This is a genomic window from Marisediminicola senii (assembly GCF_011057645.1).
Classification (GTDB): Bacteria; Actinomycetota; Actinomycetes; order Actinomycetales; family Microbacteriaceae; genus Marisediminicola; species Marisediminicola senii.
This window is the reverse complement of sequence record NZ_JAALGE010000016.1, coordinates 1-54,020: the sequence shown is the minus strand read 5'-3', so window position 1 is coordinate 54,020 and position 54,020 is coordinate 1. Positions and strand designations below refer to the sequence as shown.

Genomic DNA, 54,020 nt, shown 5'->3' with positions numbered 1-54,020 from the left:
GCGCCACCCCGCCGCCTGACACTGGGCCGGGCGGCGGGGCGGCGGGGCGGCGGGCCGATTGCGCTACACCCGTGCGGCAGCCTTCGTGCGCGCCCTGAACCCGCCGCTGATATGCACCAGCGCGGGAATCTCCGCGCCGAGCAGCGCGTCGAGGTTGTGGAGCACCTCGTCGACCATCGTGGTGACCTCGCGGGGCGAGACCCCGCGACGGGCGGTGACCGACACCTTGAGCATCGGCGTTCCGCGCACCGAGTAGGTCGACACGCGTGTCGACAGCAGCTCTGGACGGTTCTCCAGGGCTTCCTGTACGGCGTCCTCGGCCACCTTGGTGTCGATGGTGGTCGTTCCGTGGTCGGTGGGGTCGTCGGTCAGCAGGGTGCCGGTGTGGCCGTGGCCCTGCCGCAGCATGAAGACGATGGCCGCCACGACGGCCAGAACCAGCGCGGCGATGATGCCGACCCAGATCCAGCTGTTGCCGGTGTCGACCATCGGCGTCGCGCGGAACCAGCCCGTCACGGTGTCGAAGACGCCGGGGGCGGTGTCGCCCCACGCCGACCTCACGTCGGGCAGCAGCGCCACCGCGATCGCGCCGGCACCGAGTGCCATCAGCACGATGCCGGTGACGATGACCACGGTGCGGTTGAGTGCACGGTTGGTGTTGTTCATGCGCCCACCTTTCCTGACTCTCCGACGATGACCTGCGAGCGGAGCGTGCCGCGCAGCGCGAGCGCCTCGAGGCGACGGCGAACCGCGTCCTCGACGGCGGACTTGTCCGCGGGAATGCCCGATGCCGGGGTAAGCCGCACGACAGCACGGCTCCTCGACACCGACACGTCGACGTTGTCCGGGTCGACGCCGCCCGCGAAGGCCGCGTGGCGCGCCAGGTCTGACGCGACGACCTCGTAATCGACCACGGTCACGCTGCGGTCGGAATCGATGAGGTGCTTGGGGCGGCGCCCCGGACGGATGCCGTGGATCACCAGCGCGAGGCCGATGAGCGTCACGACTGCGCCCGCTGCGGCGACGATCGGTGCCGGGTACTCGTCGAGGGCGATGGTGGATGCCGCGGCATCCGTCATCGTCGTGAGCAGGGGCGGCTGGCCGATGAGGTCCAGCACGATCTCCGTCACCACGTAGGCCGCCGCGAGCGAGAGCACCACGGCGATCGTGATCGCGGCACCGGACCGGGGAGAGTGCGTTTCGCGACGGCTCACCCGCCGGTATGCCGACTGTGCGCCGCTCACGAGACGCGGTTCTCTGGTCGGATATCCGCGGCTTTCAGCCGAACGGCGACCCGCGCGATGCGGTAGCCGGTTAAGTCGCTGACGCGACCGCGAATCTGCTCCTGTGCGCGGGCGGACCTCTCGAGGAGGGTCCCGCCCGAGCGACCGACCAGTTCGGGGTTGCGCTGGATACTACGCAACGGCACCACGCGCACGGGCGTCGCCACCGAGAGCACGAGCTCCCCGCGGTGATCCGTGAGCGCGACGTCGACCTTCGACGCATCCACTCCGAGAGCGTCTGCGGCGACCGCGGACACGACGCGGTTGAGGGCGCGCGAGGCGATCCTGGTGCGACCGCGATCCGCGGTGTCGGGAGTGGATGGGGTCATGGTCATGAGGAGGATCGCTTCCCTCGTACGGCGTCGACGACTCCGGCAAGGTCGAGCTTGCCCTCGATGATGCGACCGACGCCCGCACCGATCGCCATCGCGACGGCGACGAACACGAATGCCCAGAAGCCGAACACGATCCAGGTCAGTGCGAGAAGCGCTCCGGCGACCATGCCGGTTCTGGTGGCGCTCACTGTACGCGGGCTTCTGCCTGCTCAGCGGCGTCATCGGTGGGAAGGTGCACGTCGTTGATGGTCACGTTGACCTCGGTGACCTCCATGCCGACGAGGGTCTCGACGGCGCTGATGACCGACGCGCGAACCTTGGCGGCGACATCCTGCAGCGCGATCGGATACTCGGCGACGATGGTCACGTCGACGGCGACCTGGGTCTCGCCGACCTCGACGCTGATGCCCTGCGCCATGTCCTTGCTGTTGATGGCGTCGCGGATCGCGCCGATGGCGCGGGCCGCGCCGCCACCGAGGGCGAACACGCCGGGAACCTCGCGCGCCGCGATGCCGACGATCTTCGCAACGACGGCGTCGTTGATGACGGTCTTGCCGTCGGCGGTCTGCGTGGTGCCGGGAAGCGTGGTGCCGGTGACGGAAGCCGGGGAGGCGGAAGTGTTCGCCATGGGATTTCTCCTTGATTGGGTGGGTGACCGCTCGAGGATTGGAGCGGTGCGACTGTGGTAGTCATGAATAGGTCGTAGGGTGATGCCGATTCGTCACGATATTGGCGAAAGAAAGTGGGAAACCGGGTGAAGGCGCCGTCGGAGCGGAGGGGGTCGTACTCCCTCGACGACGCCGATGACCGCACCCTCGCCGGGCGTGCCGCCGACGGTGACGTTCGCGCGTTCGAGGTGCTGGTGCGGCGTTACGGTCCCATGATGCGGGCATACGCGACCCGCATCCTCGGCTCGTCGACCGACAGCGACGACATCGTGCAGGAGGCGTTCATCGCCGCCTGGAAGCGTTTGCCCACCCTCGACGACGGCAGCGTGGTCAAGAGCTGGCTGATGCGCATCGTCAGCCACAAGAGCATCGACTTGATCAGGGCGAACCGCACCCACGACGACATCGACGACCACGAGCCAGAGGCGCCGGACGAGGCGTCCCCCGAGCAGCGCGCGGTCGCGAAATCCCGCGAGGAAGCTCTGTCGGCGGTGCTCGCGACCCTGCCGGCCGCGCAGCGGCAGTGCTGGGTGCTTCACGAGATTGGCCGGTACAGTTACGACGACATCGCCAGGGAGCTGGACCTCCCGACTTCGACGGTGCGGGGGCTGCTCGCGAGGGCACGCAAGAAACTCATCCTGGAGATGGAGGACTGGCGATGACCGACTCAGGTGACCTCGACGCCCTCTTCGACGGAAAGAGCCTCGACGGCCACTCGATCGACGAGCTGAGCGACTATCTCGACCGTGGCCGCACGCCGGCCGATCCCGCCATCGACTCGTCGCCCGGCTGCCAGATCGCGCTCGCCGGCCTCGCCAGGCTGCGGGCCATGTCGGAGACCCTGGTCGAGACGGATGCCGCGGCCGAGCCTGCCCGCGACGACAGCTGGGTGTCTGGCATCCTCGACAACATCGAGCTCGAGGCACACGCCGGTCGCGACATCCCGATCCAGCACTCCGCTCCCGCCGCGCGCCTCGTCATCACCGAGGGTGCGGTGCGCGGACTCATCCGCGCTGCCGGCGACTCGGTGGGCGGCATCCTGATCGGCCGCTGCCGGCTCGACGGCGACGTCACCGTGCCAGGCGAGGCTATCGGGGTGCGCATCGACGCGTCGGTGTTCTTCGGGGAGCGCATTCCCGAGATCGTCGCCCGCGTTCGCGAAGCGATCTACACCGAGCTGCTGCGCCACACCGAGCTCAACTTCACCTCGATCGACGTGACCATCCACGACGTGCACCATGTGCGGTCATCACCGGAAGAGGTCGCGGAATGAGCGTCGACACGGGCACCATGTCGCACGACCTGACCGCGCTGGTGCAGGCCGTGCCCGGGGTGACGAAGGTGTACTCCTCGGCCCCGCTGGTGCTCAGCCTGCTCAATCGCACCACCGACCTGGTACTGCGCAAGGAGCCGACGATCGACGTCGTGGCGGTCACCGAGTCCGCCGAGGGGCTCCGGATCGCGGTCAGCATCGCGGTCGACGACCGCACGTCGGCGAGCGAGGCCTGCCGCCTCGTGCACGATGCGATCGCCGGGTACCTCGAACTCGAGAACGCCGGCCGGCTGGCCGAGATCGCGGTCCGAGTGGGCAGCGTTGGCTGAGTCCATGCCCTCGGTCTTCACGCGCATCATGCGCGGCGAGTTGCCCGGCCGGTTCATCTGGCAGGACGACACCGCCGTGGCGTTCCTGACCATCGAACCGCGCTCACCGGGGCACACCCTCGTGGTTCCCCGGCAGGAGGTCGACCGCTGGCTCGACGTCGGCGAGAAGACCATGGCGCACCTGATGTCGATCGCGCACAAGGTCGGCGAGGCGCAGCGCGACGAGTGGCAGAGCGACCGGGCGGGGCTCATGATCGAGGGCTACATGGTGCCGCACCTGCACATCCACGTCTGGCCGTCGTGGTCGCCACGCGAATTCCACCCGTCCGGCATCGACCGGGCCGCCGGCTCGCTCGAACTGGATGCCGCGGCCATCCGCCTCCGCGCACGCATGCGGGCTCACGGGCACGGCGCGTTCGTCCCCGCCGACTGACCACGACGGCTCACCACCTCCACCCCCCACCGCCGACGAAAGGCTCCCCATGCACGGCGAATACAAGATCCCGGGCGGCAAGCTCGTGGTCGTCGACCTCGACGTGGTCGGCGGCAAGATCGCGAACTTCCGGCTCGCCGGCGACTTCTTCCTCGAGCCCGATTCCGCCCTCGAGGTCATCAACGCCGCAGTGAACGGGCTGCCCGAGACCAGCGACGCGCAGCGCATCGCGCGCGCCATCCGCAAGGCACTGCCCGACGACACGCTCATGCTCGGCATCACGCCGGAGGGTGTCGCCGTGGCGATCCGCCGCTCGCTCGCGCACGCCACGAGCTGGCGGGACTACGACTGGCAGCTCATCCACGGCACCGCATACCCGCCGGTGCTGCAGATGGCGCTCGACCAGGTGCTCGCCGAGGAGGTCGGTGCCGGCCGACGGGTGCCCACCCTCCGCATCTGGGAATGGGATGCCCCGGCCGTCGTCATCGGCAGCTTCCAGTCGGTGCGCAACGAGGTCGACACCGAGCGCGCGAAGCAGTTCGGGTTCGACGTCGTGCGCAGGGTCAGCGGCGGCGGCGCGATGTTCATGGAGGCCGGCACGGTCATCACCTACTCGATCTACGCGCCGTCCGACCTCGTGCAGGGCATGACCTTCGCCGACTCCTACGCCTTCCTCGACGAGTGGGTCATCGTGGCCCTCAAGTCGCTCGGGATCGACGCGTCGTACCAGCCGCTCAACGACATCACGAGCCCCACCGGCAAGATCGGCGGTGCCGCGCAGAAACGCCTGGGCACCGGGGCCGTGCTGCACCACGTCACCATGAGCTACGACATGGACGGCGAGAAGATGGTGCAGGTGCTGCGCATCGGCCGCGAGAAGATGAGCGACAAGGGCACCAAGAGTGCGGCGAAGCGGGTCGACCCGCTGCGCAGCCAGACCGGGCTCAGCCGGGCCGACATCATCGCCCAGATGGAGAAGACCTTCACCGGGCTGTACGGCGCGGTCGAGGGTGACGTCACCCCGGAGGAACTCGCTCGGGCCGAGCAGCTCGTGGTCGAGAAGTTCGGCACCGACGAGTGGCTGCAGCGGGTTCCGTAGCGCCGCGTTCTCGAGCGAAAAGACGAATGGATGCCGCGGCGTCGCGCCGCGGCATCCATTCGTCTTCTTACACTGGCGGGCTACCGCCGACGCTGCGCGGGTGCCTTGCGCGATGCCGTGGGAGCACTGCTGTGACCCGACGTGTCGGTGGTAGTGAGCTCGTCGTGAGACATCTCGATCGCCGCGAAGGTGTCGTCGTCGGCGAACGATTTCATGCGTGCCACCTGGAAGATGATCAGCGCGTAGACGGCCTTGGCGACGATATCGGCGACCGAGTAGCCGATCTGCATGCCGACCCAGGCATTGGCTCCGTCGACGTTGAGCAGGGGCAGGAGGTAGGCGATCGGGTACACGCCCCAGGCGAGCAGCAGCAGGAACCGCAGGTTTCCGAGGGTCTTGCGCACGTTCGCAGGCTGGGTGTCGAGCGTCTTGGTCAGCTGCACGAACAGCACGAACAGGATGTAGAGGAACGGGATCGTCGACAGTGCACCGAACAGGCCGCGAATTGCGTTGTCGTCGCTGATCTCACCGGGGTAGCCGAGGATGATCATGAGCGCCGACGCGGGGATCAGGCGCATCAGGAGTCCGGACTGCACCTTGCGCGAGAGGGCCATGACGGCGATCAATTCGACAAGCAGCAGTGGAACGGTGAGAAGCCAGTCGACGTAGCGGTAGCCCTCATTGAACGAGGCGCCGACGGCCTGAACGTACGGTCCTGCGCCGCCCGCCGCGTCGGAGACGAATGCCTCCGTGAACGAGTCGAAGATACGGAAGTAGTGGTAGGCGGCGATGCCACAGACGACAGCGGCGACCGTGATCGCCTGCCGGTAGCGCGGAAGTATTCGGGGTAACGCGATGATCAGGAACAACGCGGTGAACAGCTGCGAGGCGATCACCAGTGAGAGGAAGTTGTAGACGGTGTCGTACTGGCCCTGGGTCAGTTCTTCGGGAATCATTTTCGCGCTCCATTGACGGCGTCATGTGTGGTGTCGGTGACGCGACAGGAGGCCTGTGGAGCAAGCGTTGGGGCATCCCCGACTCGGTACAGATAAAGCGTAGGACCGCTCACCTGTACCCCGCCTTGGGACTACCTGTGAAGCAGGTAACGGCAGTTGGGGGTGTTCCACGGCGCGATCTACGGGCGTTTCGAGGGTGCGCCCGACGGGGCGCCTGCTCTAGAGGCCACGTTGCTCGAGTTCGCTGTATTCAGGGTGCCTGTCGAGCCATGACCGTACGAACGGGCACGCCGCGACGACGCGGTACCCGGTGTCGGCCTTGATCTGGTCGAGCACGCCTTGCACCATCTCGGCGCCGAGCCCCCGGCCGCGGAGCCGCGGGTCGACCTCGGTGTGCGTGAGGTAGATGGCGTCACCGGTGATCCGGTAGTCGGTGAGCCCGACCTGCTCGCCATCCCGGTTCAGCACGTAGCGATTCTGCGATTCGAGGTGCTGCACATCGGTGGACATCGCTCCAGCGTACGGACGGCAATCGGCGTCGGCAACGGCACGAGACAATGGAGCATGCCGTCAGAGTGGAGCCCATCGTCGCCGAACCTGGTCGTGCACGGCGACAACCTCGAGGTGGTCGCCCAGCTGCCGGGTGGCGCCTTCCGCCTGGTCTACCTCGATCCGCCGTTCAACACCGGCCGCAGCCAGCGGCGGCAGTCCACCACCAGCGTGCGCAGCGTCACCGGCCCGATCCGCGGGTTCAAGGGCCAGCAGTACGAGCGCATCCGGGGTGACCTGATGAGCTACGACGACGACTTCGAGGACTATTGGAGCTTTCTCGAGCCGCGGCTCGCCGAGGCGTGGCGGCTGCTCGCCGACGACGGCACGCTCTACCTGCACCTCGACTACCGGGAGGCGCACTACGCCAAGGTGCTGCTCGACGCCCTGTTCGGCCGCGAATGCTTTCTCAACGAGATCATCTGGGCCTACGACTACGGGGCCAAGTCGAAGAGCAAGTGGCCGGCCAAGCACGACACGATCCTCGTCTACGTGAAGGATCCCGCCCGCTACCACTTCGACTCGACCGCGGTGGATCGCGAGCCGTACATGGCGCCCGGCCTCGTGACGCCCGAGCAGGTCGAACGCGGAAAGCTGCCGACCGACGTCTGGTGGCACACCATCGTGAGCCCCACCGGCAGGGAGAAGACCGGATACCCGACCCAGAAGCCCAAGGGCATCCTGCGGCGGATGATCCAGGCCTCCACGCGCGAGGGCGACTGGGTGCTCGACTTCTTCGCCGGAAGCGGCACCACGGGCGCGGCGGCAGCGGAACTCGGCCGCCGTTTCGTGCTGGTCGACGAGAGCGCCGATGCCATCGCCGTGATCCGCGCGCGGCTCGAGCTGGCGAGGGTCGAGATTCGCTGACCCGGTCGCGCCCCGCGCGGCTCCGGCGGGTCTAGGCTCGGCGCCATCGCGGGAGTGGAGGTGTCGGGCCATGGCCACGGAGAACCTGCCACCCACCGACCTGCAGGCCGAGGTTCTGGTCGTCGGGGCCGGACCCACCGGGTTGATGCTCGCCACCTGGCTGCGCCGACTCGGGGTCGACGTCATCGTCGTCGACCGCAAGGGCGGGCCGACGCGCGAATCGCGGGCGCTCGTGCTGCAGGCACGCTCACTCGAGCTCTACGACCAGCTCGGCATCGTCGCCGCCGTGCGCGCGGCGAGTGTCCGCGTTCGGCAGGTCGCGCCAGGGTGGGAACGCCGCGTGCTCGCCGCCGTGCACATCGGTCGGCCGGGTGCCGCGGTCACGCCATACCCCGGGCTGCACGTGCTCGAGCAGAGCGAGAACGAGCGCATCCTCTACGAGACCCTACGTTCGCACGGCGGGGAGGTGCTCTGGCAGCACGCGCTCGAGGGGCTCGAGGTGCACCACGGCGAGGCGGCGGGGACGTCGGCGAGCACGGTCGCGTCGGCGCGGCGACCCGGGGCGGCCGGGGGCGACGCGATCACGATCGGGGCGCGGTTCGTGGTGGGGGCAGACGGCAGTGGCTCCGCGGTGCGGCGGCTCAGCGGCATCCACTTCGACGGGTCGAGCAGCAGCCAGGTCTTCTTCGTGTGCGACGCGACTGCAGTGCGGGGGCTCGTCGAGGGGGCGGTGAACCTGCGGCTCGGCCGGCGTCGCTTTCTCCTGGCATTCCCGATGGGGTCGCGGGGCGACGCCCGACTGCTCGGGCTATCCGGTATGCCGACGGATGCGCCGGCCGGGGACGTGGAGGCCGCCGTGCGCCGGGGCGTGGGGACGACGTTCGGCGTGGAGTGGGGCGGATCGCGGTGGTTCTCGCAGTACCGGGTACACCATCGCGTCGCCGCATCGTTCCGCCGGGGGCCAGTGCTGCTCGCGGGTGACGCCGCGCACGTGCACTCCCCGGTCGGTGCGCAGGGCATGAACACCGGACTGCAGGATGCCCACAACCTGGCGATGAAGCTCGCCGAGGTGGTACGGGGCACGGCGACCGAGTCGTCGCTCGACGCGTACGAGCGGGAACGCCGGCCGGTCGCCGAGCGCCTCATCGGCACGACCGACCGCGCGTTCGGGCTGATCACGTCGCCCCGGCTGCTGCCCCGCCTCGCCCGCATGGCCATTGCGGTAGTCGTGCCGGTGGTTGCGGGTATCGTTCCGCGCACACCAGCGGGCACCAGGGCATTCGAGTACCTCGGGCAGCTGCGCATCCACTACGCGATGCCGGGGGAGGGTGTTGGGCGGTCCGGCGACCGGCGTCGGCGCCGTCGTCGGCGTGACCCGATCGTCGGGCGCAGGCTGCGCTGGACGGGCGCGAATTTTGCGGCGCTGCGCAGCGCGACCTGGCAGGTGCACACCTACGGGTCCGAAACTCTTGCGAAGACGGCCCGAAACACGGCCGCATCGCTGGGGCTCGACGCGCACGGCTATCCCGCTCACCGCCCATTCGACGACGACACGCTGTACCTGGTGCGGCCCGACGGGTTCGTCGCGGCACGGGCCCGGATGGATGCCGCTGACGAGGTGTTTCGACGCAGTCTGCTCGCGCACCGCGGCATCCGAAATTGACCGCGACTCCGCAACACGACACGATGTAACAGTTCGCTACATCGTCGTAAACGAAGGAACCGCTCGCGTGACTATCACCGCCACCATCACCGTCGACCCTGCTGCCGTCGTCGCCCCGATCGACCGTCGCATCTTCGGCTCGTTCGTCGAGCACCTCGGCCGGTGCGTCTACGACGGTATCTACGAACCGGGGCACCCCACGGCGAACGCCGACGGCTTTCGCCTCGACGTCGTCGATCTGGTGAAGGAACTGGGGTCGTCGACGATCCGCTACCCCGGTGGAAACTTCGTCTCCGGCTACCGCTGGGAAGACGGCGTCGGCCCGCGCGAGACGCGCCCGGTGCGCCGCGACCTCGCCTGGCACTCGCTCGAGAGCAACCAGGTCGGCCTCGACGAATTCGCACGCTGGTGCAAGCTCACCGGCTCCGAGCTGATGATGGCGGTCAACCTCGGCACCCGGGGCATCGATGCTGCCCTCGACATCCTCGAATACGCCAATCACCCCTCTGGCACCGCGCTCAGCGACCAGCGCATCGCGAACGGAAGCCCCGAACCCCACGACATCCGCATGTGGTGCCTCGGCGACGAGATGGACGGCCCGTGGCAGACCGGGTACATGACGGCGGAGGACTACGGCAAGCTCGCCGCGCGCACCGCGCAGGCGATGAAGGCCGCCGACCGCACGCTCGAGCTGGTCGTCTGCGGGTCGTCCGGCTCGAACATGCCCACCTTCGGCGACTGGGAGCGCACCGTGCTCGAGCACGGCTACGAGCACGTCGACTACATCTCGTGCCACGCCTACTACCAGGAGCGAAAGGGCGACCTGGGGTCGTTCCTCGCCTCGTCGCACGACATGCAGTACTTCATCGAGACCGTCGTCGCGACCGCCGACCACGTGAAGCACAAGCTGCACAGCGACAAGACGATGAAGCTCTCGTTCGACGAGTGGAACATCTGGTACCTCGACGAGCACCAGGCCTCGCAGGAGGTCAACGACGACTGGGTGTTCGCGCCCCGCCAGCTCGAAGACGTCTACTCGGTCGCCGACGCCGTGGTGCTGGGCAACCTGCTCATCACCCTGCTCAAGAACCACGACCGCGTCGCGTCGGCGTCGCTCGCTCAGCTGGTCAACGTGATCGCCCCGATCATGACCGAGCCCGGCGGCGACGCCTGGCGCCAGACCACGTTCTTTCCGTTCTCGGTGACCTCGCGCCTCGCGCGCGGCGAGGTACTGCGCCCGCGCATCGACGTGCCGAGCTACGACACCGCGGTCTACGGCGCCGCACCCCTCGTCGATGCGGTTGCGACCGTCGACCGGGATGCCGCCACCGGCGCGCTCTTCCTGGTCAACCGCCACCTCACCGAGGCGATCGAGGTCACCGTCAGCGTCGCGGGTCTCGGGCTCACCTCGATCACCGAGGCCGTCACCCTGCACGACGACGACAACTACGCCAAGAACACCATGGCCGACCAGGAGCGCGTGGGCCTCAGGGACCTCGACTCGGTGGGCATCGACGGCGACACCGTCACCGTCACGCTGCCTCCCGTGTCGTGGTCGGCGATCGCGCTGGGCACGTAGCGGCGCTCGACGCGCGGAAGGCAGCACGGCGCAGCGCTGCAGGCAGCACGGCACAGCGCTGCTACGAATCGCACTGGCCGGGTGCGCGGCTCTCAGGCTGAGTCGCGCACCACGAGCCGCGTCGGCAGGATGCGTTCGTGCTCCACCTGCTCGCCCCGCAGCAGGGCGATCAGCATCTTCGCCATCGTCTCGCCGGCCAGGGCGGACGGCTGGTGCACGGTGGTGAGCTGGATGCTTCCCGATGTCGCGGCGCGGCTGTCGTCGAAGCCGACCACGGCCACCTCGTGGGGAATGCCGATGCCCCGGTCGCGCAGCACCGACATCGCGCCAGACGCCATCAGGTCGCTGGCGGCGAACACCCCGTCGATCGACGGGTCGGCGGCGAGCAACTGACGCATCGCGGTCGCCCCGCCGGCCTGCGAGAAGTCGCCGTGCACGATGAGGTCGGTGGTGAGCGACGCCCGCTGCAGGGCGCGCCGCCACCCGGTGGTGCGGTCGATGCCGGGGGGCATGTCTTCGGGGCCGGCGATGATCGCGATGCGCCGTCGGCCCAGCGAGATCAGGTGGTCGGTCGCGGCTTCGGCTCCCGCGGCGTTGTCGACGTCGACGAAGTAGCTCGGCGGGTCGGTGGGCGCCAGCGGACGCCCGTTGAACACGACGGGCAACGATGCCCCGAGCCGGGTGAGCGAGGTGTCACTGGAGTGGTGCGACACCACCAGTGCGCCGTCGACGTTGCCGCCGAGCAGGTACCGGATGGAGTTCGCCGACGGTCCCGAGGCACTCGCGAGCTGCAGCACCAGCACGTACTCGCTGTCGTCGAGCGCGGTGGTGATGCCGCGCACGATCTCGGCGAAGTAGGGGTCGCCGAAGAACCGGGTGGTCTCCTCTGGCACGACCAGCGCGATGGCCATGCTGCGCCGCCGAGCGAGCGAGCGGGCAGCGCGGTTGGGAATGTAGCCCAGGCTCTCGATGGCGGCATTGACGGATGCCACGACGTCGGGCTTCACCTGGGCGCCGCCGTTCACGACCCTCGACACCGTGGAGCGGGAGACACCGGCGGCCGCGGCCACGGCCTCGAGGGTGGGCGCGGCCCGCCGGGCCTGGTCGATCGTCATTGGTGAAGCCTAGCGATGGCTGCTACAACGACCGGGCGGCGATGATCCTGCGATACTCCATGGCACTGTGCTTGAGGGTGCGTTCCTGGGTCTCGTAGTCGACGCGAACCAGCCCGAAGCGCTTGTCGTATCCCCACGCCCATTCGAAGTTGTCCATGAGCGACCAGTAGAAGTAGCCCTTGACCTCGACGCCGCCGTCGATGGCATCGAGTACGGCAGCGAGGTGCTGCTGCAGGAACGACACGCGGTCGGCGTCGTGCACAATGCCGTCGTCCTCCACGACGTCGTTGTAGGCGGCGCCGTTCTCGGTGACGTAGAGCGAGACTCCGGCTGGCCGGGCGTACTCGTCGGCGATGCGGTGCAGCAGGCGGGTCAGCCCCTCCGGCTGCACCTCCCAGCCCATGGCCGTGGTCGGCAGTCCGCGCGGGTGGGTGTGGGCGTTCTCGGCGGCCGGGAACGGCGACCGGAGCGGCCGGATGGATGGCGCGGCAGTGGTGATCTCCGAGGGCGACGACGTTCCGCTCACCGCATCACCGTGGTAGTAGTTGACGCCCAGCACGTCGATCGGGGCCGAGATGACGTCGAGGTCGCCGGCGTGGATGTGCTTCTCGAAATCGAGGTGCGCGACATCGGCGAGCACGTCCTCCGGGTAGGTGCCGCGAAAGATCGGGTCGAGGAATACCCGATTGAACTGGCCGTCGATGCGGCGGGCGGCGTCGATGTCCCGCTCGTCGCTGCCATCGACCGGGTCAGCGACGGTGAGGTTGAGCGTGATGCCCAGCTCCAGCGCGGGGTCCCGCCTGCGCAGCTCACCGACGGTGAGACCGTGGCCGAGCAGCAGGTGGTGTGCCGCCGCGAGGCCGGTTGCCGGGTCCTGCACGCCGGGAGCGTGCTCGCCGCTGATGTACCCGACGAATGCCGAGCACCACGGCTCGTTCAGGGTAGTCCAGGCGTCGACCCGGTCACCGAGAACGTCGTGGACGGATGCCGCGTACTCGGCGAACCGGTAGGCGGTGTCGCGGTTCGCCCAACCGCCGGTCTGCTCGAGCGCCTGCGGCAGGTCCCAGTGGTAGAGCGTCAGCCACGGCTTGATGCCGTTCTCGAGCAGCTGGTCGACGAGCCGGGAGTAGAACGACAGTCCCTGCGCGTTCACCGGACCGCCGTCGGGGCGAACCCTCGACCACGAGGTGGAGAAGCGGTAGGTCTGCACGCCGAGGTCGGCCATCAGCTTCACGTCGTCGGGGTAGCGCGCGTAGTGGTCGCACGCCACGTCGCCGTTCTCGCCGCCGACGACTGCCCCGGGAATGCGGCTGAAGGCATCCCAGATCGAGTCGGTGCGGCCGTCGCTGTGGGCGGCGCCCTCGATCTGGTAGGCCGCCGTCGCCACGCCGAAGAGGAAGTTCGGGGGGAATTCGCGTTCCGCCGCACCCTGCGACAGCGTCTGCGCCTGGTCGAATATCTGAGTCATCCTTTGACCGCTCCCTGCATGATTCCGGAGATGAGCTGCTTGCCAGCCACGATGAATAGTACGAGCAGTGGGAGGGTCGCGAGAACCGCCCCTGTCAGCACGATGGAGTAGTCGACGTAGTAGCCGGACTGCAGCTGGCTGAGCGCGGTCTGCAGCGTCGGGTTGGTGGGGTTGAGCACGATGAGCGGCCAGAGATAGTCGGTCCACGCTGCCATGAAGGTGAACAGCCCGAGGATCGCCATCGCCGGGCGGGCAGCGGGCACGGCGACGTTGAGGAACGTGCGGATCTGGTTGGCCCCGTCCACGCGCGCGGCTTCGAGCAGCTCGTCGGGAATGACGTCGACCAGGTACTGCCGCATGAAGAACACCCCGAACGCGGTGACCAGCGTCGGCACGATGACCGCACCGAGTTCGCCGGTCCAGCCGAGCTGGCGCATCAGGATGAACAGGGGGATGATGCCGAGCTGGGTGGGGATGGCCATGGTCGCGATCACGAAGATCATCAGCTTGTCGCGGCCCTTGAACTTCAGCTTGGCGAACGCGTACCCGGCGAGGGTGGAGAAGGTCACCACCGAGATCGTGATGACGCCGGAGACGATGATGCTGTTGCCTAGGGCGAGCCAGAACGGAACGGCATCGAGCACCAGTGCCGCGTTGGCGAAGAAGTTGCCGCCGGGGATGAGGGGGAGGGTCTCGCCGCGGGTCGCGTTGGTGCCGCTGCCGACGACGAACGACCACCAGAGAGGGTAGGCGGAGCCCAGCAGGAATGCGCTGAGCAGTCCGTAGGCGAGAAAGCCCGGGCGGGTGCCGATGCCAGCGAAGGCACGGCGGCGTCGGGGTTCCCGCGGTGCGCGGTCGGTACCTTCTGGGGCGAGGGGGGCGGCCTGCAATTGAGATGTCATGAGCGTCGTCCTGAGAGTTTCTTGGCGGTGGAGGCCTTGATGTGCCGGTTCTCGGCGGTGGCGATGCGTTTCGAGATCATGAAGTTGATCAGCCCGATTCCCACGATGAGCAGGAACAGCAGCCAGGCGATGGCGGAGGCCTTGCCGAAGTCCTGGCGGAAGAAGGCCATCTCCCACAGGTAGAGAACGGTGGTCTGGAACTGCCGGTCCGAGCCGCCGATGCCTCCCGCGTTCGACACGTCGAACAGTCGCGGTTCGGCGAAGATCTGCAGCCCGCCCATGGTCATGGTGATGACCACGAAGACGAGGGTGGGACGGATGCTGGGCACCGTGATCGAGAAGAACCGTCGCACTGCACCCGCGCCGTCGATGGCCGCCGATTCGTGCAGGTCACGGGGCACCGCCTGCATCGCGGCGAGCAGGATGAGCGCGTTGTAGCCCGTCCACCGCCAGTTGACCATGGTGGCGATGGCGACGTGGCTCGCGAGAACGTCGTGCTTCCACTGCACGGGGTCGATGCCGACCGCGCCGAGCAGGTTGTTGAACAGGCCGGAGGTCTCGTTGAACATGCTGGAGAAGATGAGCGCGACGGCGACCGGGGTGACGACGTAGGGGAGCAGGATGCTCATGCGCCAGAACGTCTTGGCCTTGAGCGCCTGGTCGAGGATGGCCGCGAGGATGAGCGCGAATGCCAGCTGGGGCACGGTACTCAGCAGAAAGATGCTGAGGGTGTTGCGGATGGAGTTCCAGAAGAACCGGTCGCCGAGCACTTCCTGAAAGTTCGCGATACCGACGAAGTCGCCCTGGCCGGCCAGCAGTTCCCAGTCGTGCAGCGACACCACGAAGGTGTAGACGAGGGGAAAGAGTCCGGTGATCGCGAAGAGCACGAAGAACGGGGCGATGTAGAGATAGGGAGAGGCCCGAACGTCGAAGCGGCTCACTCTCTGACGGAAGGTGAGCGTCTCGCTCGCCCGCGGCGACGCGGGGGAGTCGCCCGTAGTCGGCGGGCGACTGATGGTCGATGTCATGGGTGTCTCCTCGTTGAGGCGGTCGGTCGGTCGGTGTTGATGGCGAGATCTGGTGCCTGGGGTGGGGCTCCCCGGCTGCACGAGTGCGGCCGGGGAGCCCCGGGGGCGGTGGTGCTAGCCGACCAGCTCGTCGAGCAGGGTCAGCGCTTCCTGCCACGCCTCGTCAGCGGTCGCCTCGCCGCGGTCGATCTTGTCGAGCGGCGGGCCGAAGACGTTCTCCTGGATGAGCGAGTCGTCCGGTCCCTTGAACTGGGCGGTCACTCCGATGGCGCGCTCCGCGAGGATGGCGCCGGTGGGAGCGTCGTTCAGGATCGGGTCGGTTGCTCCCGCCGAGGCGAGCTCTTCCTGTGCCGCGATCGTGCTGGGGAAGGTGCCGGCGGCTTCGAAGGCCTTGACCTGCTGCTCCGGCTCGGTCAGCCACGACGCGAGGGCCGCGGCTTCTTCGGGGTGCTCGGAGGTCTCGGGCACCGCGAGGAACGCGCCACCCCAGTTCGCCGGGCCGCCGGGGAAGACGTCAGCGAAGTCCCATCCGGTGGATGCGTCTCCGCCTCCGGCCTCGAGGCTGCCCTTGAGGTTTGCCAGCATCCATCCGGGGCACACGAAGGTCGCGAAGGTCTGGTCGGTGAAGGACTTTCCGGTGTTCCAGTCCCATTCAGCCTCGGCGGCCGAGAGTCCGTCTGCGGCGGCGTCGGTGAGCCAGGTCCAGCGCTCCTCGAGTTCGGCGTTGCCCTCGACGTTCAGTTCACCGTCTGCGGTGTAGTAGCCCTCGTCGAGCTGGTTGACCATGGCGTTCCAGACGAATCCGGACTGGTCATACCAGGCCTTGCCCGTTGCCTCCTGGTACTCGCGTCCCACATCGAAGAACTTCTCCCACGTTGCGTCGGCGCCGCCCAGGTACGCCGCGAAGCCTTCGCGGTCGCTGGGGATTCCGGCGGCTTCCAGCGCCGGTCCGTTGAAGCACATGCCCTCGGGGCCGATGTCGGTTCCGTAGCCGATCACGCGTCCATCTGGGTCGGTCGCCTGCTCGTACTTCCAGTCGACCCAGTCGCCCGCCCGGTCTTCGATGCCGTATTCCGTGAGGTCGACGAACTGGTCGCTGACCTCCATGATCGATCCGAGCCAGCCCTCCTCGATCGCCGTGACGTCGGCGAGGCCGGAGCCGGCCGCGATCTTGGTGAACGCGTCGGTTCGGGCGTTGCCACCGGTGTCGATGTTGTTCGCCTCGATGGTGATACCGGGGTTGGCCTCTTCGTACTCGGTATAGAGGTCCTCGAATCCCATGGCATTGAACGTCGTGACCGTGAGGGTGGTGCCGTCGTCTGCCGAGTCACCGCCACCACCTCCCGACGAGCATCCCGTGGCGATCAGGGCGAATGCTGCTGCTCCGGCCAGGACGGCCGATTTTTTGCGTCGTGAGATTCTCACGGTCACTCCTTTGTGTGCATGGATGGGGCAGGCCTGGGAGCGCTCCCGGAATGTTGTGGGAGCGCTCTCACGATTGCGGAACCAGAGTGACATCGCATGCCGCGGAGTGTCAAGACTTTTTTGGGAGCGCTCCCAAAATGTCGGGAATTCGACCCGTATCCGGCTCTATTGGGCTATCCGCGCGGAGCGGTCGGGCTGCCGCCAGCCGACGCATCGGGTACGACGGCGATGGGCCGGGTGTCCGACGCGAGGCCAGGGCCCGACACGACGCCGGTCGAGTCCGCAGCGTGCTGGGCGAGCAGTGCCGCGTCTGCGTCGGCGACCTCCTGCAGCGCAGACTTCTGGCGCAACGGCGTCGCCTTGAGAAAGAAGCTGAGCACGAAGGCCAGCAGCACGACGCCCAGTGCCACCCAGAAGCAGGTGACCGCGGCATCCGCGAATCCGGCGAGGAAGGGAGCCGCGAGGGCGGGATCCGAGGTGTTCAGGAACGAGGTGTCTCCGTCGAGCGCGGTGCCGATGGTCGATGGATCCTGCAGGATGCCGAGGATCTGCGCGTTGGCCGGGTCGGCGAGGATGCGCTGGCCGGCCTCGGTGGTCGGGTCGGTCGCCGCGGCGATACCCGCCTGGATGCTCGAGTCGTCGAACGCCGCGGTGAGCGCACTCGGCAGGCGCGTGAACAGCACCGAGAAGATGACGGCGACGCCGAGCGTGCCGCCGATCTGGCGGAAGAAGGTCGACGACGAGGTGGCGACGCCGATGTCGCGGGGGCCGACCGAGTTCTGGCTCGCAATGGTGAGGGTCTGCAGCAGCTGGCCGAGGCCGAGCCCGACCAGGAGCATGCCGATCATGAGGAACCACAGGGGAGTGTCTGCCTCGATGAAGGTGAATACGAAGAACCCCGCCGACATCAGGCCGGTGCCCATGATCGGAAAGATGCGGTACCTGCCGGTGCGCGAGATGAGCTGCCCGCTCGCGATCGACGAGATCATCAGGCCGAGGATCAGCGGGAGGATCTGGTATCCGCTCTCGGTCGGCGTCGAGCCGAGCACGAGCTGGAGGTACAGCGGAATGGTCGAGAGTGCGCCGAACATCCCGAAGCCGACGAGCACGCCCAGCACGGTCGCCATGGAGAACGTGGGGCTGCGGAACAGCGACAGTGGAATGAGGGCATCGGCACCCATGTGGCGCTCGACCAGTACGAACGCGACGATGCCGACGGCACCGACCGCGTAGCAGGCCATGGAGATGGGCGAGTTCCAGCCCCACTCGCGGCCCTGCTCGGCGATCAGCAGCAGGGGAACGAGACCGACGATGACGGTCGTCGCACCCCACCAGTCGATGCGCACGCTGCGGTGGGCGCTGCGCGCCGGTAGGTGCAGGAAACGCAGCACCATCAGCAGCGCGATGATGCCGATGGGCAGGTTGATGAGGAACACCCATCGCCACCCGGTGATGCCGAGGATGAAGGGCGTGCCTGCCAGCAGGCCGCCGACCAGGGGGCCGATCACGCTCGAGATGCCGAACACCGAGAGAAAGTAGCCCTGGTACTTGGCGCGTTCCCGCGGGGCGAGCATGTCGCCCATGATCGCGAGCGGCAGCGCCATCAGGCCGCCGGCACCCAGGCCCTGGATGGCGCGAAAGCCCGCCAGCCCGTACATCGAGGTCGCGAATCCCGAGGCGAGCGAGCCGACGAGAAAGATCGAGATGGCGATGATGAACAGCGGACGCCTGCCGAAGATGTCGGAGAGCTTGCCGTAGATCGGCGTCGAGATGGTCGAGACGATCAGGTAGGCGGTGGTGACCCACGCCTGTTCGCTGAGGCCGTCAAGGTCGTCGGCGATGGTGCGGATCGACGTGTTGACGATGGTCTGGTCGAGCGCCGACAGGAACATGCCCGCCATCAGCCCGTAGATCACGAGCAGGATCTGCCGCTGGGTCATGACGCCGCCGGGGGCGGGAATCGCCGTCGGCGCAGCCGCTCCGGCCGGTGATGACGAGCGCTTGCGGGGGTTCGATCCGGCGCGGGCCATGGTTCCTCGTTCTGCTGGGATGGTTCTGTGGCGGTGACGCGCCTCGTGCAGGCGGGGCTGCGTCTCCCGGACGCACGAAACCGCCGGGGCGACGGGCCACCGGCGGCTCAAGATTGCGCGGAGTGCAAAGTTATACCCGCGAAATGCAGTTGCGCAAGCATCCACGGCTAGGATTCTGCCCATGTCGCAGAGAGCAGGGAGGCGAACCCTCCCGGCCGCGATCGTTGTCGGACTGTGCGTCGCCCTCGCGGGCTGCGCGTCGCCGGGGCCCCTGACCGCGGTGGATGCCACGGGGTCGCCTTCTTCGTCTGCGTCTGCCTCGCCGTCGGCCCCCGAGCCCACGCCATCGGATCCGCCCGCCTCGCCTTCCGCATCTCCCACCGACGCGGCACCCGAGCCGGCCCCCCCGCCCGAGCCGGCCCCCGCCCCGCCGGCGCCGGCCGGTTTCGACTCCGGGCAGCGCTCGATCGACGACCCCGCGAGCCTCTGGGTCGTGGCCAACAAGCTGCGGCCGATGAACCCCGCCGGCTTCGTGCCCCCCGACCTGGCCTACCCCTCGGTCGAGAACGCGAACGGGCAACCACTGCGCGCACCCGCCGGCGACGCGCTCGTCGCGATGTTCGCCGCGGCGGCGGCAGAGGGAGCGGGCGGCATGCGGCTGCAGAGCGCCTACCGCTCGTACGACACGCAGGTCGGCGTGTACAACGGCTACGTCGCCCGCGAGGGGCAGGCGTCGGCGGATGCGCAGAGCGCCAGGCCCGGGCACAGTGAGCACCAGACCGGGCTCGCCGCCGATATCAGCGCCGGGTCGTCGTGCATACTCGCGGCGTGCTTCGCCGACACCCCGCAGGGCAGCTGGCTCGCGCAGAACGCCTGGCGCTTCGGGTTCATCCTGCGCTACCCGGCCGACAAGGTGCCCGTCACCGGGTACATGTTCGAGCCGTGGCACTTTCGGTACGTGGGAACCGAGCTCTCGACCGAGCTGCACGAGCGCGGCATCCGCACCCTGGAGGAGTTCTTCGGCCTGCCCGCCGCCCCCGGCTACGCGGGGTAGCGGGAGCGGCGGGCGGACCGGCAGGTCACCGGGCTTTCGGCGTTAGTGCCGCGCTACCCGCCGAGCGCCGCGTCGACGATCTCTTTCGCCTCCGCCTGCACCTGCTTCAGGTGCTCCGCACCGCGGAACGACTCGGCATAGATCTTGTAGACGTCTTCGGTTCCGCTCGGGCGGGCCGCGAACCAGGCGTGCTCGGTGACGACCTTGACTCCGCCGACCGCCGCGCCGTTGCCCGGGGCGGTGCTCAGCCGCGCGATGATCGCGTCGCCCGCCAGCTCGGTCGCGGTGATCGCGTCACCGTCGAGCTTGCCGAGCGCGGCCTTCTGGTCCTTGGTCGCGACGGCGTCGACGCGCTCGTAGACGGGAGAGCCGAATTGCTCGGTCAGCTCGGCGTAGAGCTGCGACGGCGTCTTGCCCGTCACGGCCAGGATTTCGAAAGCGAGGAGCGCGAGGATGATGCCGTCCTTGTCGGTGGTCCACACCGTGCCGTCCTTGCGCAGAAAGCTCGCGCCGGCCGATTCCTCGCCGCCGAACGCGACCGACCCGTCGATCAACCCCGGCACGAACCATTTGAAGCCCACGGGCACTTCCCACAGCGTTCGCCCGAGCGACTGGGCCACGCGGTCGATCATCGTGCTCGATACGAGGGTCTTGCCGATCGCGGCATCCACCGGCCACTCTGCCCGGTGCGTATAGAGGTACTGGATCGCGACGGCCAGAAAGTGGTTGGGGTTCATCAGGCCGCCGTCGGGCGTCACGATGCCGTGCCGGTCGGCGTCGGCGTCGTTGCCGGTCAGCAGGTCGTAGTCGTCCTTGTGCGCGAGCACCGACGCCATCGCCGACTGCGACGACGGGTCCATGCGGATCTTGCCGTCCCAGTCGAGGGTCATGAACGACCAGGTCGGGTCGACGACCGGGTTCGCCACGGTCAGGTCGATGTCGTAGGTCTCGGCGATGAGCTTCCAGTAGTGCACGGCGGCGCCGCCGAGCGGGTCTGCCCCCACGTGCAGGCCGGCCGCCCGAATGGCATCGAAGTCGATGATGGATGCCAGGTCCCCCACGTAGCGCCCGCGAAAATCGTAGGTCTCCACGCCGCTCGGCTCCGCGCGCTTCACATCGCGGTTGCCGTTCGCGATGAGCTCGTTGGCGCGGTTCGCGATCCAGCCCGTCGCGTCGCTGTCGGCGGGGCCGCCGTGCGGGGGGTTGTACTTGAATCCGCCGTCGCGGGGCGGGTTGTGCGACGGGGTGATGATGATGCCGTCTGCCGTGTCATAGTCGGCGGAGGTCGCGTTGTAGGCGATGATCGCGTGGCTCAGCGCCGGGGTGGGTACGAAGTCGTCGTACTCGTCGACGAGCACGCGCACCCCGTTGGCCACCAGCACCTCGAGCGCCGTCGTCTCGGCCGGCCGCGAGAGCGCGTGGGTGTCGCGACCGATGAACAGCGGACCGGTGGTGCCCTGCTCCGCCCGGTACTCGACGATCGCCTGCGTGATCGCGGCGATGTGCGTCTCGTTGAATGCGGTGTCGAGCGACGAGCCACGGTGGCCGGAGGTTCCGAACGCGACCTTCTGGTCGGGGTTCGTCACGTCGGGGATCCCCGAGTAATAGGCGGCGACCACCTCGTGTACGTCGATGAGGTCGGATTCCTGGGCTGGCTTCCCTGCGCGATCGTTCATTCGCTCAGTCTTTCAGGGTGGGGGCATCGCCCGCACCCCTCCGCCCGTTTTGGTCACCCCGCCCGGTGCGGAGCGGTGCCCCCGCGCGGCGGATCGCGCATTCGCCCGAACGCTAGGCTCGCAGGCATGCCCGAAGAGACTCGCACGTACAGCTTCCTGGGTCCGGCGGGAACCTTCACCGAGGCCGCCCTCGCGCAGGTGCCGGAGGCCGACGGCCAGCAGTGGCGATCGGTCAACAACGTCGGTGAGGCGCTCGACGACGTGGTCACCGGCCGCAGCGTCGCCGCCATGATCGCGATAGAGAACTCGATCGAGGGCGGGGTGTCGGCGACGCAGGATGCGCTCGCGACGATCCCCGGGCTGCGCATCGTCGGCGAGTACCTCGTGCCGGTCAACTTCGTGCTCGTCGCCAGGCCCGGAACGTCGATCGACGACGTACGCGTGGTCAATGCGCACCCGGTGGCCTACGCGCAGTGCCACAAGTGGCTCGACCGCGCGCTCCCGAGCCACGGGCACATTCCGGCCACGTCGAATGTCGCGGCCGCAGCATCCCTCTTCATCGACGACTCGGCGGATGCGGCCGTCGCGCCCCCCACGATCACTGCGCACCACGACCTCGTGGTGCTGGCCGAGAACATCGGCGACAACCCGAATGCGGTCACGCGGTTCGTGCTCGTCAGCCGCACCGCACCCACGCCGCCCGCCACCGGTGCCGACAAGACGAGCCTGATCGCGGAGCTCCCCGACGACCGCGCGGGGGCGCTGCTTGAGATGCTCGAGCAGTTCGCTACCCGCGGCGTCAACATGAGCCTGCTCGAGTCACGGCCGATCGGCGATGCGATGGGTCGCTACCGGTTCGTCATCGACCTCGACGGGCACATCCTCGACGAGCGGGTCGCCGACGCGCTGCTCGGGCTCAAGAGGTTCAGCCCGCGCGTGACGTTTCTCGGGTCGTATCCCCGTGCCGACCACCAGGCCATCGAGGTGACCGGGCGCTACGGCGACGAGGCATTCATCGAGGCGCGCGACTGGTTGCGTGCCCTGATCGCCGGCGAACCGCAGTAGCGCGCGCTACCGACTCAGGACTCGACGGGCACCTTCACGACGAGGGCGAGCGGGTCGACGACGACGCGGAAGGCGATCGCCTTGCCGAAGGAGTCCCCGTCGAGCTCGAACTCCTCTTCCTCGTCGAGGCGCATGAGCAGTTCCTTGCCCTTGAGGTAGCGCAGCGTGCGCACCTCCTTGGTCATGCCCACGATCTTGCGGCCGACCGAGCTGCGGCGCAGCACGCCGTTCTCCCACACGATCTTGACCCAGACCTGGATCCAGCCGAAGAAGCCCTCGGGGCGGAGCGCGACGATGTCGAACACGCCGTCGTCGACGGCCGCATCGGGCAGCAGCAGGATGTTGCCGGGCAGCGACCCGCAGTTGCCGATGAGCACGGTGTGCACTCGGGCGTTGCGGTTGCCCTGCCCATCGAGATTGTAGCGGATGCTCATGTTCTTGCTGCTGCGGAGGGCCTTGCGGATAGCGTCGACGTAGGCGAACCAGCCGACCCGCTTCTTCAGCTCGGGGTCGGTGTTGGCGATCATCTGCGCGTCGAGCCCGAGGCCCGCCATCACGAGGAACACGAACTTGTCCCGGCTGGAGTCCGCGCGTCGCACCTCGATGACCCCGAGGTCGATGGGGCGATCCTTGCCGGCGAACGCGGTGCTGACCGCCTCGTCGAGGCTGTCGAGGGTGAGGTGCAGGTTGCGGGCGAGCAGGTTCCCGGTGCCGGAGGGAATGAGCCCGATGGGAACCCCGCTGCCGCGCAGTGCCTCGGCTGCGGCGCGTACGGTGCCGTCGCCGCCGGCCACCATGACGACGTCGACATCGTTCGTGAGCGCCTCGAGGGTCACCTTCTGGCCGGGGTCTTCTTCTGACGTCTCGAACCACAGCGTTTCGCGCCAGCCGGCCGTCTTCTCCGCCGCCTCGACGGCGGCCCGTAGCAGGTCGATCCTGACCTTGATGGGGTTGTAGACGATTGCAGCGATGCGGTCGCCAGTGGCCCGATCGGCGATCTGGGCATCGGTGCGCTCAGTGGTCTTGTCGGCGATCTTGTCCGCCTGGGCCTGGACTTTCTCAGCGGCACGGGCCTCGGCGCGGGTTGGGTCGTCGGGCGTGTCGTTCTGGTCGTTAGGCACGCGTAAACCGTATCCCACGCCCGAAGTAAGGTTGGAGCGTGATCGACCCGCAGCTTCTCCGAGACAATCCCGACCTGGTACGGCGCTCGCAGGAGGCGCGTGGCGACTCTGTCGCCCTCGTCGACGAGGCGGTCGCGGCCGAGGTCTCGCGCCGCGATGCCATCGCCGCCTTCGAACAGTTGCGTGCGAGCCAGAACCAGTTCGGCAAGCAGGTCGCGGCCGCCCCGAAGGACGAGAAGAAGGCGCTCGTCGCGCAGGCGCAGAGCCTCGCGGCCGAGGTCAAGGCGGCCAGTGCCGCAGCCTCCGACGCCGAGGCCGAGTTCCACCGCATCGTCGGCAGCATCGGCAACCCGATCCTCGACGGCGTGCCGGCGGGCGGCGAAGACGACTTCGTGCTCATCAAGACGGTCGGCGATCGCCCGACGTTCGACTTCACTCCGCGCGACCACCTCGAGCTCGGTGAACTGCTCGGCGCCATCGACATGTCGCGCGGCGCGAAGGTCTCCGGGGCCCGGTTCTCCTTCCTCTCCGGCATCGGCGCGCGCCTCGAGATCGCCATCATGAACATGGGTCTCGACCGCGCCATCGCCGCCGGGTTCATCCCCCTCATCACCCCGACGCTCGTCAAGCCCGAGATCATGCGCGGCACCGGCTTTCTCGGCGAGCACGCCGACGAGGTCTACCACCTCGCCGACGACGACCTCTACCTCACCGGCACGAGCGAGGTCGCGCTCGCCGGTTACCACTCCGACGAGATCCTCGACCTCGAGGCCGGCCCGATCCGTTACGCCGGCTGGTCGACCTGCTATCGCCGCGAGGCGGGCTCGGCGGGCAAGGACACCCGCGGCATCATCAGGGTGCACCAGTTCAACAAACTCGAGATGTTCAGCTACGTGCTGCCGGCCGACGCCGAGGCCGAGCACGAACGTTTACTCGCACAACAGGAGGGCATGCTGCGAGATCTCGGCCTGAGCTACCGGGTGATCGATACCGCGGCGGGTGACCTCGGATCGAGCGCCGCCCGCAAGTACGACGTCGAGGCCTGGGTGCCCACGCAAGACGCCTACCGCGAGCTGACCAGCACCAGCAACTGCACCACCTACCAGGCCCGCCGCCTCGACATCCGCTACCGCACCGAGTCGGGCAAGACCGCGCCGGTGTCGACCCTCAACGGAACGCTCGCCACCACGCGGTGGATCGTCGCCATCCTCGAGACCCACCAGCGCGAAGACGGTTCGGTCGTCGTGCCGGAGGCCCTGCGCCCCTACCTCGGCGGACTCGAGATCCTCGAGCCGGTCGCCTGATGGAGTTCACCGACGCGTCGCTGCTCATCGCGCTCGACATCGACGGCACGGTCATGCGGGAAGACGGCGTCATCAGCGATGCCGTTCTCGAGCAGGTTGCCCGGATGCCGCAGCTCGGCCACGAGGTGATGCTTTCGACCGGCCGTTCCGTCTCGATGACGCTGCCGGTACTCGACCGGCTGGGCATCACGCCCCGCTACCTCGTCTGCTCCAACGGCGCGATCACCCTGAAGCGCAATCCCGGCGCGCCCACCGGGTACACCAGGCACTTCGTCGAGAGCTTCAACCCGTCGCAGGTGCTCACGACCATCCAGTCGAAGCTCGCGCAGGCGAGCTACGCCGTCGAAGACGAGACCGGCCTCTACCGCTACTCGGGCTTCTTCCCGGATTCCGCGCTCGGCGCGCAGAGCGAGCAGGTGCCGTTCGAGCAGCTGCTGCAGCACGAGGCGACGCGCGTCGTCGTGATCTCGCCCGAACACGACATGGAGGAGTTCCTCTCCATCGTCGAATCGATGGGCCTGCACAAGGTGAGTTACAACGTCGGCTGGACGGCCTGGCTCGATATCGCGCCCGACGGCGTGAACAAGGCGACCGCCATGGAACGCGTGCGCGCAGACCTCCGCATTCCGCGATCGCGTGTCATCGCCATCGGCGACGGCCGCAATGACATCGACATGCTCGAGTGGGCATCGGTGGAGGGCAGGGGCATCGCGATGGGCCAGGCGCCCGCCGATGTGGTCGCCGCCGCGAACGAACGAACCGGCACCGACCTCGACGACGGGGTTGCGAGCATCCTTCGAACGCTGTAACAAGCGCGGCATGATCGTCCGCTAGTATCCCCGAGGGGGACGATGGAGGGCTGTCCGAGCGGCCGATGGAGCCAGTCTTGAAAACTGGTGGGCAGAAATGTCTCGTGGGTTCGAATCCCACGCCCTCCGCCACTCGTGATCGGGCGCGTCTCGCGCCCGATCCGTGGTCGGCTTACGCGTGAAGGGGCAGCCGTTGGGTGATCGGGCAATCCGGCGACGCCGCGGTGACCGCGCGATTCGCCGACTGCGTTCGCAGGTCGGCAAGCGCCGCAGCATCGCGCGCCACGGTCGGCTGCGCCGCCCCAACGCATTCCTGGCCGTACTGCGCGTGCTCTCCGTCGCCACCGTCGTCGTGCTCATCAGCTGCCTCGCCGTCGGGAGTATCGCCGTGGCGCAACTCGCGACGAACATCGACACCGTCGCGCTCGCGGGGGAGGGCATGCCCGACGAGGTCATCCCCGATGCGCCGGCGCTCGGATCGTTCGAGGGCGGGTTCAACCTCCTCGTCGTCGGCAGCGACGTGTGCGATGTCGAGGGGGGCTGCCCCGACCGCGAAGCGGAGCTCAACGACGTCACGATGCTCGTGCACGTCTCCGACGACCACACGTCTGCCGTCGCGGTCAGCATTCCCCGCGACCTCGTGGTGCCCATCCCCGCGTGCCCGATGGAAGACGGCTCCGGCAGCTACCCCGCGATCAGCGCGCAGGCCATCAACACGACGCTGGGCTACGGGGGCCTCGCGTGCACCGTGCTCACGGTCGAGCAGCTCACCGGGCTCGATATTCCGTATGCCGGGTTGATCACGTTCAGCGGCGTCATCCACATGAGCACCGCGGTCGGCGGGGTGCCCGTCTGCATCGACGGGCCGATCGACGACCGGTACTCGGGATTCCGCCGCGACGAGGCGGGGGAATACACGCTCGCCGGCCAGGACGCCCTCAACTTCCTGCGCACCAGGCACGGCGTCGGCGACGGCAGCGACCTCGGGCGCATCAGTTCGCAGCAGGTCTTCTTGTCGTCGCTCGTGCGCACCATCAAGAGCGACAGCACCCTGACCGACATCACGAAGCTGTATGGGCTGGCGCAGGCCGCGACATCCAACATGCAGCTCTCGAGCTACCTCGCGCCCCTCAACACGATGGTGTCGATGGCCCTCGTGCTCAAGGACATCCCGCTGGAACGCATCACCTTCGTGCAGTACCCGGGAACCACCGAAGAGGGCGGCGTCTACGCCGGCAAGGTGGCGCCGATCACCGACCAGGCCGACGCCCTGTTCGCCCGCATCGCAGCCGACGACTCCTTCACGCTCGAGGGCAACACCGGCGTCGGGTCGACGCTCAACCCGAACGCGCCCGTGCAGGCATCATCCGCGCCGTCCGATGCGGTGGATGCCCCGGCGCCCGCCACCCCGTCGGCCACCGCCGCTCCCTCGATGCCGGCGGCCCCGTCCGCCCCCGCCGACGCCGGTGCCGAGGTCCTCACGGGCGTGCTCGGGCAGACCGCCGCGGACTACACCTGCTCTCGCGCGAACTGACGCGTGGATCGTCCGGGTATGCTGGTACCGAGCGTGCATCGTCGCGCTTGGGAGACGTCGCATAGTTCGGCCTAGTGCACCACCCTGCTAAGGTGGAGTACCCTAACGGGTACCGAGGGTTCAAATCCCTCCGTCTCCGCTCATAAAATCCCTGGTCAGGCGCTGTTTCATTTGGCTTCTGCCACGGTTTTCGCCATATCTGCCACGGTCGTAATGGGGCCTCGGTGAGGCATCTTGCGCAACGTTCGGGCGGTTGACCGTGCGGCTTGCGTAATCCTCAGTCCCGTATGTGGCGATGCTGTAACACGCGCGTGCAGACCTATGCCGCGAATCCCTCGGTCTCCCGGCCGGGCAGCGTGTCCCGTCGGCCGGAGAAGGACGCTCGTCGGTGGGCTCCGTTTGAGCGATCACCGAGCGCAGCGTGTGAGTGGTGTCGGTGTTGTCCTTCAGAATGGACGCGTGCCCGCTGTCGCCCAAGTTCTCGAGCTCGCCCAGCTCGCTGAGCGTGACGCGGCATGGAAGCTGCTCCGCGCGGACAACGCACCGGTGATCGCTGGTCTGCTGGGCATTCATCTCGGTGGCGACGAGCGCCGCGTTGATGCCGAGGAGTTGTACGAGCGAATGGATGCCGATCTCGACCGGCTCCGCGGGCACGGGCTGCCGCTGCCGCTGACCGCGAAGGGGTACTGCAGCGAGTGGCGTGCAGCAGGGTTTCTGGTGCGCCGACCCTCATCGGAAGCGCGCGGTGAGACGCTCGAATTGTCGTCCGATGCGATTGCCGGCATCCGCTTTCTGCAAGGCCGTGACTCTCGAGCCCTATGTGGGTGCGATCACCTCGGTCTCGAACCCGGATCGCAACTCGTCACGGCTGGCGAACGTGGTCTTCTCGGTCGATCAGCCTGAGGTCACCGTCACGCCGCGCGCGGAGGCGCGAACGTGACCATGCCGGTCACTCCGTCCGATCTTCACGCGCGAGCGAAGAAGCTCTTCGACCGTGACGCGCGCACGTGGGCGGCCGAGCAAAGGACCGCGGTCGAGCTCGATGTTCCCCTGCATCCGCCGACGGAGCGAGAAGCGTTAGCTCACCTCGACGGCATCCGAGCGCGGGTCGACTCCTGGCGCGACGTGCGCGACGACCCTGACATCGAGCTTGAGTGGACCATCCGCAACTGGTCACGCATCGGGTCGCAAGAAGTCCCGGTGCGCGCCATCGTCCGCACTCCGGAGTCGATCGCGCGAGTCGCAGGCGAGGCGTACAGCTGGCAGCGTCTTGTGGAACGCCTCGACGAGCTGAGGGACTTTGCCGGTTCCGACGCGCACGTGGTGCTCCGAACTATTGCCCGCTCGATCGCCGACCTCGATGACGCGGACTTCCGCAGGCTCGTCGACGTGCTGGGCTGGCTGCGTGAGAACCCGGCATCGGGTCGTCTGATTCGAGAATTACCGATACGCGGCATCCACACCAAGTGGATCGAATCTCGCCAAGGGGTCGTAGAGGCGTTGCATCGAGCCGGGACGGGTGCATCTGGACTGGGACTTCGAGAGCTGTCTCCGCTCTTGCGGATCCGTGTGCTCGACCCTTCGCTCTCCTTCCACGGGCTCGCCGATGTATCCGCACCCGTCGACGACCTTGCCTTGATCCCGCTGGCGCCACAGCGAGTCTTCGTCCTCGAGAACCTCGCCACGGTGCTCGCCATGCCGAATGTGCCGGGCGCGATCGCCGTACACGGCGGCGGCCATCGCGTCGACCTCGTAGCACGTCTTCCATGGGCGCAGACCGTCACCTACTGGGGTGATCTGGACTCGCACGGCTTCGCCATTCTCAACCAGCTTCGAGCCAGGGGCGTTGACGCAAGCTCGGCGTTGATGGATATCGAGACGTTGTTCGCTCACCAAGATCTCTGGGGAGTCGATCCAGACCCCAACGTCCGGGTCCTGGAGCTGCTCACGCCGGCTGAACGCGCGACTCTCCAGGCGTTGAGCTCTGTAGGCAACGTCCGCCTCGAGCAAGAGCGCATCCCGTGGGCCTTTGCGCTCGCAAGGCTCGGGGTTTCTTGAGTAGTCGCATCCGCGCTGTCATCTGATTCGATCCGCAGTCCGACGTCCCTGCCCCAGGCCGGGCAAAGGATAAGGGGCCTCGGCTTGCGCCGGGCCCCTTATGTGTAAGCACCGATCCGCTGAGCGTCCGGTGTTTGTGCGTCTAGTCTAGCCTCTGTGTCGCCGATCGAGCCTGTGAGTTCCCGGTTCATCGGCGACCCGCGGCTGCAGCGGCTTCTCGTAGACACCGGCGGGGATTTTTCGCAGGCCCACAAGCTCTTCGAGTGGAACGTGCAAGCCTCAGGCGCCGCGATGGAAGCGATCTACGTTTTCGAGCTCATTCTGCGCAATGCCATCGATCGTGAACTCCGCCTCTGGAACGAGGGCATGGCTGGGACGCCGGACTGGCTCCTGCGGCCGCATCCGTACCTTCTCCGCGCGCTCAATCAGAGCGAGCTATTGAAGGCCGCAACGCGGGCTCGGAGAATCGCGGCTGAGCACGGCCGAGCGGTGAACAACGATGACGTGCTCGCGCAGATGTCGCTCGGAGCGTGGCGATACATCCTCCCTTCGAAAGCCATCAAGTCGAAGCAGAAGCTGTGGGAGGTGGCTATCAAGAACGCGTTCCCCGCGTGGCCAGGGAAATGGTCGGCCGACAGCGTGGTCAGCCGAGTCGCGAACGTGCATGGTCTGCGCAACCGCGTCGCCCACCTCGAACCGCCCCATCACTACGACCTACGCAAGGTCAGGCGGGACATGCGCAGTGTCTGTCACGCGATCGGCCCCGACGCAGCGAGGTTCTTCGTGCAGACCGAGCGGCTGCTCCCCATCATCGAGTCGAACCCCGCTTCTTGAGGCGACGACCGGGCCGGCCGGCAGCGGACTGGACCGGGAATGTGCCGCCACGTTTCTGCCACGAATTGAACCCTGTAGACCTGACTTAAACGGCACATCCCGTCATCAGAAGCCGCGGAATCATGCGGTTTCGGTTGGACTCGCTTGCCATCCGCGCGGTTTCAAATCCCTCCGTCTCCGCTCTCAGAACACCCCCCTATCACTGTGATTCGGGGGTTTTTTCATGGGCTCCCGCGCCGGAAGGAGAAGAACTTGTGGCCGAGGTAGCTCACGACGGTGGTGATCGCGACGATGACGGCCTGGGAGAGGATGGCCGGCCATCCGATGACTTCGACGAAGACCGGAAGCAAGAGCGCGTTGATGGCAAGCGTCAGAAGGTGCACGCCCTGGAATCGGAAGAAATCCGTGATGAGGTTGTGTCGCCCGGATACGGCAAAGGTCAACCGGCGGTGAGTCAGGAAGCCGACAATTGTTGCCACCGCGTAGGACAACCCGAGGCTGAGGAGATAGCGACCACCGAGGGTTAGCTCGAACACGACGAACAGTCCGTAGGCGAACACGGTGTTGAAGCCACCGACGATCAGGAACCGGACTCGCTCGCTGGCGCGAAGCCGACGGAGGAATGACCTCACTCTCGCAAGGCTCTCAATAACTGCAACAGCTCGTCGGATCGCACGAGGTAGTCCTGTAGCTTCTCGCGGCGCACTTCGGCCTGTTCGACGAAACCGTTGAGCTTTTCGCGTGACACCGAACGGGCCGATTCTGGTTCGTCTGCCTGCAGGGTCGAGATAACGAGGAGCAGCTCGCCCATCTCCTCGATCGTGAACCCCAGGGGTCTCATTCGTCGGATGAGAAGCAGGCGTTGGAGATCCGCCTCGGTGTAGAGCCGGAACCCGCCGTCGGAGCGCCCCGATGGCTTCAGCAGTCCGACGTCGTCATAGTGCCGAATCGTCCGCAGTGACATGCTCGACTTCTCCGCCAGCTCGCCAATGTGCATCGTCGTGCTTCTAGTCTTCTCCGCTGGCATGTGCGCCTTCCGCTCTGGTCGACTTGCAACTCTACCCTTACGTAAGGGTAGAGTTTCGGACAAAGGCTGAATTCTTGAGTAGGCCGATCTACCAGTTGTCGCCGCTCTGGCGAACTGGATGCGCAACGGAGCGCCCCACTTTTCTTGCCAACACCGGCTTCTCTCTTCGGAGCGCCACAACCTGGAGACATCCATGGCCCTCAGCACCGCGCCAGACGCGCCCAGCCGCTACACACCAGACCCCTCGGTCATGACCGCGCTGCGGACCCCCCGCATCCTCATCAAGGAAGTGCTGGCCGGCCTCGTCGTCGCCCTTGCCCTCATCCCCGAAGCGATTGCGTTCTCGATCATCGCCGGCGTCGATCCGCGGGTCGGCTTGTTCTCTACCTTCGTGATGGCCATCGTCATCTCGTTCGTCGGCGGTCGCCCCGCGATGATCACCGGCGCGACCGGAGCGGTCGCACTCGTCATCGCCCCCGTGGCCCGCGAGTACGGCATCGAATACTTCATCGCCACCGTCATCCTCGGCGGTGTGTTTCAGCTCATCCTGGCGGCCGTCGGCGTCGCCAAGCTCATGCGGTTCATCCCCCGTAGCGTCATGGTCGGCTTCGTCAACGCGCTCGCCATCCTGATCTTCACGTCGCAGTTGCCACAGCTGACCAATGTTCCGTTCCTCGTCTATCCGCTGGTTGCATTCGGCATCCTGATCATGGTGTTCATGCCCCGCATCACGAAAGTCGTTCCCGCGCCGCTCGTGGCCATCGTCGTGCTCACGGTCATCACCGTCACGGTGTCGATCAACGTGCCGACGATCGGTGACCAGGGTGAGCTGCCCCGCAGCTTGCCGACGCTGTTCTTCCCGGACGTTCCGCTCACCGTCGAGACGTTCACGATCATCGCCCCATACGCGCTGGGCCTCGCCCTCGTCGGGATCCTCGAATCGCTGATGGCCGCGAAGCTCGTCGACGAGATCACCGACACCCACTCCCGCAAGACGCAGGAGGCGTTCGGGCAGGGCACCGCGAACATCGTCTCGGGGTTCTTCGGTGGGATGGGCGGCTGTGCACTCATCGGCCAGACCATGATCAACGTCAAGGCGTCGGGTGCCCGCACCCGCATCTCAACTTTCCTCGCCGGGGCCTTCCTGATGCTCCTGGTGATCGGCGTCGGTGACCTGCTCGCCGTAGTTCCGATGGCGGCGCTCGTCGCGGTCATGATCATCGTGTCGGTACTGACCTTCGACTGGCACAGCATCCGCCTTTCGACACTGAAGCGCATGCCCAAAAGCGAAACGAGTGTGATGGTCGTTACCGTCATCGCCATCGTCGCGACCCACAACCTCGCGATCGGCGTCGTCATCGGTGTCATCATGGCCATGGTCGCCTTCGCCCGCCGCGTCGCCCACCTCGTCACCGTCACCCGCACCATCCCTGAGAACGAGACGGTACCTACAGCGCTCTACACGGTCGACGGCGCGCTGTTCTTCGCCTCGAGCAACGACCTGACCACCCAGTTCGAATACACCGCAGACCCCGAGCGCATCATCATCGACATCTCCGCCTCCCACATCTGGGATGCGTCGACCGTCGCCGCGCTCGACGCCATCACCACCAAGTACCAACACCTCGGCAAGCGCGTGGTGATCCACGGCATGAACGACGCCAGCAGCACCATGCACGGACGCCTCGCCGGCAACCTCGGCGGCGGTCACTGAGCCGGATTCTCCCTCCCCGTCGGGCCACGGGTCGCAGGGGGCGGAGTCGTCGACTTCGTGGGAAACAGCGGTGTCGCGAGGATCGAGTGGGTCAACGCGTCAGACACCCAGTCCGTGTACTTGTCGCGGCCCCAGCGCCGCTCCCTGGTGAGCAGGGCGTGCAGCTCCGGCCCGATGAGCGCCCATGCGAGATCGGTGACGTGCCGCTCGGACGCGCTGAGCTCGGCCTTGGTGGCGACGTTGCGCACCATTGCTCGAACACCGGCCAGCCTCTTCGCCTGCGCTGTGCGCCATAGCCCTTTCAGTCGCGCGTCGGTCGGGGCGGCCGCGGCGACCGCGACGAGGAATGCGCCAGCCCGGTCGTTCACCTCGCCGACGGTCCGCGCATAGAGGGCGAGCACGACACGGGCGTCGGGTTCGGCGATCATCCGCTCCACGTGCGGGCGATGCTCCATGGGCTGGGAGCTCTCGTCGCCGACAAGGGCAAAATCCAGCACACGGGCGGCGAGGCCTGCCTTGTCGCCGAACTGCTTGTAGACGAATTCGACCGACGCGCCTGCCCGACCGGCGATACCCGACATGGGCGTGGCCACGTATCCGTTCTCGCTCATGAGGTCGAGCGCTGCATCCAGGACCGCGCGTCGCTGAGCGAGGGTGCGCTCCTGCCGGCTCGTCGAGTCGTACCTGCGCGGGCCCTTGACAGGCTCCATCATCGAGGCCATCCTCTCAATTGCATGCAGACAGTCTGTATGCAAAAGGTATCCGGCCGTGGCACTCTTCACTCTCTCGCTCATCGCGCTCCTGCTGATCACCCTCCTTCTCGGGGTGCACCTCACGGGCTACCTCGCGCTGAACCCGGCGCTGCGGACGATGGACGCGCAGGTGTACGTCCCCGTCAAGCGCGCCATCGACGTCACCGCGCCGAGGCTCGCGCGGCCCCTGATGCTGTCCTGCCTCGTCGGGGTTGCGGTGGCGACGGCCGCTGGCGCTCTCGCGGGTGCGGTGGCGAGCGCGGTTGCCAGCGCGGTCGCGTTGGGCGCCCTGGTCATCGCGCTGATGGCGATCCTGAGGGGGGACCTGCCGATCAACCGGGCCATGGCGGGCTGGTCGGCAGACCAGCCTCCCGCGGACTGGCGCGCGACGCGCACCCGCTGGGAGTATTTCTTCACCCTCAGAACCGCAGCGAACGCGGTCGCCATGCTCGCGGCGAGCGTCGCTGTCGGCCTCGGTGCGGTGAGGCTGGCCTGATGCGGCGTGGGTGCCGTCATCCGCTCTCCTTGGGCGCCGGTTGCCGGCCGGGATCAGCGGGCGATGAGTTCGAGCTCTCGGACAGCGGTGACGACGCCGCGCTCGTCGCGCAGCTCGGCGGCAAGGGACCGTGCCCGCGACCGCATGACCGGTGAGCCGATCGACATCCGGATGGCAGCGGCCAGGCGCTCCGCCGTGATGCCCTTGATGGGCACGGGCGGCGGCGAGACGCCGAGGCTTCGGGTGCGTGCGGCCCAGAACGGCTGCTCCGCGCCAAAGGGAACGACGACCGACGGAACTCCGCTGAGCAATGCCGCACCGGCGGTTCCCGCGCCTCCGTGGTGAACGGTCGCTGACACACGGCGGAACAGCCATGAGTGCGGGAGGGATTCGGTGCCGAAGACGTGTTCGCCGGCGTGATCGTCGCCGGCGATCGCTCCCCACCCGCTGAGCAGTACGGCGCGCACACCCGCCATCCGTACCGCCTCCAGCACCGTGGATCGAAGCGCGTCGGGGTCGGCGCTGCGCATGCTGCCGAACCCGATGCTCACCACGGGCGCAGGTCCAGCCAGAAAGCGCTCGAGCTCGGGGTCGTGGACCTCCTCGGCGGCGCCGGTCCAGTACCCGGTGGCCACGCGTCGGGTCGTGCTGCTGGATGCGACCGGAACGACACGGGGGCTGAAGCCGTAGAGGATCGTCGAATGCGGCGCGGCATGACGACGTGGCAGTCCGAGCTCGGTGCGTGCGGCCCGCAGTGGTGGGCCGAAGGCGGTTCGGAGCACGGCACCCGAAACCGCGTTGCCCGCCAGGTTGCCGGCGGAACCGAAGTAGGAGAGCCACGGTGTGAGAAGCCCGGGGTAGCGAAAACTCGGGGCATCGATGGGCTGGAGGTGCGTGCGCACGAATGGCGCGCCGACCGACTGGGCGACCGGCCCCGCGATCATCGCCCCGCCGATTCCGGCACACACCAGGTCGACACCGTCGGCGATCTCCCGCGTCTCCCTCGCCCAGCCGCGTGCCCGTTCGGTGACCAGTGCGCCGATCGCCCGCAGGGAAAGTTTCTCGCGGGCCGCCGCCTCGGTGTCGGCGCGCCCCGCGCCGGTCAGCCCGTGAAAGGCAGTGACTCCCGCGAACATCGGCGCATACTCCGCCGGAGCGGCGACGCGCACGGAGTGACCGGCCGTCCGCAGTCCGGCGGCGAGGTGCGCGTACGGTTCGACGCCTCCGCGGGTGTCATTGGCCACGATGAGCACATGCATGCCCCATTGTCGCCGGGCCGGAGAGCGCCGGTCTATACCGCGACGGGGTGACCGTGAAAGCGGCGGTAGCTGTAGACGATCATCCCGAGAACGAGCACGCCGGATGCGATCAGCGTGACGCCCGTTCCCCAGCCTCCCGGCAGCCACCATGCCGCCGACAGCGGCCACCAGCCCGGAACTGGAACGCCGACTCCCCAGACGATTCCGACACCGATCAGCGCGAGGCCACCCAGCACGCTCGATGCGATTCGCGGCGCGGTCTGCACGCCGTCCGAGGCGAGGCGGTACGCCCGCTTTCGCACCGGCTGGAGCATGCGCTTGGCCCACGTATAGCGGAGCGACAGGAGCGCGAGCCCCGCGACGACGCCCAGCAGGCCGGGGCCCGGAAGAACCAGGGCGGCGACTCCGGCGACTATCAGCAGCCAGCCAGCCACCTCGATGGCCCTATCCCTGACCCAGGGCGGGAGTGCGGATGGTGCTTCGCTTGCGTGGCGCATTGCGGATTCCCCCGGCCGGTTGTCCCCCAGTATGCGCCGTCGCGCTGACCGCTGGCGCGAAGTGCTTTAGGCGCTAAACTATCGCCATGGAAACCATCGCGATCATTGGCGCAACCGGCCGAACGGGAAGGCGAGTGCTCGACCGAGCCCTCGCCGCGGGCTACACGGTGCGGGTGCTCGCCCGCACGCCATCCGCGATCACCGCGACGAGCGACCGGCTCACCGTCGTCACGGGAGACGTTCTCGACGCATCGGCAGTGAACCAGGTCGTCGCCGGTACGGACGCGGTACTGAGCCTGTTCGGCCAGGTGAAGGGTTCATCGCCCACGCTGCAGGCCGACGGAACACGCGTCATCGTCGCAGCCATGCGGGCGTACGGGGTTCGCCGCATCGTGACGCTGTCGGGTGGTGGGCTGCCCGCGGTGGGCAAGGACGAACCGAAACTGCCAGACAGGGTCATCCGGCTGCTGCTCACAACGCTCGCCGGGCGAGTGCTGTCCGACGCGAAGGCGCACCTCGAGGTGCTGAAGGCGAGCGGGCTCGACTGGACAGTGGTGCGCGGGCCCCGCCTGACCGAGGCACCGGGCGCCGGCTCTTTCCGCGTCGGGTGGGTGGGGGTGAATGCCAGCACGAGCATCAGTCGTGACGACCTCGCCGACTTCATCCTGACGCAGGTGCACGACCGCAGCTTCGTTCACCAGATGCCGTTCGTCAGCGCATGACGGCGAGCGCCGAGCGGCGAGGCGACCTGGTGTCCGACGTACTGGAATCGGTGACCCTGCTCACCACCGGGCTGACCGGCCGCCGGGTGCCATTCCTCGGACGCTCCCTGACCGGCACCCAGCTGCAGGCGCTCTATCGCCTGGCCCACGCGCGGGTGCCCGTCACGCCGAGCAGGCTCGCCGCCTACCTGGGGGTCACAGCCGGCGCGGTCACCCAGCTCGTCGACGGACTGCGCGCAGAGCAGCTGGTCGACGTGGCACCGCTCCCTGGCGACGCCCGTTCCCGCATCCTGACGCTGACCCCCGCCGCCGCCGCCGAGGTGCTCGCGTTCGAACGCGGTGTCGTCGGCAGTGTGATGCCGCGGTTCGCCGGTCTGTCCGACGACGACCTGACCACCCTGGCCGCACTCCTGGCCAGGATCGAGGACACCCCGTGAGCGCCCCCGCCGTCTTCGTCACCGGTGCCACCGGAACCGTCGGCGCCGCCGTGGTCAGCAGCCTGCTCGCCCGTGGCCAGCGCGTGGTCGCCGCGACCCGCGAGGATCCGTCCGCCGCGTCGTCCGCCACGCAGGGGCCGGCTGCCGCTCCCGCAGGCGTGGAGTGGCGGCACTTCGAATTCGGGATGCCGTCGAGGCGAATGGATGCCGCGCTCGAGGGCTGCGACCGGTTGTTCCTCATGCGACCCCCGGCCATCGACGACGTGCGCACCTTTCTCTTTCCCCTCATCGACTCCGCGATGCGCTGCGGGATCCGGCAGATCGGGTTCCTGTCGCTGCAGGGCGTGCAGCACAACCGCCGAACCCCACACCACGCCGTCGAGGAGTACCTCAGGGAGGTCGATGCGCCGTACACGTCGCTCCGCCCGAACTTCTTCATGCAGAACCTGTCCACCACGTACGCGCGGGGCATTCGCGACGACGACGAGATCTCCGTTCCCGCCGGGCGGTCGCTGACCGCGTTCATCGATGCCGACGACGTCGGTCGGGTCGCCGCGGCGGTGCTCACGGAACCGGGGCACCTGCGCGCGGCATACACGTTGTCCGGGGAGCGGACGCTGACCTACCGCCGCGTCGCGAGTGTGCTCAGCGATGTGCTGGGCCGCCGCATCCACTATGCCCGCCCGAGTGAGGCGGAGTACCTCGCCCGACTGACGGCGGAGGGTGCGCCCGCAGACTATGTCGCGGTGCAGAAGATGATCTACCGCATCGTGCGCTTCAACATCTCGGCGCTGCCGAACCGCACCGTGCGCCGCCTGACCGGGCTGCCCGCCACGACGTTCCGGCAGTTCGCCGAACGCGAGCGAGGTGCCTGGGTGCCAGCCTCGCGGGGGAAATGACAACGTCCACTCCGCTATACAACTCGAATTGAAACCCGATATTGCAACCACGTAATGTCGTGGTTCGCGGAGGCGCGACCCGGTTAACCTCAGCCCGCGGCGCGACTCTGTACCCCGTCCGGTCTCGCCGACTGACGACATGGACCCGATGAGCTCAGTACGCGACAGAGCACCCGACGGTATCGCCTGGGTGCCCGTTCCCCTTGCCACGATCAGCCAGGTCGTCGAACAGCTCGGCCCGGTCGACGGCGAGCACGCCAGGTCGCTGCGCATGAGCGTTCGGGTGCCCGTCGCGCGAGCGCTTCGCATCGCGATCCGGCGACGCCAGCTCGGCGGCATCACCGCACTGCTCACGACCGCATCGGAGCTGCGCGTGGAGCCCGGTATCGCGCCGACGGCCGGCACCCTCTACGTGGGCTTCGTCCTGTCGGGGTCGATCACCCTGGTCCCGCCGGACGGGCCGACGGTGGTTCTCGGCGCCGGCGACGTGTGGGCGGTCTGCGACTGGAGCCGAGTCGAGATCCAGTGCGCAGACACCACGCGGGCACTGCACATCGTTCTACCGGAGTCGCGGATGTTGGCGCGCGGCGTTCGCCCCACGGCCAGGCTCATGGTGCTCGACGGCTTTCGATCGCTTCGCACCCCACTCCGCAATTTCGCGCTCTCGGTGGCCGACCCCGGCTGGGTGCCCACGGTCGTCGGCGAGCTCGTCGCCGAGCGCACGCTCGAGGACCTGCTGGTCGGGCTGTTCCTCGAGCACCAGCTGGTGAGCGACGCTGGCCGCCCCGAGGGTCGGGTCGCCCTCCGTGCGCGGGCGCTCGCCGAGACCGGCAGGAGCCACACCAATACCGCCCTCAACCCGGCGCTGCTGGCGGAGCGGTTGTCGGTGTCGCTCCGGCACCTGCAACGCGCGTTCGAGGGCAGCGGCACCACGGTGGCCCAGGCGATCTCGGCCGCCAGGCTGCGCACCGCGACGATGCTGCTCGCCGCCACCGACACCTCGCGCTACACGATGGCCGAGATCGCCCACCGCTCGGGCTTCGCATCCACGTTCGAGCTGCGGTCGGCCTTTCGAACCGAATTCGGGATGCTGCCATCCGACTATCGGGCGGGCCCCGTCAAAGCTGCGCCCGAGGAGGGCTAATCCCACGACAGTGGCCGCTGCCGCGGTGATGGCCGGTGCCATCATGCGAACATGAATATTCTCGATTTCCTGTGGAGCGCCTTCCTGGTTTTCGCCTTCGTCGCGTACCTGATGATCCTGTTTTCGATCATCGCCGACCTCTTCCGCGACCGTGCCCTGGGCGGCTTTTACAAGTCGCTGTGGATCATCTTCTTGATCGTCGTTCCCTACATCACGGCATTCGTTTACCTCATCGCCCGCGGCCGGGGAATGGCCGTGCGGCAGTACGAGGCCGCCAGCAGGCAGCACGAGGAGGCCGGCGCCTACATCCGTGAGATGGCGCAGAGCGGACCGGCCCACGAGATCGCCCAGGCCAAGTCACTGCTCGAATCGCAGGCGATCACCGCCGACGAGTTCGACAGGCTGAAGGAGAAGGCGCTGGCGTGAGGCGGCGCCTCGCCCGGGTAGTAGTCCTCGTCGTCGCCATCGCGACCTCCGTCGCGGCGCTCACCGCCTGCGCTGCGGCCCGCGACTTTCGCAGCCCCCTCTTCGTGCGGCAGTCCGGTCCGCTGGTGGGCGTCTGGACCGTCGACGAGACCTTCGCCGACACCGCGGAACAGCCGTTCGTGGCCTTCAACCAAGACCGCAGCTGGACGGCCTCCGACGGCTGCAACCGGGTGCGTGGCAAGTGGCAGCTGCGCTCAGACGGCACGTTCGTGACGACCGCGGGCCCCAGCACGCTCATGGCGTGCGACGGCGCGCAGCTGCCCCTCGCTGTCACGCTCGCCGAGCGGGTCGAGGTCGACGGTGACGTCATGCGCCTCTACGGTTCCTCCGAATCCACCGTCACCGAACTGGTGAGGAGCACCGACCCGCTCGTCGGGCCGCAGGGCTTCCCCGTCGGCTACTGGGCCGAATCCCTCACCCCCACCTCGCCCTACCTGTCGCTCAGCGCCGACCGCACCTTCACCGGCAGCGATGGATGCAACGAGCTCTTCGGTACCTGGTCGACCGGCGACGACGACGAGCTCACGGTCTTCTCCGACGTCGGCACCACGATGCGGGCGTGCGACAACGTCGACCAGTGGCTGGGCAGACTCGCGACCGCCCGGGTGATGTCGGGCGTGATGACCCTGCAGGACGCGGACGGCACGGTGATCGGCCAGCTGATGGGGGCGAGCCGGTGAACGAGCCACCCGTCGTCGTCAGATCGAGCGCAGCATCCATGTCAGGAGGTCCATCATGAGCACCACGTCACGCCGCCAGGCCACCCCGCAATCGAGGAGGAGGCCGATCATGCGCATCGTGCTGTCGGCCCTCGCGATCAGTATCGGGCTGTTCCTCATCTTCTCTCCCACAACGCCGGCCGTCGCCGACGGACTCTTCGTCGGGGCGATCGCCCTGGTGCTCGCGCTCTACGTCTGGCCGGGGGTCTCGAGCGGCACGGCCAGGCTGGTCGCGCTGGTACTCATGCTGCTCGCGGCATACGCCGTCATCCGCGGGTTCGGGCTGCTCGAACTGGCGTTCGTGCGCCAGGTGGGCGGCGTCGCTGCGATCCTCATCGGCGTCGTGCTGCTCGTGCCCTCGGTGCGGGCGATCACGCGATCGAACTGAGCACGCGGTCCGGTCACCCCGGCGGGGTGCAGCCGCGCCGCTCGCCCGCTGCACCCGCGCCGCTATGCTGAGGTCCCCGGGCGGCTCCGGATCGACCATGGCCGCCCTCCCGTTCTGAGGGCCGGAGTGGAAGTGACCGAGAACGCGCGCTCGGACAAGTCGGGCATCCGCCAGGTCGCCTCGATCGCGGGCGTCTCGCACATGACCGTCTCGCGCGTGCTCAACGGCCACCCCAACATCCGGCCGTCGACCCGCCAGCGCGTGCTCGAGGTCATCGACGAACTCGACTTCCGCCCCAACAGCGCAGCCCGCGCCCTCGCCACGCAGCGCACGCAGCGCATCGGGGTGATCGTCGAGAGCGCCGTCGAATTCGGCCCGACGAGCACCCTTCGCGCCATCGAGCTCGCGGCCCGTGACGGCGGCTACTCGGTCAGCTCGATCGCGATGCACGACGACGAGCAGTTCTCGACGCAGGACGCCGTCGGCAACCTGACCTCGCAGGGGGTCGACGCGCTATGCGTGATCGCCCCGCGCTCGTCGTCGCTGTCCGCGCTGCGCAAGATCCAGATCGACGTGCCCGTGCTCGTCGTCAAGGCCGCGAAGGACCCGTCGTTCCTCACGGTCAGCGTCGACCAGCAGTTCGGCACCACCCTCGCCGTCGACCACCTCGCAAACCTCGGCCACCGCGACATCCTGCACGTCGCCGGGCCCCTCGACTGGCTCGACGCCCGCAGCCGGGAACGCGCCTTCCACAGCCGCGCGCAGTCGTGGGGAATCCGCGAGCGCCCGGTCGTCGTCGGAGACTGGACGTCGGACTTCGGCTACGACTTCGCCCGCGGACTCGCCGACCTCCCCGAGTACACCGCGATGTTCGTCGCCAACGACGAGATGGCGCTCGGCGTGATCCACGGGCTGCACGACCGTGGCTTTCGGGTTCCGCACGACATGAGCATCGTCGGCTTCGACGACCTGCCCATGTCCAGGCACTTCCTGCCCCCGCTCACCACGGTGCGCCAGGACTTCCACGCCCTCGGCCTCAAGGCGATGGACGTGCTCCGCGCGGCGCTCGAGTCCCGGGACATCCCGCAGCGGTCGATGATCTCGACCGAGCTGGTCGTGCGAGCGTCGACCGCGCCGCCGAGGCAGGGGAGCGCATGATGCGAATGGATGCTGCGGCGCACGATCCCGTCGTGCAGATGCTCGGCATCTCCGTCGACTTCCCGGGAACCCGCGCGCTCGACGGCGTCGACCTCACCCTGTACCCCGGGGAGGTGCACGCGCTGATGGGCGAGAACGGCGCGGGCAAGTCGACCATCGTCAAGGCGCTCACCGGCGCCTACCGGGTCTCGGCGGGCGAGATCCGAATAAATGGGAGCCCGGTGAGCTTCACCGGAACCGCGGGTGCAGAGGCCGAGGGCATCGCCGCCGCCTTTCAGGAGGTCGACCTGTGCGGCAACCTCTCGATCGGGGAGAACGTCATGCTCGGCCGCGAGGTGCGCGGCCGGTGGGGCATCTCATGGGCGGCGACCCATCGTCGCGCCTCGGAGATCCTCGCCGAGCTGGGGCTCGCCGACCTCGACCCGCGCGCACCCCTCGGCGCCCTCGCGCCCGCGATCCAGCAGCTCGTCGCGATCGCCCGCGCGATGGTGGTGCACCCCAAGGTGCTCGTGCTCGACGAGCCGACCTCGAGCCTCGAACCCGTGGAGGTCGAGCGGCTCTTCCGCGTCATCCGGCGCCTGCGCGACCAGGGCGTCGCGATCCTCTTCGTCTCGCACTTCCTCGAGCAGGTCTTCGCGATCAGCGATCGGGTCACGGTGCTGCGCGACGGGCGGAGCCAGGGCGTCTACCCGACGCGCGACCTCGACCGCACCGAACTGATCTCGCTCATGATGGGCCAGGACATTGCCACGCTGCGCACGATCGGCTCGCAGCGGCGGGCGCACCGTGTCGATCCCCGCGGCGCGCCGCTGTTCCGCGCCCAGGGGGTCGGCAGGCGCGGGGAGATCGAGCCGACCGACCTCGACCTGCATCGCGGCGAGGTCGTGGGACTCGGCGGCCTGCGCGGGTCGGGACGCAGCGAACTCGCGCTGCTGGTCGCGGGCGTGATGCGGCGAGACAGCGGGTCGATGTCGGTCGCCGGCAAGCAGGTCGGGGCGGCGGGCCCTGGCGCCGGCACCCGCAGCCGGGTCGCCTTTGCGAGCGAGGACCGCAGGGACGGCGGCGTGATCGGGGAGCTCAGCCTGCAGGACAACCTCATCCTCGCCCTGCAGGCGCAGCGCGGCTGGGCGAGGCCCATCTCGCGCGACGAACGCGACGCAGTGGTGGAACACTTCATGGCCGCGTTCAACATCACCGCCCCGAGCCCCGCCACGCCGGTGCGCTACCTGTCGGGGGGCAACCAGCAGAAGGTGCTGCTCGCGCGGTGGCTCGCGACCCGGCCGCGGGTGATGGTGCTCGATGAGCCGACCAGGGGAGTCGACATGGCGTCGAAGGTCGAGATCCAGGCGCGGGTGGCCGAGATGGCGATGGAAGGGGTCGCCGTCCTGTTCATCTCCTCCGAGCTCGAAGAGGTCGTGAGGCTCTCCGACCGCATCGTAGTGCTCAAGGACCGCCGCAAGATCGGCGAGGTGAGCAACGGCCCCGGCGTCACCGTCGACACGATCATCGAGATGATCGCGGCGGACAACGAGCTCGACGACTGAGCGCAAACCCGCCCCGAAATCCCTTGCCAGCGCAAAATGTTCCCGGTAACATTCCGAGCGAACCACGCATCCGCGTGATCCTGCACATCACCTGTCGCCCGTATCGCGGGCGGCGCACCGGCACCGTTGCCGGGATCTCAAGGAGGAGATCTATGTCTGTACACAGCAGATTCGCCAAGACCGCCGCACTCGCCATGGCAGGAATGCTCACCCTGGGCCTCGCCTCCTGCGCCAGCGGAGGCGGGGACGACGCCGGGGGCGGGGGAGACGACCTGACCACGGTCGGATTCGTCGCCGTCGGGCCGGAGGGGGCCTGGCGCCAGGCCAACGAGGCCAATATCCAGGACACCTTCACCACCGACGCCGGGTTCGAACTCAAGTACGCCCCCGCCACCAACCTCGACCAGAAGTCGCAGATCGACGCGTTCACGTCGTTCGTCGACGAAGGTGTCGACGTCATCCTGCTGTCGGCGACGGAGGGCTCCGGCTGGGAGGACTCGCTCGAGCGCGCGCAGGAGGCGGAGATCCCGGTCATCCTCATCGACCGTGGCATCGAGCCCGATGACACCGACCTCTACGTCACCCGCATCGCCCCCGACAACATTTCGGTGAGCGAATCGGTAGCCGAATGGGCTCTGGAGCAGTTTCCCGACGGAGGCAACTACTTCACCCTCGAGGGCCCGGCCGGAGTCTCGGTCGTGAACGAGCGCAACGAGGGCTTCACCTCCGTCGTCGATGGCACTTCCCTCTCCTCGCTCGGCGCGCAGACCGCGAACTGGTCGACCGAGGAGGCCAAGAGCGTCTTCGAGACCGTGCTGAAGTCGAACAACAACGACGTGCAGTTCGTGTTCGCCCAGAACGACGAGATGGGACTGGGCGCGATCCAGGCTGTCGAGGAAGCCGGACTGGTGCCGGGAGTCGACGTGAAGATCGCCACCATCGACGGCACGCAGGGCGCGCTCGAAGCCCTCGCCGAGGGCAAGCTCAGCTTCGTCGCCGAGTACAACCCGCTGTTCGGTGAGACCGCGCTCGAGGTCGTCAACAGCGTTCTCGACGGTGACGAGGTCGAGTCGTACATCGTGGTGCCGAGTGAGACCTTCGATTCGCCCGAAGCGGCCAGCACTGCGCTTCCGACCCGCGAGTTCTAGGCTCGCGACAGTGTGGGCGGGTCCCGGCCGACAACTGCCGGGGCCCGCTGTCGCGTCGTTAGCGACGCAGTGAACCCGCCCTGAACACCGACGGAAAGCACGGCGCATGACCGCTCCAGTTCCCCCCGCTCCAGTTCCCATCGTCGAGATGAAGAGCATCTCGATCTCGTTTCCCGGGGTGAAAGCCCTCGACGGGGTCGACTTTCGCCTGTTCCCCGGGGAGGTGCACACCCTGATGGGCGAGAACGGTGCGGGCAAGTCGACGCTGATCAAGGCCCTCACCGGTGTCTACCGCATCGACGACGGCGAGATCCTGGTCGGCGGCCAGAGCAGGCGCCTCACCGGAACGGCCGATGCGCAGGACGCGGGGATCTCCACCGTCTACCAGGAGGTCAACCTGTGCGACAACCTCACCATCGGTGAGAACGTCATGCTCGGGCACGAGACCAGGGGCAGGTTCGGTATCAACTGGACGGCGACGCATCGTGCGGCAGTCGACGCCCTCGAGAAACTCGGCCTCGGCCACCTCAATCCCCGGCAGCCCCTCTCCACCCTCTCGCTGGCCGTGCAGCAGCTCGTCGCGATCAGCAGGGCGATGGTCGCGAAGTCGACGGTGCTCATCCTCGACGAACCGACATCCAGCCTCGACGCGAACGAGGTCGAGGGCCTGTTCGCCGTCATCCGTCGACTGCGTGACCAGGGCGTGGCCATCCTCTTCGTCTCGCACTTCCTCGACCAGGTGTACGCCATCAGCGACCGCATGACCGTGCTGCGCAACGGCCAGTACCAGGGTGAATACCTCACCAGGGAGCTGCCGCGCGCGGCCCTGATCGCCACGATGATCGGTAAGGAGGTGGCGTCGCTCGCGTCGCTGGACTCCGAGCGCGCCGAGCGTGATCACCTGCACACCGACGAGCCGATCCTCCGGGCCGAGGGACTCGGCCGCAAGGGCTCGATCGACCCGACAGACCTCGAACTGCACCGCGGAGAGGTCGTGGGCTTCGCCGGCCTACTCGGCTCCGGACGCACCGAGCTCGCCCGCCTGCTGTACGGCGCCGACAAAGCCGACGAGGGGCAGGTGTACTTTCGCGGCAAGAAGGTTGATATCTCGACTCCCACCCGCGGCCTCGCCCACAAGATCGCGTTCTCGAGCGAGAACCGTCGCGACGAGGGCATCGTGCGCGACCTCAGCGTTCGCGAGAACCTCGTGCTGGCGGTGCAGGCCAAGCGCGGGTGGGCGCGGCCGCTCTCGAAGCGGGACAAGGATGCGATCGTGACCAAGTACCTCGCCGAGCTCAACGTCAGGCCGGCCGACCCCGACCGGCCCATCCGCAACCTCTCCGGTGGCAACCAGCAGAAGGTGCTGCTCGGCCGCTGGCTCGCGACCAAGCCCGAGCTTCTCATCCTCGACGAACCGACCCGCGGTATCGACGTCGGCGCGAAGGCGGAGATCCAGGAGCAGGTCGCGGCGCTCGCCGACGACGGTGTCGCCGTGGTCTTCATCTCGTCGGAGCTCGAAGAAGTGGTGCGGCTCAGCGACCGCATCGTCGTGCTCAAGGACCACCGCAAGATCGCCGAGATCATCAACGGGCCGGGCGTGACAGCAGACCTGATCGTCAACACAATTGCAGAAGAGGGGGTGCCGGCGGGAGCCGACGCCGCCTGGAGCACCCCCGCAGACAGAGAGGTCAGCGAATGACAGAGACACAGTCCGCGCCGGCCAGGACGGCCGCGCGGCTGCTGCGGACCCCGTACTTCTGGGGCATCGTCGCCATCGCGCTGCTCCTGCTGGTCAACGTGCTCCGCGACCCCGGGTACCTCGCCATCACGGTGAACCCGGCCAACGGCAACCTGGTGGGCAACCTCGTCGACATCCTTCGGGCAGCGGCCCCCATCCTGATGATCGCCGTCGGCATGTGCCTGGTCATCGCCACCGGGGGCATCGACCTCTCGGTCGGGTCGATCATGGTGGTCTCGGGCGCTGTCGCCATGGAGTTCCTCAACGCCGCGGCGGCACCCGACTCCGTGCTCGCGGCCCTCGCCGCCTTCCTGCTCGCGGTCGCCTTCGGCGCCATCCTCGGTGCCGTCAACGGCATCCTCGTCTCGGTCGTCGGGCTGCAGCCGTTCATCAGCACGCTCGTCATCCTGCTCGCCGGTCGAGGCCTCGCGAAGGTCATCACCGAGGGCCAGAACACGGCAGCCAGCAACGAGCCATTCCGGTGGATCGCGAACGGCTACCTGGTCGGGCTGCCCGTCGTGCTGCTCTTCGCCGTGCTCATCGTGATCGCGGTCGGCCTCCTCGTGCGGCGCAGTGCCCTCGGGCTGATGATCGAGGCGATCGGCATGGATCCGAAGGCCGCCCGGCTCGCGGGTATCAAGCGTCGAAGCCTCCTCATGACGGTGTACATCGCCAGCGGCATCCTGGCCGGAATCGCGGGCGTGTTCGCCACCGCCAGCGTCATGACGGTCGACGTGTCACGCACCGGGTACCAGCTCGAACTCGACGCCATCCTCGCCGTCGTGATCGGCGGCACGTCGCTAGCGGGGGGCAAGTTCAACCTCGGCGGCACCGTCGTCGGCGCGCTGCTGATCGCGACGCTCGACAAGACGGTCGTCTTTCTCGGCATCTCGTCGTCGGCGACCCCCGCCTTCAAGGCGATCGTCATCGTCGTGCTTTGCCTGCTGCAGTCCGAACGCGTGCGCCAGCTGTTCCGCCAGCGGCGCGCACCAGGAACCTTCGTCCCCAGCAAAGAAACGATCCCCGCATGAGCACCGTGACCTCGTTCGACAACCGGCCGACGTCGGTCGAGCCGAAGCGTGAGGGTGGCCCCGCCCGGTGGCTGAAGGCACACCTCGGCTTACTGCCCACCTTCGCGGCGCTGCTCATTTTCCTCGCGATGATCGTCTACGGCGAGATCGCCTATGGGCGCATCCTGCAGGCGAGCACCGTCTCGAACCTGCTCATCAACAACGCGCACCTGGTGATCCTCGCCGTCGGACTCACCTTCGTGATCCTCACCGGCGGGATCGACCTCTCGGTCGGGGCGGTGATCGCGTTCTCCAGTGTGGCGGGGGTGCTGCTCACCAACGCCGGCTGGAACCCGTGGTTCGTCATCGTGCTGATGGTGCTGATCGGTTCGCTGTTCGGGCTCATTTCCGGGGTACTCATCCAGTTCTTCGACGTGCAGCCATTCATTGCGACGCTCGCCATGATGTTCCTCGCGAGAGGCCTCGCGTCGATGCTCAGCACCACGCCGGAGCGGCTGGCCGACGAGTCGCCGATGCGCGGCCTGGCCACCCAGTTCAAGCTGGTCGACGGTCCGCGGGTCAACGACCTGGTCATCACCCCCGGCGTGATCATCGCGGTCGTCGTCGTGCTCGTCGCCGTCTTTTTGCTGCACCGCACCCGGTTCGGGCGCACGGTCTACGCCATCGGGGGATCCGAGCAGTCGTCGACGCTCATGGGCCTGCCGGTCGTCTCGACCAAGCTGTGGGTATACGTGATCAGCGGCACCCTGGCCGGTGTGGCGGCCGTCGTCTACACGGCACGACTCGGCAGCGCGCAGAACATCACCGGCATCGGCTGGGAACTCGACGCCATCGCCGCGACCGTGATCGGTGGAACCCTGCTCATGGGAGGAGCCGGCTTCGTGCTGGGGTCGGTGGTGGGCGCCCTGGTGCTGGGACTCATGAACGTGCTCATCACGAGGGATGGCGGCATCCGTCCCGAGACGACGACGATCATCACCGGCGGCATCCTGCTGGTGTTCGTGCTGCTGCAGCGCGCGGTCGCCTCGAGGCGTCGGGAATAGCCGCGACAGAAGGGGCCGCAACGCGAGGGGCGGCTACTCGGCAGCAACTCGAGTGGACCCTGTCAACCCGTTCGCATTCGTCGAAACATATTCGGGGTACATTTTCGGGAAACGGGGGGTTGTTTTTGTTGCTTTGGGCAACCTATGGTGGGCGGGTCCTCAAAGCAAGCGCAAAGGAGCGCCGTGAAACGTCGTACCCCACTCGAAACTTTCGGAGCCGGCTTATTGTCCGGTGTCATGGTCTTGGCAGGGATCGGCGTCGCCGTTCCCGCCGCGGCCGCGGAACCGGAAGTCATCCTGTCCAGCAACTTCGACGACGAGACACTGGGAGGCTGGCAGCAGAGCGGCAACCCCACGCTGTCCTACGTCGACGTCGACGGTGACACCGCGCTGCGGGTCTCCGACCGCACCACCGACTTCGACGGGATCCAGAGTGCTCCAGGAGCCCTCTCCCTCGCACCAGGTAGCGAATACACCTTCTCGATGCGCGCCAGGCTCGCTGAGGGAACGGCGGGATCGGCGAGCATGCGCTTCGTCGTCAAGCCCGCCTACACGTGGGCGGGCAACGCCACCATCACGGCGGATGCCTGGACCGACGTCGAAGGAACCTTCACCGTTCCCGCGAACGCCGACACCACCGCCCTGCAGGTCTACCTCGGGTCAGCGTTCGTCGCCCCGGCTGACCCGGCGACGCCGTTCGACTACCTCGTCGACGACGTCGTCATCTCCGGCGTTCCCGCCGACACCACGACTCCGACACCGGGCCTGCCCGCGGGCTTCGTGCCCGGCGGCGCCGTCAACCCGACGGTCGCCCCGGTCGCGGCAGCGCAGGGCACCGGCAACGTCTCGGCACTGACCTTCGACGACGGACCGAACGGCGCCACCACCGGTGCGCTGCTCGACTACCTCGGCGAGAACGACATCTCGGCGACCTTCTGCGTCATCGGCCAGAACGTCACGGCTCCCGGGGGAGCCGCGCTGCTGAACCGCATGGTCGACGAGGGCCACACGATCTGCAACCACTCGACCGACTACGAGGACATGGGAAGCCTCACGCCGGCCGAGGTGCAGGAGAAGCTCGTCGCCAACCTCGCGATCATCCGCACCGCGCTCGGTGACCCGAACGCCCAGGTTCCGTTCTTCCGTGCACCGAACGGCAGCTGGGGACAGACCCCCGCCGTCGCCGTCGCGCTCGGAATGCAGCCCCTCGCCGTCACCAACACCATCGGTGACTGGGCGGAGCAGGACGTCGACATCCTCACTGCCAGCCTCCGCACGGCCATGAAGCCCGGCGAGGTCGTGCTCACGCACGATGGCGGCGGCGACCGCAGCGGAACGCTCCAGGCCGTCACCACGGTGGTCTCCGAGCGTCTCGCCGATGGCTGGACCTTCACCCTGCCCGTCGGAGCCCTCGACGCCCCGACCGACCCGACCGACCCGACCGTGCCCGCACCGGGCGCGACGGTCTTCGACTTCGAAGACGGCCTGCAGGGCTGGGTGGCTCGCGCCGACGCGCAGGGCGACCCGGTCGCCGGCGTCACCACCGCCGAATCGCACACTGGTGCGCAGGCCGCGATCGTGACCGAGCGCAAGTCGCAGGGGAGCGGGCTCGCCCGCGACATGAGCGACATCCTGACCCCCGGCACGAGCTACACGCTCACCGCCTGGGTGAAGTTCGCGACCGGCCAGCCCACGGACGCCGTGTGGCTCAGCGCCGCACGCACCAACGAGGGCACCACGGTCTACGAGACGGTCAGCCAGTTCGCCGGGATCACCAACACCGGCTGGACCGAGGTCTCCGCGACCTTCCAGGCGGCAGACTTCGACGCCATCCAGCTGTACTTCGAGACGAACTACAACGGCACCAACACCTCCGACCTGCTGATCGACGACGTCACCGTGACGGCACAGACGGCCGGCGAGGTGCAGGACATCACGCCTATCAAGGACACCGTCGACTTTCCGGTCGGCGTCGCCATCGACAGCCGTGAGACCGGCGGCACCGCGGCCGAGCTGACCACCCGTCACTTCGGGCAGCTCACGTCGGAGAACTACATGAAGCCTGAGGCCTGGTACGCGGCGGACCGCACGTTCCGCCCGAACCCCGAGGTCGGCGCGCTCATGACGTTCGCCCAGGAGAACGACCTCGACGTCTACGGCCACACCCTCGTCTGGCACAGCCAGACACCGGCGTGGTTCTTCGACGACGAGGCGGGAGTCGACCTCACCACCAGCGAGGCCGACAAGGCGATCCTGCGGGAGCGCATGCGCACCCACATCTTCGCCGTCGCCGAGTCGCTGAGCAGCTACGGAGAGTTCGGCAGCGAGACCAACCCCCTCACGGCGTTCGACGTCGTGAACGAGGTCGTCTCCGACAGCGGCGAGTTCGACGACGGACTGCGCCGCAGCGAGTGGTATCGCATCCTGGGTGAAGAGTTCATCGACCTCTCCTTCCAGTACGCCGACGAGGCGTTCAACGAGGAGTACGCCGCCGCAGGCAGCGACCGCCCCGTGACGCTGTTCATCAACGACTACAACACCGAGCAGGACGGCAAGCAGGGTCGCTACCTGGCCCTGATCGAACGGATGCTGCAGCGCGGCGTTCCCATCGACGGCGTCGGCCACCAGTTCCACGTGAGCCTCGCGACCCCGGTCGCGGCGCTCGAAGCCGCCATCGATCGCTTCACGCCGCTCGGCCTGACGCAGGCGGTCACGGAACTCGACGTCACCACCGGCGTGCCGGAGACCGAGGCCAACTTCATCGAGCAGGGCTACTACTACCGCGACGCTTTCCGCATCTTCAGGGAGAACGCCGACCAGCTGTTCTCGGTGACCCTCTGGGGCCTCACCGACGGACGTAGCTGGCGTGCAGCCAACGGTGGACCGCTGGCCTTCGACGACGCCTACCAGGCGAAGCCCGCCTACTACGGCATCGTCGACAGCGCCGAGCTGCCCACCCGGCTGCGCACCGCGAACGTGTTCGCCGGCGACGTCGAACTCGACGACGAGGCCACCTCGGCCCGCGACTGGGAGCGGCTGCCGCTCAACCTGATCGAGGACACCGCCGGGTTCCAGCTGCGCTGGGCACCGGACCACCTCACCGCATACGTCTCGGTCGACGACGCGACAGTGGATGCCACCGACGCCGTGCAGTTCGACTACGCGGGTGAGACCGTCACGATCAACCGCGATGGCAGCGGTGACGTCGATGCGGTCGCGACCGAAGGCGACGGGGGGTACACCGTGGTGGCGCACCTGCCATTCACCACCCCGCAGGCCGAGGGCAACACCGTACAGTTCGACGCCCGCGTGATCGACGGCGCCACGACCATCGGGTGGAACAGTGCCGGTGCACTGGGTACCGTCACCCTGATCGAGGAGCTGTCGTTCGTCGAGGTCGGCGAGGCCGAAGCCGCACCGACCGTCGATGCCGAGGTCGACGCCGCGTGGGCGAACGCCCAGACGGTGACGACGTCGAAGCAGGTCGACGGCACCGACACCGCGCAGGCCGAGGTGCGCACGCTGTGGAACGGTTCGACGCTCTACGTGCTCGCCGAGGTGTTCGACGACGTCGTCGACGTGTCGGGATCCGACCCCTGGATCCAGGACTCGGTCGAGATCTTCGTCGACGCCGGAAACTACAAGAACGGCTCGTACCGCTACGACGACACGCAGATCCGCATCAGTGCGGCGAACGTGGTATCGGTCGGAACCGGTGACGAGGCGTTCCAGGTGAACCGGGTGACCAGCGCGACGACCGCTGTCGATGGCGGCTACATCGTCGAGGCATCGATCAGCCTGCTCGAAGAAGGCGGCGTGGGAACCTTCCACGGCCTCGACTTCCAGGTGAACGACGCCACGGCCAGTGCACGCGTCGGCATCACGAGCTGGGCCGACCCGTCGGGCACCGGATACCAGTCCACCGCCCGCTGGGGCGTCGGCGAACTGGTTGCTGGCTCCGCCGTGGTCGTTCCCGACCCCGGAACCGACCCAGGCACCGACCCCGGAACGGACCCGGGCACCACGCCGGGCACCGGTAACGGCGGAACGGGCGCCGGCAACGGCTCCGGCTCCGGCGGCACGGGCAGCGGCAACGGCGGCACGGGCTCCGGCAACGGCGGCACGGGCAGCGGCGCCGGCGCGGGAACGGGCTCCGGCAACGGATCGGGTTCAGGCTCCGGCACCGCGGGCGGCTCGTCGACCGGGGGCCTCGCGCTCACCGGAACCGACGCGCTCGCCATGGGCGTGCTGGCCATGATGCTGCTCGGCCTGGGAGTGATCCTGGTCGCGCGTCGCCGCAGCGCCGACAACGCGGGCTAGGCACCACAGCACGATGACGACGGCTGCCGTCGGCCCGGGAAGACCGGGTCGGCGGCAGCCGTCGTTCGACGCCGCGGTGAGCCGGGCACCGCGCCGATTGTTCAGCCGCAGCATCCACCACAGAAGATGAGTACATGACAACCGCAGCAGCCAGCCCTGGGCCCAGAAGCACCGAGCCGAAGCAGCTCATCGTCAACCTGTTCGAGATGAACACCGTCAGCCACATCACGCACGGCCTGTGGCGGCTGCCCGACAACAACCGGCACCGCTTCACCGACATCGAGTACTGGACCGAGCTCGCGCAGCTGCTCGAATCGGGCGGCATCGACGGCGTCTTCCTCGCCGACGTCGTCGGCGCGTACGACACCTTTCGCGGCGGCCTCGACACCGCCCTCGAGCAGGGACTGCAGCTGCCGAGCAACGACCCGCTGCTGGTGATCCCCGCGATGGCCGCGGTCACGAAGGGCCTCGGCTTCGGGGTCACCTTCTCGACCACCTACGAGCCGCCGTTCTCGTTCGCCCGCCGCATGAGCACCCTCGACCACCTCACCAAGGGCCGGGTCGGCTGGAACATCGTCACCTCCTACCTGCCCAACGCCGCCCGCAACTTCGGCCTCGACGGCGAAATCGACCACGACCGCCGCTACGCCCTCGCCGACGAATACCTCGACGTGGTCTACAAGCTGTGGGAGGGGTCGTGGGACGACGACGCCGTGATTCGGGATGCCGCGGCCGGCGTCTACACCGACCCGACCAAGGTGCGCTACATCAACCACGTCGGCTCGAACTTCAGGGTGGCGGGCCCGCACCTCAGCCAGCCGTCACCGCAGCGCACCCCCGTGCTGTACCAGGCCACCGGGTCGCCGGCCGGCATCGAGTTCGCCGGCCGGCACGCCGAGATCGTGTTCACCGGCGGGCGCACCGCAGACGACTACCGCCGCAACGCCCAGCAGATGCGCGACGCCGCCGTGCGGCACGGGCGGCGGGCCGACGACGTGCGGGTCATCGTGCAGGCCGGGGTCGTGGGGGGGCGCACCGCGG

Annotated in this window: 53 protein-coding genes and 2 tRNA genes; 35 read left to right on the top strand and 20 right to left on the bottom strand. The window is 68.0% G+C overall.

What is annotated here, in order from left to right:
• Nucleotides 1–63: 63 nt before the first annotated feature.
• From G5S38_RS07540 to G5S38_RS07520, 5 genes are read right to left on the bottom strand one after another with little or no spacing between them, the layout of a single operon-like run.
• Nucleotides 64–666 carry an Asp23/Gls24 family envelope stress response protein gene (locus G5S38_RS07540; RefSeq protein WP_165066725.1) on the bottom strand — a complete coding sequence of 201 codons (603 nt, stop codon included), beginning with the start codon at nt 664–666 and terminating at the stop codon, nt 64–66.
• On the bottom strand, nt 663–1,244 hold the full coding sequence (locus G5S38_RS07535; protein ID WP_165066722.1) for an Asp23/Gls24 family envelope stress response protein: 582 nt from the start codon (nt 1,242–1,244) through the stop codon (nt 663–665). The genes G5S38_RS07540 and G5S38_RS07535 overlap by 4 nt, the downstream gene beginning before the upstream one ends.
• On the bottom strand, nt 1,241–1,618 hold the full coding sequence (locus G5S38_RS07530) for a hypothetical protein (protein ID WP_165066719.1): 378 nt from the start codon (nt 1,616–1,618) through the stop codon (nt 1,241–1,243). The genes G5S38_RS07535 and G5S38_RS07530 overlap by 4 nt, the downstream gene beginning before the upstream one ends.
• Entirely contained in the window at nt 1,615–1,806 is a 192-nt protein-coding gene (locus tag G5S38_RS07525) for a DUF2273 domain-containing protein (protein ID WP_165066716.1), read from the bottom strand. Before G5S38_RS07525 ends, G5S38_RS07530 begins: the two co-directional genes overlap by 4 nt.
• The gene (locus G5S38_RS07520; RefSeq protein WP_165066713.1) at nt 1,803–2,246 is read right to left on the bottom strand and encodes an Asp23/Gls24 family envelope stress response protein; all 444 of its coding nucleotides are present in this window, start codon (nt 2,244–2,246) and stop codon (nt 1,803–1,805) included. Before G5S38_RS07520 ends, G5S38_RS07525 begins: the two co-directional genes overlap by 4 nt.
• 126 nt (nt 2,247–2,372) lie before the next feature.
• Here G5S38_RS07520 and G5S38_RS07515 point away from each other — a divergent pair, with 126 nt between their 5' ends.
• The 5 genes from G5S38_RS07515 to G5S38_RS07495 are packed head-to-tail and all read left to right on the top strand — an operon-like array spanning nt 2,373 to nt 5,420.
• On the top strand, nt 2,373–2,948 hold the full coding sequence (locus G5S38_RS07515) for an RNA polymerase sigma factor (RefSeq protein WP_165066709.1): 576 nt from the start codon (nt 2,373–2,375) through the stop codon (nt 2,946–2,948).
• Nucleotides 2,945–3,559, top strand: coding sequence for an Asp23/Gls24 family envelope stress response protein (locus G5S38_RS07510; protein ID WP_165066706.1), 615 nt, complete (start codon nt 2,945–2,947; stop codon nt 3,557–3,559). The genes G5S38_RS07515 and G5S38_RS07510 overlap by 4 nt, the downstream gene beginning before the upstream one ends.
• On the top strand, nt 3,556–3,888 hold the full coding sequence (locus G5S38_RS07505; protein ID WP_165066703.1) for a hypothetical protein: 333 nt from the start codon (nt 3,556–3,558) through the stop codon (nt 3,886–3,888). Before G5S38_RS07510 ends, G5S38_RS07505 begins: the two co-directional genes overlap by 4 nt.
• 4 nt (nt 3,889–3,892) lie before the next feature.
• Entirely contained in the window at nt 3,893–4,321 is a 429-nt protein-coding gene (locus tag G5S38_RS07500; RefSeq protein ID WP_165066700.1) for an HIT family protein, read from the top strand.
• Nucleotides 4,322–4,370: 49 nt separating this feature from the next.
• Nucleotides 4,371–5,420: a lipoate--protein ligase family protein gene (locus G5S38_RS07495; RefSeq protein WP_165066697.1), complete on the top strand. Its 1,050-nt coding sequence runs from the start codon at nt 4,371–4,373 to the stop codon at nt 5,418–5,420.
• An 80-nt stretch (nt 5,421–5,500) separates the two neighbouring features.
• Here the strand turns inward: G5S38_RS07495 and G5S38_RS07490 are convergent, their stop codons facing one another.
• Both G5S38_RS07490 and G5S38_RS07485 read right to left on the bottom strand, forming a co-directional pair.
• Nucleotides 5,501–6,376 (bottom strand): bacteriorhodopsin-like, encoded by an 876-nt coding sequence (locus G5S38_RS07490; RefSeq protein ID WP_165066694.1) that lies wholly within the window; start codon nt 6,374–6,376, stop codon nt 5,501–5,503.
• A 219-nt stretch (nt 6,377–6,595) separates the two neighbouring features.
• Nucleotides 6,596–6,886, bottom strand: coding sequence for a GNAT family N-acetyltransferase (locus tag G5S38_RS07485; RefSeq protein WP_165066691.1), 291 nt, complete (start codon nt 6,884–6,886; stop codon nt 6,596–6,598).
• A gap of 54 nt (nt 6,887–6,940) precedes the next feature.
• On the opposite strand from G5S38_RS07485, the gene G5S38_RS07480 reads away from it, so the two are divergent.
• From G5S38_RS07480 to arfA, 3 genes are all read left to right on the top strand, one after another.
• The gene (locus tag G5S38_RS07480; protein WP_165066688.1) at nt 6,941–7,792 is read left to right on the top strand and encodes a DNA-methyltransferase; all 852 of its coding nucleotides are present in this window, start codon (nt 6,941–6,943) and stop codon (nt 7,790–7,792) included.
• Between the two features lie 70 nt (nt 7,793–7,862).
• Nucleotides 7,863–9,455, top strand: coding sequence for an FAD-dependent monooxygenase (locus G5S38_RS07475; protein ID WP_165066685.1), 1,593 nt, complete (start codon nt 7,863–7,865; stop codon nt 9,453–9,455).
• Between the two features lie 67 nt (nt 9,456–9,522).
• Nucleotides 9,523–11,034 carry an arabinosylfuranosidase ArfA gene (gene arfA / locus G5S38_RS07470; RefSeq protein WP_328796441.1) on the top strand — a complete coding sequence of 504 codons (1,512 nt, stop codon included), beginning with the start codon at nt 9,523–9,525 and terminating at the stop codon, nt 11,032–11,034.
• A 92-nt stretch (nt 11,035–11,126) separates the two neighbouring features.
• Here the strand turns inward: arfA and G5S38_RS07465 are convergent, their stop codons facing one another.
• The 6 genes from G5S38_RS07465 to G5S38_RS07440 all read right to left on the bottom strand — a co-directional run bounded on the left by G5S38_RS07465 (nt 11,127) and on the right by G5S38_RS07440 (nt 19,002).
• Nucleotides 11,127–12,149: a LacI family DNA-binding transcriptional regulator gene (locus G5S38_RS07465; protein ID WP_165066679.1), complete on the bottom strand. Its 1,023-nt coding sequence runs from the start codon at nt 12,147–12,149 to the stop codon at nt 11,127–11,129.
• Nucleotides 12,150–12,171: 22 nt separating this feature from the next.
• The gene (locus tag G5S38_RS07460) at nt 12,172–13,617 is read right to left on the bottom strand and encodes a GH1 family beta-glucosidase (protein ID WP_165066676.1); all 1,446 of its coding nucleotides are present in this window, start codon (nt 13,615–13,617) and stop codon (nt 12,172–12,174) included.
• Nucleotides 13,614–14,519: a carbohydrate ABC transporter permease gene (locus G5S38_RS07455; RefSeq protein ID WP_165066673.1), complete on the bottom strand. Its 906-nt coding sequence runs from the start codon at nt 14,517–14,519 to the stop codon at nt 13,614–13,616. Before G5S38_RS07455 ends, G5S38_RS07460 begins: the two co-directional genes overlap by 4 nt.
• On the bottom strand, nt 14,516–15,547 hold the full coding sequence (locus tag G5S38_RS07450) for a carbohydrate ABC transporter permease (RefSeq protein WP_165066670.1): 1,032 nt from the start codon (nt 15,545–15,547) through the stop codon (nt 14,516–14,518). The genes G5S38_RS07455 and G5S38_RS07450 overlap by 4 nt, the downstream gene beginning before the upstream one ends.
• 114 nt (nt 15,548–15,661) lie before the next feature.
• Entirely contained in the window at nt 15,662–16,972 is a 1,311-nt protein-coding gene (locus G5S38_RS07445) for an ABC transporter substrate-binding protein (protein ID WP_201276616.1), read from the bottom strand.
• A 173-nt stretch (nt 16,973–17,145) separates the two neighbouring features.
• Nucleotides 17,146–19,002 carry an MDR family MFS transporter gene (locus G5S38_RS07440; RefSeq protein WP_165066664.1) on the bottom strand — a complete coding sequence of 619 codons (1,857 nt, stop codon included), beginning with the start codon at nt 19,000–19,002 and terminating at the stop codon, nt 17,146–17,148.
• Between the two features lie 181 nt (nt 19,003–19,183).
• On the opposite strand from G5S38_RS07440, the gene G5S38_RS07435 reads away from it, so the two are divergent.
• Nucleotides 19,184–20,056, top strand: coding sequence for a M15 family metallopeptidase (locus G5S38_RS07435; RefSeq protein WP_165066661.1), 873 nt, complete (start codon nt 19,184–19,186; stop codon nt 20,054–20,056).
• A gap of 53 nt (nt 20,057–20,109) precedes the next feature.
• Here G5S38_RS07435 and pgm read toward each other — a convergent pair whose 3' ends face one another.
• Nucleotides 20,110–21,732, bottom strand: a complete 1,623-nt coding sequence (gene pgm, locus G5S38_RS07430; protein ID WP_165066658.1) for a phosphoglucomutase (alpha-D-glucose-1,6-bisphosphate-dependent) — start codon at nt 21,730–21,732, stop codon at nt 20,110–20,112.
• 126 nt (nt 21,733–21,858) lie between these two features.
• Between pgm and pheA the strand changes: the two genes are divergently transcribed.
• Complete coding sequence (pheA, locus tag G5S38_RS07425; protein ID WP_165066655.1) at nt 21,859–22,797, top strand: prephenate dehydratase; 939 nt, start codon at nt 21,859–21,861, stop codon at nt 22,795–22,797.
• Nucleotides 22,798–22,811: 14 nt separating this feature from the next.
• Here the strand turns inward: pheA and G5S38_RS07420 are convergent, their stop codons facing one another.
• On the bottom strand, nt 22,812–23,918 hold the full coding sequence (locus tag G5S38_RS07420) for a diacylglycerol/lipid kinase family protein (RefSeq protein WP_235928954.1): 1,107 nt from the start codon (nt 23,916–23,918) through the stop codon (nt 22,812–22,814).
• Nucleotides 23,919–23,956: 38 nt separating this feature from the next.
• Between G5S38_RS07420 and serS the strand changes: the two genes are divergently transcribed.
• The 8 genes from serS (at nt 23,957) to G5S38_RS07380 (ending at nt 30,457) form a co-directional block, all read left to right on the top strand.
• Nucleotides 23,957–25,222, top strand: coding sequence for a serine--tRNA ligase (gene serS / locus G5S38_RS07415; protein ID WP_165066652.1), 1,266 nt, complete (start codon nt 23,957–23,959; stop codon nt 25,220–25,222).
• Nucleotides 25,222–26,031: an HAD family hydrolase gene (locus G5S38_RS07410; RefSeq protein ID WP_165066649.1), complete on the top strand. Its 810-nt coding sequence runs from the start codon at nt 25,222–25,224 to the stop codon at nt 26,029–26,031. The genes serS and G5S38_RS07410 overlap by 1 nt, the downstream gene beginning before the upstream one ends.
• Nucleotides 26,032–26,075: 44 nt before the next feature.
• Nucleotides 26,076–26,163, top strand: a tRNA-Ser gene (locus tag G5S38_RS07405).
• A 61-nt stretch (nt 26,164–26,224) separates the two neighbouring features.
• Complete coding sequence (locus tag G5S38_RS07400; RefSeq protein WP_165066647.1) at nt 26,225–27,565, top strand: LCP family protein; 1,341 nt, start codon at nt 26,225–26,227, stop codon at nt 27,563–27,565.
• A gap of 50 nt (nt 27,566–27,615) precedes the next feature.
• Nucleotides 27,616–27,704, top strand: a tRNA-Ser gene (locus G5S38_RS07395).
• A gap of 320 nt (nt 27,705–28,024) precedes the next feature.
• Nucleotides 28,025–28,468: a DUF3375 family protein gene (locus G5S38_RS07390; protein ID WP_165066644.1), complete on the top strand. Its 444-nt coding sequence runs from the start codon at nt 28,025–28,027 to the stop codon at nt 28,466–28,468.
• Nucleotides 28,469–28,507: 39 nt separating this feature from the next.
• Nucleotides 28,508–29,623, top strand: a complete 1,116-nt coding sequence (locus G5S38_RS07385) for a Wadjet anti-phage system protein JetD domain-containing protein (protein ID WP_235928955.1) — start codon at nt 28,508–28,510, stop codon at nt 29,621–29,623.
• 156 nt (nt 29,624–29,779) lie between these two features.
• Entirely contained in the window at nt 29,780–30,457 is a 678-nt protein-coding gene (locus G5S38_RS07380; RefSeq protein WP_165066639.1) for a hypothetical protein, read from the top strand.
• A gap of 221 nt (nt 30,458–30,678) precedes the next feature.
• Here the strand turns inward: G5S38_RS07380 and G5S38_RS07375 are convergent, their stop codons facing one another.
• Together G5S38_RS07375 and G5S38_RS07370 are read right to left on the bottom strand one after the other, a co-directional pair.
• A complete protein-coding gene (locus G5S38_RS07375) occupies nt 30,679–31,089 on the bottom strand; it encodes a GtrA family protein (protein WP_165066636.1) in 411 nt (136 codons plus the stop codon).
• Nucleotides 31,086–31,454: a MerR family transcriptional regulator gene (locus G5S38_RS07370; protein ID WP_235928953.1), complete on the bottom strand. Its 369-nt coding sequence runs from the start codon at nt 31,452–31,454 to the stop codon at nt 31,086–31,088. Before G5S38_RS07370 ends, G5S38_RS07375 begins: the two co-directional genes overlap by 4 nt.
• 223 nt (nt 31,455–31,677) lie before the next feature.
• On the opposite strand from G5S38_RS07370, the gene G5S38_RS07365 reads away from it, so the two are divergent.
• Nucleotides 31,678–33,198 (top strand): SulP family inorganic anion transporter, encoded by a 1,521-nt coding sequence (locus G5S38_RS07365; protein WP_165066631.1) that lies wholly within the window; start codon nt 31,678–31,680, stop codon nt 33,196–33,198.
• Here the strand turns inward: G5S38_RS07365 and G5S38_RS07360 are convergent.
• Nucleotides 33,192–33,911, bottom strand: coding sequence for a TetR/AcrR family transcriptional regulator (locus tag G5S38_RS07360; protein WP_165066629.1), 720 nt, complete (start codon nt 33,909–33,911; stop codon nt 33,192–33,194). The genes G5S38_RS07365 and G5S38_RS07360 overlap by 7 nt on opposite strands.
• A 55-nt stretch (nt 33,912–33,966) precedes the next feature.
• Between G5S38_RS07360 and G5S38_RS07355 the strand changes: the two genes are divergently transcribed.
• Nucleotides 33,967–34,446 (top strand): DUF1772 domain-containing protein, encoded by a 480-nt coding sequence (locus G5S38_RS07355; protein ID WP_165066626.1) that lies wholly within the window; start codon nt 33,967–33,969, stop codon nt 34,444–34,446.
• Between the two features lie 53 nt (nt 34,447–34,499).
• On the opposite strand, the gene G5S38_RS07350 is transcribed toward G5S38_RS07355, so the two are convergent.
• Nucleotides 34,500–35,705, bottom strand: coding sequence for a glycosyltransferase (locus G5S38_RS07350; RefSeq protein ID WP_165066624.1), 1,206 nt, complete (start codon nt 35,703–35,705; stop codon nt 34,500–34,502).
• A gap of 32 nt (nt 35,706–35,737) precedes the next feature.
• Nucleotides 35,738–36,202, bottom strand: coding sequence for a PGPGW domain-containing protein (locus G5S38_RS07345; protein WP_165066621.1), 465 nt, complete (start codon nt 36,200–36,202; stop codon nt 35,738–35,740).
• Between the two features lie 86 nt (nt 36,203–36,288).
• Between G5S38_RS07345 and G5S38_RS07340 the strand changes: the two genes are divergently transcribed.
• The 15 genes from G5S38_RS07340 to G5S38_RS07270 form a co-directional block, all read left to right on the top strand.
• On the top strand, nt 36,289–36,924 hold the full coding sequence (locus tag G5S38_RS07340) for an NAD(P)-dependent oxidoreductase (protein WP_165066619.1): 636 nt from the start codon (nt 36,289–36,291) through the stop codon (nt 36,922–36,924).
• Between the two features lie 29 nt (nt 36,925–36,953).
• The gene (locus tag G5S38_RS07335; protein ID WP_165066615.1) at nt 36,954–37,361 is read left to right on the top strand and encodes a MarR family winged helix-turn-helix transcriptional regulator; all 408 of its coding nucleotides are present in this window, start codon (nt 36,954–36,956) and stop codon (nt 37,359–37,361) included.
• Nucleotides 37,358–38,260, top strand: a complete 903-nt coding sequence (locus tag G5S38_RS07330) for an NmrA family NAD(P)-binding protein (protein ID WP_165066613.1) — start codon at nt 37,358–37,360, stop codon at nt 38,258–38,260. Before G5S38_RS07335 ends, G5S38_RS07330 begins: the two co-directional genes overlap by 4 nt.
• A gap of 148 nt (nt 38,261–38,408) precedes the next feature.
• A complete protein-coding gene (locus tag G5S38_RS07325; RefSeq protein WP_165066610.1) occupies nt 38,409–39,404 on the top strand; it encodes a helix-turn-helix transcriptional regulator in 996 nt (331 codons plus the stop codon).
• Nucleotides 39,405–39,455: 51 nt separating this feature from the next.
• Nucleotides 39,456–39,830 (top strand): hypothetical protein, encoded by a 375-nt coding sequence (locus tag G5S38_RS07320; RefSeq protein ID WP_165066607.1) that lies wholly within the window; start codon nt 39,456–39,458, stop codon nt 39,828–39,830.
• Nucleotides 39,827–40,570, top strand: a complete 744-nt coding sequence (locus G5S38_RS07315; RefSeq protein ID WP_165066604.1) for an META domain-containing protein — start codon at nt 39,827–39,829, stop codon at nt 40,568–40,570. The genes G5S38_RS07320 and G5S38_RS07315 overlap by 4 nt, the downstream gene beginning before the upstream one ends.
• Nucleotides 40,571–40,625: 55 nt before the next feature.
• A complete protein-coding gene (locus G5S38_RS07310; RefSeq protein ID WP_165066601.1) occupies nt 40,626–40,997 on the top strand; it encodes a hypothetical protein in 372 nt (123 codons plus the stop codon).
• Nucleotides 40,998–41,129: 132 nt separating this feature from the next.
• Nucleotides 41,130–42,155 (top strand): LacI family DNA-binding transcriptional regulator, encoded by a 1,026-nt coding sequence (locus G5S38_RS07305; protein ID WP_165066598.1) that lies wholly within the window; start codon nt 41,130–41,132, stop codon nt 42,153–42,155.
• Nucleotides 42,156–42,160: 5 nt separating this feature from the next.
• Nucleotides 42,161–43,699 (top strand): sugar ABC transporter ATP-binding protein, encoded by a 1,539-nt coding sequence (locus G5S38_RS07300; RefSeq protein ID WP_165066595.1) that lies wholly within the window; start codon nt 42,161–42,163, stop codon nt 43,697–43,699.
• 152 nt (nt 43,700–43,851) lie between these two features.
• On the top strand, nt 43,852–44,847 hold the full coding sequence (locus G5S38_RS07295) for a substrate-binding domain-containing protein (protein WP_165066592.1): 996 nt from the start codon (nt 43,852–43,854) through the stop codon (nt 44,845–44,847).
• 106 nt (nt 44,848–44,953) lie between these two features.
• On the top strand, nt 44,954–46,546 hold the full coding sequence (locus G5S38_RS07290) for a sugar ABC transporter ATP-binding protein (protein ID WP_201276615.1): 1,593 nt from the start codon (nt 44,954–44,956) through the stop codon (nt 46,544–46,546).
• Entirely contained in the window at nt 46,543–47,616 is a 1,074-nt protein-coding gene (locus G5S38_RS07285) for an ABC transporter permease (protein WP_165066589.1), read from the top strand. Before G5S38_RS07290 ends, G5S38_RS07285 begins: the two co-directional genes overlap by 4 nt.
• A complete protein-coding gene (locus G5S38_RS07280; RefSeq protein WP_165066586.1) occupies nt 47,613–48,659 on the top strand; it encodes an ABC transporter permease in 1,047 nt (348 codons plus the stop codon). The genes G5S38_RS07285 and G5S38_RS07280 overlap by 4 nt, the downstream gene beginning before the upstream one ends.
• Nucleotides 48,660–48,896: 237 nt before the next feature.
• Nucleotides 48,897–52,979, top strand: coding sequence for an endo-1,4-beta-xylanase (locus G5S38_RS07275; RefSeq protein WP_165066583.1), 4,083 nt, complete (start codon nt 48,897–48,899; stop codon nt 52,977–52,979).
• 134 nt (nt 52,980–53,113) lie between these two features.
• The coding region (locus G5S38_RS07270) for an NtaA/DmoA family FMN-dependent monooxygenase (RefSeq protein WP_165066580.1) at nt 53,114–54,020 on the top strand (907 nt) is incomplete at its 3' end.

Bases quoted from the DNA above. Each gene is read 5' to 3' on its own strand.
- G5S38_RS07540 (WP_165066725.1), bottom strand. From the start codon at position 666: ATGAACAACACCAACCGTGCACTCAACCGCACCGTGGTCATCGTCACC.
- G5S38_RS07530 (WP_165066719.1), bottom strand. From the start codon at position 1,618: ATGACCATGACCCCATCCACTCCCGACACCGCGGATCGCGGTCGCACC.
- G5S38_RS07520 (WP_165066713.1), bottom strand. From the start codon at position 2,246: ATGGCGAACACTTCCGCCTCCCCGGCTTCCGTCACCGGCACCACGCTT.
- G5S38_RS07510 (WP_165066706.1), top strand. From the start codon at position 2,945: ATGACCGACTCAGGTGACCTCGACGCCCTCTTCGACGGAAAGAGCCTC.
- G5S38_RS07505 (WP_165066703.1), top strand. From the start codon at position 3,556: ATGAGCGTCGACACGGGCACCATGTCGCACGACCTGACCGCGCTGGTG.
- G5S38_RS07500 (WP_165066700.1), top strand. From the start codon at position 3,893: ATGCCCTCGGTCTTCACGCGCATCATGCGCGGCGAGTTGCCCGGCCGG.
- G5S38_RS07495 (WP_165066697.1), top strand. From the start codon at position 4,371: ATGCACGGCGAATACAAGATCCCGGGCGGCAAGCTCGTGGTCGTCGAC.
- G5S38_RS07490 (WP_165066694.1), bottom strand. From the start codon at position 6,376: ATGATTCCCGAAGAACTGACCCAGGGCCAGTACGACACCGTCTACAAC.
- G5S38_RS07485 (WP_165066691.1), bottom strand. From the start codon at position 6,886: ATGTCCACCGATGTGCAGCACCTCGAATCGCAGAATCGCTACGTGCTG.
- G5S38_RS07480 (WP_165066688.1), top strand. From the start codon at position 6,941: ATGCCGTCAGAGTGGAGCCCATCGTCGCCGAACCTGGTCGTGCACGGC.
- G5S38_RS07475 (WP_165066685.1), top strand. From the start codon at position 7,863: ATGGCCACGGAGAACCTGCCACCCACCGACCTGCAGGCCGAGGTTCTG.
- G5S38_RS07465 (WP_165066679.1), bottom strand. From the start codon at position 12,149: ATGACGATCGACCAGGCCCGGCGGGCCGCGCCCACCCTCGAGGCCGTG.
- G5S38_RS07460 (WP_165066676.1), bottom strand. From the start codon at position 13,617: ATGACTCAGATATTCGACCAGGCGCAGACGCTGTCGCAGGGTGCGGCG.
- G5S38_RS07455 (WP_165066673.1), bottom strand. From the start codon at position 14,519: ATGACATCTCAATTGCAGGCCGCCCCCCTCGCCCCAGAAGGTACCGAC.
- G5S38_RS07450 (WP_165066670.1), bottom strand. From the start codon at position 15,547: ATGACATCGACCATCAGTCGCCCGCCGACTACGGGCGACTCCCCCGCG.
- G5S38_RS07440 (WP_165066664.1), bottom strand. From the start codon at position 19,002: ATGGCCCGCGCCGGATCGAACCCCCGCAAGCGCTCGTCATCACCGGCC.
- G5S38_RS07435 (WP_165066661.1), top strand. From the start codon at position 19,184: ATGTCGCAGAGAGCAGGGAGGCGAACCCTCCCGGCCGCGATCGTTGTC.
- pgm (WP_165066658.1), bottom strand. From the start codon at position 21,732: ATGAACGATCGCGCAGGGAAGCCAGCCCAGGAATCCGACCTCATCGAC.
- pheA (WP_165066655.1), top strand. From the start codon at position 21,859: ATGCCCGAAGAGACTCGCACGTACAGCTTCCTGGGTCCGGCGGGAACC.
- G5S38_RS07410 (WP_165066649.1), top strand. From the start codon at position 25,222: ATGGAGTTCACCGACGCGTCGCTGCTCATCGCGCTCGACATCGACGGC.
- G5S38_RS07385 (WP_235928955.1), top strand. From the start codon at position 28,508: ATGCCGGTCACTCCGTCCGATCTTCACGCGCGAGCGAAGAAGCTCTTC.
- G5S38_RS07370 (WP_235928953.1), bottom strand. From the start codon at position 31,454: ATGCACATTGGCGAGCTGGCGGAGAAGTCGAGCATGTCACTGCGGACG.
- G5S38_RS07365 (WP_165066631.1), top strand. From the start codon at position 31,678: ATGGCCCTCAGCACCGCGCCAGACGCGCCCAGCCGCTACACACCAGAC.
- G5S38_RS07360 (WP_165066629.1), bottom strand. From the start codon at position 33,911: ATGATGGAGCCTGTCAAGGGCCCGCGCAGGTACGACTCGACGAGCCGG.
- G5S38_RS07350 (WP_165066624.1), bottom strand. From the start codon at position 35,705: ATGCATGTGCTCATCGTGGCCAATGACACCCGCGGAGGCGTCGAACCG.
- G5S38_RS07345 (WP_165066621.1), bottom strand. From the start codon at position 36,202: ATGCGCCACGCAAGCGAAGCACCATCCGCACTCCCGCCCTGGGTCAGG.
- G5S38_RS07340 (WP_165066619.1), top strand. From the start codon at position 36,289: ATGGAAACCATCGCGATCATTGGCGCAACCGGCCGAACGGGAAGGCGA.
- G5S38_RS07325 (WP_165066610.1), top strand. From the start codon at position 38,409: ATGAGCTCAGTACGCGACAGAGCACCCGACGGTATCGCCTGGGTGCCC.
- G5S38_RS07320 (WP_165066607.1), top strand. From the start codon at position 39,456: ATGAATATTCTCGATTTCCTGTGGAGCGCCTTCCTGGTTTTCGCCTTC.
- G5S38_RS07310 (WP_165066601.1), top strand. From the start codon at position 40,626: ATGAGCACCACGTCACGCCGCCAGGCCACCCCGCAATCGAGGAGGAGG.
- G5S38_RS07300 (WP_165066595.1), top strand. From the start codon at position 42,161: ATGGATGCTGCGGCGCACGATCCCGTCGTGCAGATGCTCGGCATCTCC.
- G5S38_RS07295 (WP_165066592.1), top strand. From the start codon at position 43,852: ATGTCTGTACACAGCAGATTCGCCAAGACCGCCGCACTCGCCATGGCA.
- G5S38_RS07290 (WP_201276615.1), top strand. From the start codon at position 44,954: ATGACCGCTCCAGTTCCCCCCGCTCCAGTTCCCATCGTCGAGATGAAG.
- G5S38_RS07285 (WP_165066589.1), top strand. From the start codon at position 46,543: ATGACAGAGACACAGTCCGCGCCGGCCAGGACGGCCGCGCGGCTGCTG.
- G5S38_RS07280 (WP_165066586.1), top strand. From the start codon at position 47,613: ATGAGCACCGTGACCTCGTTCGACAACCGGCCGACGTCGGTCGAGCCG.
- G5S38_RS07275 (WP_165066583.1), top strand. From the start codon at position 48,897: ATGGTCTTGGCAGGGATCGGCGTCGCCGTTCCCGCCGCGGCCGCGGAA.